Source organism: Brevibacillus fortis (assembly GCF_003013395.1).
Taxonomy (GTDB): Bacteria; Bacillota; Bacilli; order Brevibacillales; family Brevibacillaceae; genus Brevibacillus; species Brevibacillus fortis.
Genome location: NZ_PXZM01000063.1, coordinates 1 through 40,479, shown reverse-complemented (window position 1 = coordinate 40,479; position 40,479 = coordinate 1). Strand labels below are relative to the sequence as shown.

At 50.1% G+C, this 40,479-nt stretch carries 39 protein-coding genes and 1 riboswitch; of the genes, 6 read left to right on the top strand and 33 right to left on the bottom strand.

Annotation, left to right across the window (positions count from 1 at the left end; all coding sequences use genetic code 11):
- Window positions 1-575 precede the first annotated feature (575 nt).
- From C7R93_RS29095 to C7R93_RS29065, 7 genes are all read right to left on the bottom strand, one after another.
- The gene (locus C7R93_RS29095; RefSeq protein WP_146142447.1) at window positions 576-1,265 is read right to left on the bottom strand and encodes an Imm3 family immunity protein; all 690 of its coding nucleotides are present in this window, start codon (window positions 1,263-1,265) and stop codon (window positions 576-578) included.
- A 23-nt stretch (window positions 1,266-1,288) separates the two neighbouring features.
- Window positions 1,289-4,474: a deaminase domain-containing protein gene (locus tag C7R93_RS29090; RefSeq protein WP_106842059.1), complete on the bottom strand. Its 3,186-nt coding sequence runs from the start codon at window positions 4,472-4,474 to the stop codon at window positions 1,289-1,291.
- Window positions 4,475-4,512: 38 nt separating this feature from the next.
- Window positions 4,513-4,884 carry a DUF4280 domain-containing protein gene (locus C7R93_RS29085; RefSeq protein WP_106842058.1) on the bottom strand — a complete coding sequence of 124 codons (372 nt, stop codon included), beginning with the start codon at window positions 4,882-4,884 and terminating at the stop codon, window positions 4,513-4,515.
- A gap of 209 nt (window positions 4,885-5,093) precedes the next feature.
- The gene (locus tag C7R93_RS29080; protein WP_106842057.1) at window positions 5,094-6,023 is read right to left on the bottom strand and encodes a S66 peptidase family protein; all 930 of its coding nucleotides are present in this window, start codon (window positions 6,021-6,023) and stop codon (window positions 5,094-5,096) included.
- A gap of 49 nt (window positions 6,024-6,072) precedes the next feature.
- Complete coding sequence (locus C7R93_RS29075) at window positions 6,073-7,440, bottom strand: sigma-54 interaction domain-containing protein (RefSeq protein ID WP_106842056.1); 1,368 nt, start codon at window positions 7,438-7,440, stop codon at window positions 6,073-6,075.
- Window positions 7,427-8,188: a response regulator gene (locus C7R93_RS29070; protein ID WP_106842055.1), complete on the bottom strand. Its 762-nt coding sequence runs from the start codon at window positions 8,186-8,188 to the stop codon at window positions 7,427-7,429. The genes C7R93_RS29075 and C7R93_RS29070 overlap by 14 nt, the downstream gene beginning before the upstream one ends.
- On the bottom strand, window positions 8,175-9,746 hold the full coding sequence (locus tag C7R93_RS29065) for an ATP-binding protein (RefSeq protein WP_106842054.1): 1,572 nt from the start codon (window positions 9,744-9,746) through the stop codon (window positions 8,175-8,177). Before C7R93_RS29065 ends, C7R93_RS29070 begins: the two co-directional genes overlap by 14 nt.
- A gap of 98 nt (window positions 9,747-9,844) precedes the next feature.
- On the opposite strand from C7R93_RS29065, the gene C7R93_RS29060 reads away from it, so the two are divergent.
- Window positions 9,845-10,894 carry a DctP family TRAP transporter solute-binding subunit gene (locus C7R93_RS29060; RefSeq protein WP_106842053.1) on the top strand — a complete coding sequence of 350 codons (1,050 nt, stop codon included), beginning with the start codon at window positions 9,845-9,847 and terminating at the stop codon, window positions 10,892-10,894.
- Between the two features lie 5 nt (window positions 10,895-10,899).
- Here C7R93_RS29060 and C7R93_RS29055 read toward each other — a convergent pair whose 3' ends face one another.
- The 3 genes from C7R93_RS29055 to C7R93_RS29045 all read right to left on the bottom strand — a co-directional run bounded on the left by C7R93_RS29055 (window position 10,900) and on the right by C7R93_RS29045 (window position 13,979).
- Entirely contained in the window at window positions 10,900-12,354 is a 1,455-nt protein-coding gene (locus C7R93_RS29055; protein ID WP_106842052.1) for a HAMP domain-containing sensor histidine kinase, read from the bottom strand.
- Window positions 12,320-13,009, bottom strand: a complete 690-nt coding sequence (locus C7R93_RS29050; protein ID WP_106842051.1) for a response regulator transcription factor — start codon at window positions 13,007-13,009, stop codon at window positions 12,320-12,322. Before C7R93_RS29050 ends, C7R93_RS29055 begins: the two co-directional genes overlap by 35 nt.
- A 211-nt stretch (window positions 13,010-13,220) precedes the next feature.
- Window positions 13,221-13,979 carry a stalk domain-containing protein gene (locus C7R93_RS29045; RefSeq protein WP_106842050.1) on the bottom strand — a complete coding sequence of 253 codons (759 nt, stop codon included), beginning with the start codon at window positions 13,977-13,979 and terminating at the stop codon, window positions 13,221-13,223.
- A gap of 248 nt (window positions 13,980-14,227) precedes the next feature.
- Between C7R93_RS29045 and C7R93_RS29040 the strand changes: the two genes are divergently transcribed.
- Window positions 14,228-15,520, top strand: coding sequence for a dicarboxylate/amino acid:cation symporter (locus tag C7R93_RS29040; protein WP_106842049.1), 1,293 nt, complete (start codon window positions 14,228-14,230; stop codon window positions 15,518-15,520).
- A gap of 49 nt (window positions 15,521-15,569) precedes the next feature.
- Here the strand turns inward: C7R93_RS29040 and C7R93_RS29035 are convergent, their stop codons facing one another.
- Window positions 15,570-15,824: a hypothetical protein gene (locus C7R93_RS29035; RefSeq protein ID WP_106842048.1), complete on the bottom strand. Its 255-nt coding sequence runs from the start codon at window positions 15,822-15,824 to the stop codon at window positions 15,570-15,572.
- A gap of 332 nt (window positions 15,825-16,156) precedes the next feature.
- Between C7R93_RS29035 and C7R93_RS29030 the strand changes: the two genes are divergently transcribed.
- Both C7R93_RS29030 and C7R93_RS29025 read left to right on the top strand, forming a co-directional pair.
- Complete coding sequence (locus C7R93_RS29030) at window positions 16,157-16,654, top strand: cation:proton antiporter regulatory subunit (protein WP_069846275.1); 498 nt, start codon at window positions 16,157-16,159, stop codon at window positions 16,652-16,654.
- Window positions 16,655-16,656: 2 nt separating this feature from the next.
- Complete coding sequence (locus C7R93_RS29025) at window positions 16,657-17,889, top strand: cation:proton antiporter (RefSeq protein ID WP_106842047.1); 1,233 nt, start codon at window positions 16,657-16,659, stop codon at window positions 17,887-17,889.
- 48 nt (window positions 17,890-17,937) lie between these two features.
- Here C7R93_RS29025 and C7R93_RS29020 read toward each other — a convergent pair whose 3' ends face one another.
- Together C7R93_RS29020 and C7R93_RS29015 are read right to left on the bottom strand one after the other, a co-directional pair.
- Complete coding sequence (locus C7R93_RS29020) at window positions 17,938-18,498, bottom strand: peroxiredoxin family protein (RefSeq protein ID WP_106842046.1); 561 nt, start codon at window positions 18,496-18,498, stop codon at window positions 17,938-17,940.
- A complete protein-coding gene (locus tag C7R93_RS29015) occupies window positions 18,482-19,177 on the bottom strand; it encodes a prolipoprotein diacylglyceryl transferase (protein ID WP_106842045.1) in 696 nt (231 codons plus the stop codon). Before C7R93_RS29015 ends, C7R93_RS29020 begins: the two co-directional genes overlap by 17 nt.
- Before the next feature lie 90 nt (window positions 19,178-19,267).
- On the opposite strand from C7R93_RS29015, the gene C7R93_RS29010 reads away from it, so the two are divergent.
- Window positions 19,268-20,047, top strand: a complete 780-nt coding sequence (locus C7R93_RS29010; RefSeq protein ID WP_106842044.1) for a GNAT family N-acetyltransferase — start codon at window positions 19,268-19,270, stop codon at window positions 20,045-20,047.
- 54 nt (window positions 20,048-20,101) lie between these two features.
- On the opposite strand, the gene C7R93_RS29005 is transcribed toward C7R93_RS29010, so the two are convergent.
- The 20 genes from C7R93_RS29005 to cobO are packed head-to-tail and all read right to left on the bottom strand — an operon-like array spanning window position 20,102 to window position 39,168.
- A complete protein-coding gene (locus C7R93_RS29005; RefSeq protein ID WP_106842043.1) occupies window positions 20,102-20,737 on the bottom strand; it encodes a precorrin-2 dehydrogenase/sirohydrochlorin ferrochelatase family protein in 636 nt (211 codons plus the stop codon).
- 27 nt (window positions 20,738-20,764) lie between these two features.
- A complete protein-coding gene (gene cobA, locus C7R93_RS29000) occupies window positions 20,765-21,544 on the bottom strand; it encodes a uroporphyrinogen-III C-methyltransferase (protein WP_106842042.1) in 780 nt (259 codons plus the stop codon).
- Window positions 21,541-22,581 carry a nicotinate-nucleotide--dimethylbenzimidazole phosphoribosyltransferase gene (cobT, locus tag C7R93_RS28995; RefSeq protein ID WP_106842041.1) on the bottom strand — a complete coding sequence of 347 codons (1,041 nt, stop codon included), beginning with the start codon at window positions 22,579-22,581 and terminating at the stop codon, window positions 21,541-21,543. Before cobT ends, cobA begins: the two co-directional genes overlap by 4 nt.
- On the bottom strand, window positions 22,581-24,098 hold the full coding sequence (locus C7R93_RS28990) for a cobyric acid synthase (RefSeq protein WP_106842040.1): 1,518 nt from the start codon (window positions 24,096-24,098) through the stop codon (window positions 22,581-22,583). Before C7R93_RS28990 ends, cobT begins: the two co-directional genes overlap by 1 nt.
- A complete protein-coding gene (locus tag C7R93_RS28985; protein ID WP_106842039.1) occupies window positions 24,091-25,467 on the bottom strand; it encodes a cobyrinic acid a,c-diamide synthase CobB in 1,377 nt (458 codons plus the stop codon). Before C7R93_RS28985 ends, C7R93_RS28990 begins: the two co-directional genes overlap by 8 nt.
- Entirely contained in the window at window positions 25,464-26,609 is a 1,146-nt protein-coding gene (locus C7R93_RS28980; RefSeq protein ID WP_106842038.1) for a cobalt-precorrin 5A hydrolase, read from the bottom strand. Before C7R93_RS28980 ends, C7R93_RS28985 begins: the two co-directional genes overlap by 4 nt.
- Window positions 26,606-27,385, bottom strand: a complete 780-nt coding sequence (cobM, locus tag C7R93_RS28975; protein WP_106842037.1) for a precorrin-4 C(11)-methyltransferase — start codon at window positions 27,383-27,385, stop codon at window positions 26,606-26,608. Before cobM ends, C7R93_RS28980 begins: the two co-directional genes overlap by 4 nt.
- Window positions 27,385-28,095: a precorrin-2 C(20)-methyltransferase gene (cobI, locus tag C7R93_RS28970; protein ID WP_106842036.1), complete on the bottom strand. Its 711-nt coding sequence runs from the start codon at window positions 28,093-28,095 to the stop codon at window positions 27,385-27,387. The genes cobM and cobI overlap by 1 nt, the downstream gene beginning before the upstream one ends.
- A complete protein-coding gene (cbiE, locus tag C7R93_RS28965) occupies window positions 28,092-29,321 on the bottom strand; it encodes a precorrin-6y C5,15-methyltransferase (decarboxylating) subunit CbiE (RefSeq protein WP_106842035.1) in 1,230 nt (409 codons plus the stop codon). Before cbiE ends, cobI begins: the two co-directional genes overlap by 4 nt.
- Entirely contained in the window at window positions 29,284-30,420 is a 1,137-nt protein-coding gene (locus C7R93_RS28960) for a cobalt-precorrin-5B (C(1))-methyltransferase (RefSeq protein ID WP_106842034.1), read from the bottom strand. Before C7R93_RS28960 ends, cbiE begins: the two co-directional genes overlap by 38 nt.
- A gap of 4 nt (window positions 30,421-30,424) precedes the next feature.
- A complete protein-coding gene (locus tag C7R93_RS28955; protein WP_106842033.1) occupies window positions 30,425-31,075 on the bottom strand; it encodes a precorrin-8X methylmutase in 651 nt (216 codons plus the stop codon).
- Window positions 31,076-31,077: 2 nt separating this feature from the next.
- Window positions 31,078-31,851 carry a precorrin-6A reductase gene (gene cobK, locus C7R93_RS28950; RefSeq protein WP_106842032.1) on the bottom strand — a complete coding sequence of 258 codons (774 nt, stop codon included), beginning with the start codon at window positions 31,849-31,851 and terminating at the stop codon, window positions 31,078-31,080.
- A 12-nt stretch (window positions 31,852-31,863) separates the two neighbouring features.
- Window positions 31,864-32,835 (bottom strand): sirohydrochlorin chelatase, encoded by a 972-nt coding sequence (locus C7R93_RS28945; protein ID WP_106842031.1) that lies wholly within the window; start codon window positions 32,833-32,835, stop codon window positions 31,864-31,866.
- 37 nt (window positions 32,836-32,872) lie between these two features.
- Window positions 32,873-34,630, bottom strand: a complete 1,758-nt coding sequence (gene cobJ / locus C7R93_RS28940) for a precorrin-3B C(17)-methyltransferase (RefSeq protein WP_106842030.1) — start codon at window positions 34,628-34,630, stop codon at window positions 32,873-32,875.
- A 28-nt stretch (window positions 34,631-34,658) separates the two neighbouring features.
- Window positions 34,659-35,609 carry an adenosylcobinamide-phosphate synthase CbiB gene (gene cbiB, locus C7R93_RS28935; RefSeq protein ID WP_106842029.1) on the bottom strand — a complete coding sequence of 317 codons (951 nt, stop codon included), beginning with the start codon at window positions 35,607-35,609 and terminating at the stop codon, window positions 34,659-34,661.
- A complete protein-coding gene (locus tag C7R93_RS28930; RefSeq protein WP_106842028.1) occupies window positions 35,606-36,238 on the bottom strand; it encodes a histidine phosphatase family protein in 633 nt (210 codons plus the stop codon). Before C7R93_RS28930 ends, cbiB begins: the two co-directional genes overlap by 4 nt.
- Complete coding sequence (gene cobS, locus C7R93_RS28925; protein ID WP_106842027.1) at window positions 36,235-36,975, bottom strand: adenosylcobinamide-GDP ribazoletransferase; 741 nt, start codon at window positions 36,973-36,975, stop codon at window positions 36,235-36,237. The genes C7R93_RS28930 and cobS overlap by 4 nt, the downstream gene beginning before the upstream one ends.
- The gene (cobU, locus tag C7R93_RS28920) at window positions 36,972-37,511 is read right to left on the bottom strand and encodes a bifunctional adenosylcobinamide kinase/adenosylcobinamide-phosphate guanylyltransferase (RefSeq protein ID WP_106842026.1); all 540 of its coding nucleotides are present in this window, start codon (window positions 37,509-37,511) and stop codon (window positions 36,972-36,974) included. Before cobU ends, cobS begins: the two co-directional genes overlap by 4 nt.
- Window positions 37,508-38,623: a threonine-phosphate decarboxylase CobD gene (gene cobD / locus C7R93_RS28915; RefSeq protein WP_106842025.1), complete on the bottom strand. Its 1,116-nt coding sequence runs from the start codon at window positions 38,621-38,623 to the stop codon at window positions 37,508-37,510. Before cobD ends, cobU begins: the two co-directional genes overlap by 4 nt.
- Window positions 38,620-39,168 carry a cob(I)yrinic acid a,c-diamide adenosyltransferase gene (cobO, locus tag C7R93_RS28910; protein WP_106842024.1) on the bottom strand — a complete coding sequence of 183 codons (549 nt, stop codon included), beginning with the start codon at window positions 39,166-39,168 and terminating at the stop codon, window positions 38,620-38,622. The genes cobD and cobO overlap by 4 nt, the downstream gene beginning before the upstream one ends.
- Window positions 39,169-39,331: 163 nt before the next feature.
- A riboswitch (cobalamin riboswitch) is annotated at window positions 39,332-39,547 on the bottom strand.
- 183 nt (window positions 39,548-39,730) lie between these two features.
- Between cobO and C7R93_RS28905 the strand changes: the two genes are divergently transcribed.
- Window positions 39,731-40,423: a M15 family metallopeptidase gene (locus tag C7R93_RS28905; RefSeq protein WP_106842023.1), complete on the top strand. Its 693-nt coding sequence runs from the start codon at window positions 39,731-39,733 to the stop codon at window positions 40,421-40,423.
- Window positions 40,424-40,479 lie beyond the last annotated feature (56 nt).

Sequence of the window (40,479 nt, the reverse complement as noted above, 5' to 3'; positions counted from 1 at the left end):
GGGCGTAAGGCGAAGCGAACCCTTGACGTGTTGGTGTAGGAAAAGACAATCCCTTCGGGGATGAAACCTTTTCATATATCGGTTGATGGAGTTTACACAAAATTCTTGACAGACCCAAGAAAAGAAGAATTAAGAAATTCCCTCCCCATTTTAAGGCTGTCGAGAAACTCGGCAGCCTTTCTTCGTCTAGAAAAAGAATCCTCTTATAGGAGATGGATTATCGTGAGTACCTTCATCTTTGCGTAGCTCTCGTGATTTCTGTCAGTAGCCTCTCATTTCATCTATAATTGCCTCATACTCTGTCTGTGCCTGTGCAATTCATCCTACCTTTTCCTGTACCTGCTTTGCCATTTTCCTATTCCTTCTTTAATTTTGCATGCATAAAAGGCCCATTCCTCCTCGTCGTTCAAGTTGGAATAAGCCTTTGAAAGTTTATCAAGTGTTATTTAGTGTTTGGTTGATTGGTTGTATTGTACGATCTTGTTGTTGGGATTGTAAATGGTTACACAAAATTTTTGACAGACTCTTGTTGTTTGTATCATTCTAAATACACATCGTTGAAAAAACAAATTGATCTATAAATTTTGAAGTTTAGATAAGACTTCCTTAATTCGCATAGAAAGATCCAACTTTTCATTTTCCGACAATTGTTCCCCCACATCATTCATATCGAATTGCTCTAATTCATTTTTTATTTTCAAAAACTCCCCTTTAGCATTAATTCTATATCTGATAAGTAGTTCTGCAAGTGTTGTTCTAACAACTATTTTTTCACTTAATGTACTCCTACATTCACGCTCGAATCGTTCCATTATTTCCTCAACAAGCTCAATTGCATCTTTCTTCTCATTGAATAAAATCCCAAAGTAATTTTTAACTTCCTTATCTATTTCAAAGTAGTAATATCTTGTATTCGGACTATAATCTACAGGTATACTTTCAATTCCATCAAGCACCATATCTCTTCGTTCTAATATGTCCTGATAATCATCTGGAGCTATTTCAAGTTGTAACTTATTTAAATCTAGAGAATTTAATGCATCAATTATCTTTTGTTTCGATTTAACAAAAATTTTCGAATGTGTTAAATGAATTCTCCCTTCCGCAATAAACAATACTGCTTTTTCCATTTCACCTCTTTTATCCATACCGAAGTATGCCTCACATGTGCAAGCAAGAGCTTCAGGACCACTCATTCTCTCACTTTTAAAATGAAAATAGTTTTCATAAAAAGCTCCAAATAAAGCCTCATAATTTCGTTTCACTTTATGTCCTCCCAATAAATTTCTTATGGTTCAACTATCTTATCACCATTATGGATTACCTCAATATCAATATTGGGATAATCTTTGTGAAACTTTTCTATAATTCTACTACAACTTCCACATGTATCTAATTCGGTAAATAATTTAATTTTTCCACGAGCTTTTGATGGATCTGGCAATTTATCAAGTCTAGATGCCAAATCATTGAGAATTTTATACTCAGTATCATTGTCTCTTAATCTTACATTACCACTCCTATCTGGTGCTTCAGTAGCCTCGTACTTTGGTTTTGTTGGTTTTAATGAATAATCAGCATAGGTCTTTTCCTTATTATCCCCGTTCAAACTACTATGAGAATAAAATTCATCCTTGTCAATTCCTTCAATTTCTACCTTCGCATACGCAAAATTCAGATCACCTTTAATCCTATTAGAAAGCTTACTTCTTAACACTTTAACTTTATCAATAATAAAACCTTCTGTTTCTAAATCAATTACTCTTGTTGGGAATACTTTTCCATGACTTACATTTGGAACTTCACCCGTCCCCTTAGTATCTGGCTTATTATTTCCTTGAGGATCATTTTTCTTAGTAGTATCAGGCTTACTCTTAGGAGGTATAGAATGATTCGAATTCCCAAAATCGCCATTCACTACCTTTGGTAAATCCTTCTCATCAGGAATGTCGTGAGGTTTTTCAGCATGTTGAGCATGTCCTGTCCTCGCCTCATTATCTGGCTTATTATTTCCTTGAGAATTATTTTTGTTAGCACCATTAGCCTTGCTATTCAGCGATGGAGAATAATTCGAATGTCCAGAATCCCCGTTCACTACCTTTGGTAATACATTTTTATTAGGAATATCGAGAGATTTTTCAGCGTGTCTCGTTTGGCTTTCTGGGGCACGAGAACCAGTATGACCCTTCCCGCCATCCAGTCTATCATTAATCTCTTTATTCGACTGCTCTTTCATTCTCATCTGTAACTTTTCAACCAGTGCTTGAATCTCTGCCTGCTTATCACCTGGTGTCTTAGCGCTTGTCTTCATCTTCCCATCAAAAATCGAAGCTCCGCCATCCATCATATCATCGACCGAGTCAAGCAATAGTCCACCTATTCCTTTTCCTCCGCCACCATCCAAACCCTTTCGACCACCTGGCCCATCGAGCTTATCGGCTATTTTCACCGTCCTCATGACTGCTGTACCTGTACCAGCACTAAGAGCACTTACCGCTACTTCCGCAACCACCATGTCTTTCTTAAATTCATTCTGGCCTTTCGCATAGCTCTCTTCTTCCGATCGAGTCCACAGGCCGCCTTTAAACAAGTTATCTTGATCGTATTGAGCGTCTTTCACGAATGGATCGATATAGTCATCGTATAGCCCTTGTCCAACCGACTTTGCATCGGATTTGATTTGTTCCCACGATTTATTGCCCGTTACCGTATCTCCTACATAATTGACTGCATTCGTAGCGCCGTCTACAGCTCCTCTAGCCAGATCATTTCGTTCGAGGAGAGAAGGCCGCTCTTCTCCAGTCACCCCTTCGTAAATCGCGTCTACCAGATACGTTGTTGGTAACGCGGTCGAGGCAATATCACCGGCATCTACTACCACATTCCACAAGCCTAACAAGGTATCTCCAAAGGCATCTATCTTCCCTTTCGCCTCAGCAATCTGGTTGTTGAAGGCTCTGCGGGCCATGACGGCAGCCACACTGCTTCCTTGCAATTCTTTTTCAAACGCACTTGGCATGTAATCAAACGTATTGCGATTACTCGCATCCAGCTTAATTTCCTCACTGCTGGATTTGTTTTCCTCCAACAGCTCTATCGTATCCGACGCCGTTTTCACGTTCAAGCTCTCAGTCCCGGACAAATACACAGCCGCACCACTCAAGCTCAGCGCACCACTCGCACTGATATTCACATCCGAGGTACTATTCAGACTGACGCCTACATCCTTGTTCATCGAGATGTAGAGCATCCCTTCCTGCGCAGTCATCGTCAGCTCTTTATCCCCGAGCGTAAACTCTTTTCCCTGCGGATTCCCAAACGACTTCACACCAGGATCCTGCATTTGCCGATCTTGCTTCTCGGCAGCCGCTCCTTTTGGCGCATGGCGAACGGAGTTCATGACCATACCGTCGTCTTCATCAGCGCTCGGGAAATACAGCTTTACTTTCGAACCGAGCTCTGGCATAAGGTACAAAATCTGGTTGCCTTCCGCCGCATACGGGAACCACTGGGCCTTGCTTGGCTCTTGCTTTTTGTCCATGTTCAAGTGGAGTTTGACCTGATTGCGACCGATTTGAATCACTTTTCCGTCGATCGCCGCACCGATGATGGCCTTGTTGTACAGCTTCGTTTGCTTGACGGCTTCAGGCACGGCACACACGTAACTCCATCTCAAGAGTCCCTGATCCAGCTTCCCAGTCACTTTCGTAATGACGAATGTTTGCCCTTCTCGCTGTACCTCATCCCCGATTTGCAGCAGGTCTTCGTAGTCGAAGGCGTATGTCGTGTATTGATACTCGCTGACGGACGATGAGCCGTTTGCGGCTTTTTTCATGTAAGGCGCGATGGCCCGGTTGACCTCGTATGGAGATTCTTCTTCCAGCTTGATTTGCTTGCGGCCCTCGGGCATGCCGATCCACAAGCGTACCTTATGCGCACTCAAATCCGGTACGAGGACGGCTCCGACATGGGACGCGATTCGTTTCAAAAAGGTCCAGTCTGTCTCCTCGTACTGCATGATGTATTTACCCTGCTTACGATCGTCGAAGGCTTGATCGATGACATCTCCACCGTGATAGACGGACATGATCTCGTCTACGACATCCCGGTACAACCGATTCACTTCTTGAAACGAACGTATTTTCACGCTCATGTCCAACGCATATGTATGCGACACGGCTTGTATCGTGACGTAGTGAATGTCGCGTACGACCTTGATCTCCACATGATCCAGGCGCCCCATGAAAATCGGCTGTTTCTGCCCGCCTTCCACTTTGTACAGCTCGATGGGATCGTGGGTGCCGGCACGATTGATGATCTCGTCCTCTTTGTCTTCCGGGACAATTCCTGTGATCGTGAGCTTGGCATGCGTGCCTGTCTGATGGACGAACTCCAGCTGGTCTAGCCGGATCGGTCCATATGGCCAAACGAATTTTATATCCTGATAGGTCATGACGCCGCTTGTACGTTGCATGTTCTCTCCCCTCCTTCTCTAGCAAGCAACGGGAAGCGTCAATCCTGACCGTCTGTTTCAATCGTGATGATGCCTGAAAGATTGCAAACCAACTGCGACTTGCTCAGCAAGGCATGCTCGTTGTCGATGAGCACATCGTGTTTACCATCTGTCCATTTCGAGGTCGTCTGTGGTACACACTCCCCTCCTCCTGCCGCTTTACAAAACCCAAAGCATCCGATATTCACGCCGGGGACATGATCGGCGACATTCATGACAGGTTTGTCGAGGCTGTAAACGCCATGGCACAAGGGTAAATTCAATACGCCGGGGTCGGTTCCCTGACTGCACTTGAGGGTCGCTCCCCGCACAACATATGAGTACTCGGGGCTGAACATCCCCATTGCAAGTGCTTGAAGTAACGCTAGCATCTTTAGACCTATCCCCTTTCCAAAAAAATCCTCTGCAAGCAACTTCCATATTCCGTCTTATTTTTACATTCCATCTAATAATCGGGATAAATTAGAAAGTGATTTATGGGTCAAACGTCCTGTTTCCTTATTTTTCTAAATAACCCAAAAAGGCTCCCACCAACGCCGCAAGGGTTGGGGAAGCCTTCTTGAAAGAAAAAGTATTCTCGTTATATGGTTACACTCTCTTCAATCACCAGCTCAACGTTTGTCGCATCGAGACTGGCCTCTACGCCCAGAGGGAGAGCAATGTTGCACGCGCCATGCCCGATCTGAATGTTCCAGATGGTCGGTTTTCCGTACGGGACGACGATATTTTGAAACACATCCCAGACAGAGAAGCCTTCGCGCTTTTTCGGCTCACAATCGGTCCATGTCCCGATGACGACGCCCGCACAATCATCGAACAAGCCACCTTGGGCTAGCTGTGTCAGCATGCGGTCAATCCGGTACGGCTCTTCGTCGATATCCTCCAAAAACAATAGCTTGCCTCTCGTATCGAGCTGGTAGGGTGTTCCCATCAAGGCGGCGACAAGGGCGAGATTCCCGCCGACTACGGGTCCAGATGCCTGACCTTCGACGAGACAGACGATTTCTTCCCCAGGCGGATTAATGATCGCTCCCAATGGCTCGGGGCGAGTCATGGCACGCAGCAAATATTGCTTGGACCAGTCATCCAGTCCATGTGCGATGTCTGAGGTTGCCATCGGTCCGTGAAGAGTAGCCAGATTTGCACGTTGCCCGAAAGCGGCATGCAGCGCCGTAATGTCGCTGTAGCCGATAAACAGCTTCGGGTTTTGGGCGATGCGGTCATAATCGAGCAAGGAAAGAAATTGCGGGGAACCGTAACCGCCGCGCATGCACATGATCCCGTCCACTTCCTCGTCGACGAACATGGCATTCAGCTCAGCCGCCCGGTGCTCAGGAGTTCCCGCCAAATACCCACCGTACGATTCTCGGCACGTATCCGATATTTTCACCTTGTATCCCAAAGCTTGGAGCTCTGCCATTGCTTTGTTCAGCACTTCTTCTGTAGCAGGACTAGAGGTTGCCACCACTCCGATTGTATCTCCCGCTCGCAATGCTTTCCCTTTATTCATCTGTCCAGTCTCCTCCCACGGTTTCTCTCCCCATTATCGTACATCTGTGTCACATGGTGCATTGCCATTTTCGCAGCTTGCGACTTGCAGACGGCTGGCTGATTCCGAGCGCTTCCGCTACCTTTGTCGTCGTCTTATGCTGCTCATAAGCCCGGTGCACGAGCTGGCGCTCCACCTCGTCCATGGCATCCTGCATCGCCATCACACGATCGACCTTGATCCCTTTGTTCACACTAGTCTCTTGGTTATGAATATAACGCGGAATTTGCGCGGGCGTAATGAGCACATCGTGAGAAGTGACGACGAGCCGTTCCACTACATTTTCCAGCTCCCGCACATTGCCAGGCCAATCGTATTCGCTGAGGATTCGGTAGCAGGTATCGGCGAGCTGCCTTTCCAAACAGTACTTTTGCGAAAAGACATTGAGAAAGTAGTGGACGAGCACGGGTATCTCTTCCTGCCGTTCGCGCAGCGGCGGAATTTCCAACGGGACGACGTGAATGCGATAGTACAAATCCTCGCGAAATTTGCCTTCCTTGACCATTTGCCTCAGGTTTTTATTCGTGGCGGTGATCAGCTTTACATCTACTTTTCGCGAAACAGAGCTGCCTACGGGCGTAATCGTTTTTTCTTGCAACACATTCAACAGCTTCACTTGCAAGGAGAGTGACATCTCTCCGATCTCGTCCAGAAACAACGTGCCCCCATTTGCCTTTTCAATCAAACCTGCCTTGCCATCTTTGTCCGCTCCTGTAAAAGCACCCTTTTCGTAGCCAAACAGCTCTGACTCCAGCAATGTCTCGGGAATGGCTCCACAGTTGATGTGCACGAATGGCTTGTCCACCCGCGGACTGCACTCGTGGATGTATTTTGCCAGTACGCCTTTTCCGACACCTGATTCTCCTAACAGGATCATGGACGATTCTACCTGCGACAGTTTTTTGGCCATCATGGCGACCTGCTCCATGGACTGACTGCGGTAGATCAGGCAGGTCTCTCCTTTTTGTCTGTTGTTCTCCTTGGTCATTTCACTCTGCAAAACCGTGCCGACGTACTTGACTTCATTGAGCTCCTGTTGCAGTTGGTCTTGGCCCGTAATATCTATCGACGTATTGACGACTCCACTAAAATTGCCGTCCTGATCCCAAATCGGTGTGCCCTCCACAAACAACTTGCGATTTTTGCGGGTGGTCTGAATCGTGTGCACCTTTTTCTTGTTGCGAATGACCCGCATCGTAATGGTTGGCGCAAAATAACCGAGATGATAAAACTCTTCAATCGGCTTACCCATCATCTCCCTAGGATCGATTCCGAAAAATTCCTCGTATCGTCCCGAACAATACAAGGTTCTGCCTTCTGCGTCTGTGACGTGCACGATATCGAACAGCGAGCCTAACAACGCTTCATAATCGATCATGGCGCTCTCTACCTCCCGTGCCCCCTGTATCTTGTGGAGTAACACGTACATAGCGATTCGTCGGTCTGCCTACCCCACCATAGATGACATCCATTCTGACACTCCCGCTCTTCTCCAGATAGTCCAAATACCGTCTGGCCGTCACTCTCGCAATCCCTACGCGTTCTGCCACGTCATCTGCCGATAGTGGCTGACTCTCTTTCTCGATCTGGCGCATGATTTGCTCCATGGTGACAGCGTGCAGTCCCTTCGGTAGCACTGCCCTGCCTGGATTGGCATCGGCTTGTTCTTTTTCCGGGCTTTTGCGGAATAACAGCTGGTCAACCTCATCCTGGGATGCATTTCCTTCCCAATCAATCCGTCGGCGAAACTCCCGATAGTTTTCCAACGACTGCTTGATCCGTTCAAACTGAAACGGCTTGATAACATAGTCCATCGCACCATTGCGCAGCATCGATTGGATCGTGGTCTTGTCCTTTGCAGCTGTCACGACGATGACATCCACTGCATGCTTGGCGGCGCGCAACTCCATCAACGTTTTCACTCCGTCCTGGATCGGCATGAAAATATCAATGATCACCAAGTCAGGAGCGAGCTCATTCACTAGCTTGAGTCCGTCTGCCCCGTTGGCTGCAATTCCGACCACGACAAAGCCCGGGACGCGCTCAATGAACTGCTTGTTGATTTCCTGTACCATCGGATCGTCTTCCATAATCAGTACGCGAATGTTTTCGTTATCCTTCTCCATGACTCTCCTCTTCCCCCATCGGAAACGTAATGAGGAAGCTGGCCCCTTCTCCTCGTGCCGAATGGCATACCAGCTCGCCTCCCCCTTTATTGACCAACTGCTGCACCAGATGCAGACCAAGTCCACGGTGCGCACGTTCTTTCGTAGAAAATCCCCGTTCCAGCATGCGTCGGCGCGTCTCTTCGTCCATGCCGATTCCGTTGTCCTCCACCAGAATAGAGCAAATCTCTTCGTCTTGCTCGATACTGATCATGATCTCCTTATCCGCGTGTTCGATTCGCTCCAGTGAATCAAAGGCATTCTCGATCAAATTGCCCAAAATGAGTACGAAATTGTGATGATCCATGTACGGAGGAAAGCTTTCCAAATGACTCCTGCGATCAATGACAACGCGGATGCCCAGCTCTCTTCCTCGACTTACTTTGCCTATCAAGAGCCCTGATAAATTCTCATCCATGATCCGCGTTGTTAAAAAGGAGGTAAGCTCCTCTTGCTGCTCGTTGACCTCGAACAAATACGCGAGTGCCTTTTCATGCTGATGGAGCTGGAGCAAGCCTGCGATGGTATGCAAATGGTTCATGTGCTCGTGATTTTGTACCCGCAGTGCACCGACGAATTCTTTTACGCCTGTCAGTTCCTCCGCCATTCTCGCTACTTCTGTTCTGTCTTGGAAAATCGCAATCGCGCCGACGACCTTTTCTTCGACCTTAATCAGAAAACGGTTGGACCAGAGCAGCGTATTGCCGACGTGAATTTCCGTGTTGGTAAAATTCTGGCGAAGCTCCAACACTTCTGGTAATCTGGTGTCGTGCAGGACAGACCTTATGTGCTTGCCCAGCACCTCTCCTTCTATACCAAAAATTTGCTTCGCCCGGTCGTTAAAGATCGTGATTCGCTCCCGATTGTCGATGGCGATGACTCCCTCGTGCATAGCATGGAAGGTCGCGGTCCGCTCTACCAGGATTCGCGCGATTTCGTCTGGCTCCAGGTCGAGCATCTGCTTTTTCATGTGACGGGCCAACTGATAGGAGCCCCACACCCCGAACAATAAGGAGAGGAAAAAGGTCAGCGCGATATTGTTTCGCTCGGTGTACAAGATCCCCCAAACATCAGGCATGACACGTCCGACCAAGACGACACCCACCTGCTGATGCTGGTCATCCATGATCGGCACGTAGGCCCGCAGAGCCGTTCCCATCTCTCCTTTGACTTTCTGAAAATAGGAGTGCTCGGCATAGGCCTCATCAACCGCAGGGTCCATAAACACGGTGCCAATCCGCTCATCTAATGGGTCTGAGTAACGGACACGCTCCCTATTCAGTACGACGATATATGTCACATCATTGACGACGCGCAGGCTGTTTGCTGTCGGTTGGATGACCTTCCACCCGTCTGGTTCCTGAATGCTTTTTTGTACATTGGGAATCGTCGCAACCGTGCGCGCTGTGGTCATCAGCCGTTGTCCCAGTTGGGTTTCCGTAATCCGAATAATCCCTCCGGCCATGATCAAGTTTCCGATGATCAAGGAAAAAAGAACGATTCCGACGGAGAGTAGCATAATCTTCCATTTGATTGTTAAGCGTTCAAACAGGTTCGTTCTTTCCTTTCCATTGGGTTTGCAACTCAAATTCATTTAACGTAAGCAGGTGTATGAAAATGAAATCGTTGGTAACCAGTACATTCATTGTCCTACTCGGACTTGTGAGCGCTGTCATAATAGGCTTCGGACCGGATCTCCTGAAGGAAAACAGAGGATACGACGAAGAACAGGTAGGGCTGTCCAATCAAATTATTATCAAGTTCAGCCACGTAATCGCAGAAAACACGCCAAAGGGGCTAACCATCGAACGCTTTTCTCAGCTAGTGAAGGAAAAGACAAACGGACGTGTAGAGGTACAAGTCTTTCCCAACAGTATCCTTCACACCGAGAAAACCGAGATGACTGCTTTGCAAAACGGTGAAATCCAGATGATCGCACCTGCATTCTCCTATCTTTCTAACACGATTCCCGAGTGGGCTGTCCTTGATCTGCCTTATCTGTTTCGTTCGCAAGAGGATGTCGAAACTGTATTCAATGGGGAAATCGGCCAAATACTATTCGATAAGCTAGAAGATTCTGATATGAAAGGACTGGCCTTTTGGGCAAGCGGCTTTAAGCAAGTGACAGCCAATCGCCCATTGATCATGCCTTCCGATTTTACCGGCCAACGTTTGCGCATCATTCCTGGCAACGTGATCGAAGCTCAGTTTCGCACGCTCCAGGCAATCCCTGTAGGCTCTTCCTTCAATGAATTATACAGCATGCTCGCTGCCGGAAAAGTAGATGGTGAAGAAAATACGATCTCCAATGTATACACCAAACGGCTCTACCAAGTACAGAAGCACATGACGATCAGCAATCACAGCTATCTGGGCTACACCGTCGTGATTAATAAAACGTTTTGGAACAATCTCCCCCCTGATATTCAGCAGGCCATTTCGGAGGCCATGCAGGAAGCGACTGCCTACAATAATCAATTGGCTGTTTCGATGAATGACAAACAGCTACGCTTGCTACAAGAAAATGGGGCGATGCACATCCACATGCAGACACCAGAAGAACGTGCGGCCTGGATCGAAGCATTGCAGCCAGTCTACGATCAATTCGCTCCGAGTATCGGAGAACCATTGATGGTAAAAATCAGAGAGCTCCACCAACGCCGGTGAAGCTCTCAAGCAATCTCCTCGCTCTTTTCTTTGCGCTTGGGCAAAATGAGCGTAAAAACAGATCCCTCTGACGTGCTATTTGCGAGAATGAGATCTCCCCCAAGAGCCTTCGCCATCATGCGAGAATAGGACAGCCCCAAACCAAGTCCACGTACTTTGTCTTTTTTATTGCTTCCCCGAAAGAACCGCTCGAACACAAGTGGCTGTTCCTTTGCGGGTATTCCTAGCCCATCGTCTTTGACGTCAATTCGTAAATCCGTGTTCGTTTCGTAGAGAGTGAGCTCTATGTTCCCATTCTCACCGACAGCCTGTTTCGCGTTGTTCAAAAGGTTAATCAAGATTTGCTGGACACGGCCCGGATCGACATAGATCATCGTCTGTTTTTCCAGAACCCCAACGGTAAATGTGACGGGACCGAGATCATGGACAATCCGCCATTGTGAGGCGATCTCCCGGATCAGCTTGTTCACGTTTTGCTCTTCCTGACAAACGGTGATCGCTCCTACAGCAAATGAATTAAAGTCTAGCAAATCCTCTACCATTTTTTGCAGACGCTTTGTTTCCTTCAAGCAGATTTCCAAAAACTCCTTCTGCTCCTCACCGGAAACCACCTCGTCGTTTATCGCCTGGATTAATCCGCTAATAGACGTAACGGGGGTTTTCAGCTCGTGTGTCACCCCAGCCAAGAGCTCTGTTCGCATGCTTTCCAACTGCCGTAGACGGTCGGCCATCTCCGCAAATGTATGCACCAGCTCGTGAATTTCCTTTTCCTTGATCGTTTTATTGATCAAGACGTCGTAGTTGCCTTCCACGATCTGTCGTGCGGACATCACAACATTTTGAATCGGTTCCGACAGCTTCCGCGCATGAAAATAAATAACCGCCCAGCCAAGCACACCCAAACTCCCCAGCATGATGACCAAATATTGGATTTCTTCTTTACCTACCTTGATATCCGTTTCTGGGAAAAGCAAGATCACCTTGCCAATGATTTGACCATTGTACTCCAAATACTTCCTGATTACATACAGGGTCTCACCTGAGGGATGCCTCACTTTATCCCGCGTGTCCGCCTGCTCTAACAACCCAGGTGCTGCCTGCTGCAAGGAGGGTGGAAGCTTGGTTGGTCGACTGTAAACGACCTCTCCTTTTACATCTTCTATGAACAAAATCAGATTGCGATCAACACCCATAAACTTGCGCCGATTATCCAATACCTGATGAAGCTTTTCCCCCACCAAAATATTTCCCACATCATCGACGACTCGATCAGCCACTTCCTCTGCAAAAAGTCGCGTGACCTCGATCTGCTTTTCAATGGCTGCGTACTTGATCCAATAGGCAGAAACAGCTCCAATGATGAGCAGTCCGATCACGAGGGTGAGCAGATAGCGCGTGGTCCAATAGCGCAGCAGCGATACGGGCTCATTGTTTTTTATAAACACAGAATTGATACCCAACCCCTCTTTGCGTCTTGATCTCGCCTTCCTGATCTGGCCAATTCTCTAGTGTCTTTCTGACCCGCTTGATCGCCAGGTCTACAGCACGGTCACTTCCTCCGTAGTCCATTCCCCATACTTGTTCAATCAATTGCTCTCGGGTAAAGGTCTGATTCGGATTTTGTGCCAGAAAAAGCAGCAAGGACAGATCGCGCGGGTGAAACGTCAGTTCGAGACCGTGCAGCGTCACGTGATGGGACTGAAAGTTTATTTTCAAGCTTCCGAATAGTCGAGTTTCCTGATCTTTCACCAAAATAACGGAGCGGCGCAGCACCGCATTGACTCGTGCCACTACTTCATCCGCGACGAAAGGCTTCGTTATGTAGTCATCTGCCCCTTGATTGAGTCCTTTGAGCTTTTGGTCTGTCTGACCGAGCGCTGTCATGATAATGACCGGACAGGAGCTCTTTTCGCGAATGTACTGGAGGATCTCCCAGCCATTGCGTTCAGGGAGCATGACATCCAACAGAACAAGATCCGGCTTTTTCTCGTCAAAAAGCTCCATCGCCTCGATTCCGTCGTTCGCTTGCCAGACCTCATACCCTGCCTTTTGCAAGTAAGCCTTCAGCACGCGAGATATCACCAGTTCATCTTCTACCAACAAAATGCTTTTCATAACTTCCCTACCTGATTTACAGACATATGATCATTCCTATTCGAGAATTGTCGCATGGTCTCTCTAATAGTCTACGTACTTCTATTCTATCAGTTTACAACCTCGTATTAAAATTTGGCTTTGATGTTTTTGGAAAATAGGAAAAAAGCCTTGCATCCTTTGGAAAGGAGCAAGGCTTTTTTTGTGAGAAACGTCCCCACTTCGAGGGAATTTATTTGATCTCGTCACCGTCGAAAGTGATATCGCCACTTTTTGCTTCACCTTCGAAGTCATAGAGCTCTTCGTCATTATCGCTGCTGTCGACGATTTCACCTTTAATATCTGCATCTTCGAAATCATTGTCGTCCCAAATATCTTTGATGATATTTTCCACGAGATTCTCTAAATCACTTTGGGACAAATCCTCGAATTCATCTTTGTAGTCATCCAGGTCAATCGCGATTTCTACATCAATATCATCCTCGTCGCCGCTGAGAGAGATATCCCATTCAAGGTTTTCGTAGTCATCATATTCAGAGTTCAGATCTTTTTCCAGATCATCTAGGGCATCCTGAATATCATCATTGTTGTTGTTATTGTTCTTCTTCTTGTCGTTTTTCAAATCAGAGATTTCTTTGTTCAGGCTATCGATGGTGTTTTGCAAGCTTCTGATTTGAGCATCACGTGCAGCCAACTCGTTTGCGTGCTGGGAGTTCTGCTTGTCTTTTACTGTAATGGTGTACTTCGTGCCATCCCATGCTACATCCTTGCTGAACACGTCAGCCATCATGCGAAGTGGAATGTACGTCGTTCCGTTTACGATGAATGGTTCGATTGTAGTTGGAACAGCTGCACCGTTATAGATAACTTTAATGTTGTTGTACTTAGCTTGCAGATTCTTCGTTCCAGTCGCTGCTTGAGAGCTCGTCGGAATAAGTGTGGTAGTCAGAATCAACGCTGAGGCAATCGCCAGGTATTGCTTCTTGAACATAGAAAATCCTCCATTCTCCCGGTTGTCTATTTCTTTCGTGTCACTATGTACATTTCCTACTTTACCTATTGTTCGTGTCGAGAGTATGTCAACAATTGATTTTTTCCTTTCCAATTTGAGGGGATTTCTATGACCAAAAGGACCAAAACAACCAATATGACCGTATTGTTTTCAATTTTCCAACCAATTTATACAATGCGAAAAAGAGGAATAAAGCGTTTTCAAAATCTGGAGGAGGAGCGAATTTCATGCGGATCAACTTTAAAAATCTGACCGTACAGGTCGTTATTGCCATCATTCTCGGTATCCTTGTTGGTCATTTTGCACCCAAATTTGGCGCAGAGCTGAAGGTGTTGGCCGATATTTTTGTCAAACTGATCAAAATGGTCATCCCACCGATTGTCTTCTTCACTGTCGTAAATGGAATCGCCAGTATGGGGGACATGAAAAAGGTCGGAAAGATCGGCGGCAAAGCGCTGCTCTATTTTGAAATCGTTACCACAATCGCATTGGGGATCGGACTGTTGGTCGTCAACCTGATCAAGCCTGGGGTAGGCTTTGACAAAACGGGACTGACCAGCGGGGACGTCTCCAAGTACACGGAGGCTGCCGCTTCGAGTAACAACGGTTTTATTGATTTTATTACGGGGATCATCCCAGAAAATGTCGTCGGTGCGATGGCAAAAGGCGAGCTGTTACCCATTCTGTTCTTCGCTGTCCTGTTTGGCCTCTCTCTCGCTGGCATGGGGCAAGCATCCCAGCCTGTCATCAAGCTGTTTGACAAGCTGACACACGGATTTTTTGGTGTCGTCAACATGATCATGAAGGTTTCTCCAGTGGCTGCATTTGGTGCAATGGCGTACACGATTGGCAAATTCGGAATTGGTTCGCTGACCAGACTGGGCCTCTTGATGACGGCTGTTTATATCACGATGTTTTTGTTCATTATTCTCATCCTGGGTGGGATCGCACGCTACTACAAATTCAACATCTTCTCCTTTATCAAATACATTCGGGAGGAAATCCTGCTCGTGCTCGGCACATCCTCCTCCGAGTCTGCTCTTCCGCGGATGATGGATCGGCTGGAGAAGTACGGCTGCTCCAAATCCGTTGTCGGCCTGGTCGTACCGACGGGCTACTCGTTTAACCTGGATGGTACCTCGATCTATTTATCTATGGCTGCCATTTTTATCGCCCAGGCATATGGCATCGAGCTCAGCATCTGGGAACAACTCACCCTTTTAGGAATCCTAATGATTACGTCAAAAGGGGCTGCCGGTGTCACAGGTTCCGGTTTCATCACACTCGCCGCTACTTTGGCAGCCTTTCCTGTCATTCCGGTCGAAGGCATTGCACTCTTGCTCGGCGTTGATCGATTCATGTCAGAAGCTCGTGCTATCACGAACCTGATCGGAAATGGCGTCGCTGCCGTCGTCATAGCCAAGCATGAAAACGAGTTCCATCCGGGACGCGTCCAGCAAGCAGATGAAACAGCCATCGAGTCGGACAACGATTCAGAAGCAAAACCGATCACGGCCTAGTCCATATAAAAAAGAGGTTCTCCTACTTCAGAGAGAACCTCTTTTTGCTTTAGTCATTTGGCCATGTCTTGCGAAGCTCAACCTCGAATTGACGCAGGTGATTAATTCGCTTCTGTGCTGCCTGATACTCCTCCTGCCAACCCTCTTTCTCTCGCTCTTTGATTAGCTCCGCCTTTTTCTCCAGCTCCCTTACCTCATTGCGCAATGCGATCACGATGTCCAATAGCTCATCCATATCCATGGACCGCATGTCTTGAATAAACACCCATTCGGCTTCTGTTAATCGATACTGTTTGTTCGCCATGTTTCATCATCCTTAAAATAACCTCTAGCGAAGCCCACTCCTAGAGGAGCGACCGCGTTTTAGAGGAAAGTTAATATGCCTATCCATTTATAAGTGTGTCATTTTCAAATGAAAATGTTTCATTTTGAAGAAAAATGACGTCATTTCGTGTATAATAGTGGATGTAGGTATTATATGTCGACAATAATCCGCACAACAGGGGGGATTATTACTAAAATATCACCGGATTGGATATAATTCCAAATAATTATTGACGACTCGCTGCTCATTTCTGGGAATCAAGAGCAGTTATCTATGCCAATACCGTGTTTTTTCGCGAAGGAGGATCTTACATGTTCTCTATTAGAGAATCCGATTTACCAGGAATCGGCAGGAAGTACCAGGTCGAAACCAGGAGTGGTGACAAGCTGGTTATCGTCATTCACGATGACGGCCGCCGGGAAATGTATCACTTTGACCGTGATGATATGGACGAAACAATCTCCATGGTTACCCTTGACGATGATGAGGCGAGACAAATCGCTGCCATCGTAGGTGGCTTGACGTACAAACCATCTGCGCTGGAAACAGTCGAGGTTGCGTTAGACAAACTCATGATTGAGTGGTACAAGATTGAATCCAACGCTCCCGCCATTGGCAAGACGATTGGGGAACTCAACATTCGTCAAGAAACAGGCGCTACCATCATCGCTGTGATCGAAAAAGACCATAAACAAACGATTAATCCCGGCCCCGAGTATGTCCTTTGTACAGGATCTACGTTGGTCGTTGCAGGTGAACGGAAGCAGGTGAAGGCTCTCAAGACTATTCTCAGCAACGGAGGTGAGTGATATTGGAGCACGTCGTTTTTGAAGTCGGTCTTGCCCTCGCACTCATAGCAATCGCGGGGTTCCTCTCTATGAAGTTAAAATTCTCCATCGTACCCTTCTACATTCTCGTCGGGATGATCGTGGGTCCACACGCTCCCGACCTCGGATTGTTTGATCTTCGCTTTATTGAAAGCGCCCCGCTCATCGAATTTATGGGCAGACTTGGCGTACTCTTCCTGTTGTTTTACCTCGGACTAGAATTTTCAGTAGGTCGCCTGATCAAGGCTGGTCGTTCCATTGCCATTGGCGGCACGATCTACATCGTGATTAACTTTACCCTCGGCCTCGTATTTGGTTGGGCCGCTGGCTTCCCTCTCAAAGAGGTATTGATTATCGCCGGTATTACCACTATTTCCTCCAGCGCCATCGTGGCAAAAGTACTGGTGGATCTCAAACGTACAGCAAATCGCGAAACAGAGATGATCTTGGGGATCATCATGTTCGAAGACATATTCTTAGCCGTCTATATATCGATTGTGTCCGGATTAGTATTAAGCGGTGCAACCTCTCTTACCGGCGTACTCTCATCCGCATTGATTGCACTCGGCTACATGCTTCTCCTCATTATCGTAGGCCGCAAGCTCGTACCTTTCCTGAATCGGGCATTGAACATCAAATCAAACGAAGTGTTTATGATTACGGTGTTTGCCGCTCTGTTTCTGATTGCGGGTTTTTCCGAAACGATCCATGTGGCCGAAGCCATCGGAGCCTTGCTCGTAGGTCTCGTCCTGGCAGAAACACAACACATGAAGCGCATCGAGCACCTTATCCTGCCGTTTCGTGACTTCTTCGGAGCCATGTTCTTCTTCAGCTTCGGTTTGACAATTGATCCATTGTCATTAGGTGGAGCCGTATGGTTGTCCATTGGTGCAGTTGCCATCACGCTTTTCGGAAACGTCGTCGCCGGACTTTTGGCTGGACGAAGTGCCGGATTGTCTCCAAAGGCTTCTACCAATATTGGACTGACCATCGTATCTCGCGGTGAGTTCTCCATCATCATGGCTAATCTCGGAAAAGCGGGCGCACTCATGGAAATTTTGCAACCATTTGCGGCTCTTTACGTTTTGATTCTCGCCATTTTAGGTCCCTTGTTGACCAAGGAATCCAAGCATATTTACAAGCTGCTCAATGCTGTGTTTCGTCTGGATCGAAAGGCACCAATTAAAGAACCAGAAAACAAAGCAGACACTGGATAATAAGAGGGACGTGACTACCGACAGCAGATATGCCTGCTGTCGGTTTTTCTATTGGATCGCAGACAACATGTTCTCCATGGTTTCTTCATTCATTGGGCCGATGTATTTATTCTGGATGACACCGCTCGAATCAATGATGTAGCTGGTTGGAATGGAAATGGCTTTGTACACATTCGCCACTTCTTTTTCAGGATCGAGCAAGATCGGGAAGGTAATGCCATACAACTTCACAAAATCCGCCACCGCTTCTGGACTCGCTTCCGTATCGGTCAAATTGACCCCGAGTATAACTACGCCTTCTTCCTTGTTCTCTTCGTAGTAACGCTGCATGTCCGGCATTTCTGCACGGCAAGGAGGACACCACGTCGCCCACAGATTGAGAATGACTTTTTTCCCCCGCAAATCGGACAGCTTGACCGTACCGCCACCTATCTGCTGCAGTTCAAAATCCGGAGCGGTATTTCCTTTCTCAATTCCAATCTGTCCGTTGCCTTCCTCGCTGGAGGAAGCGATTGGTTCCTGCCTGTTCAAGAATTCCGCGTCAAAGATGCCCCATCCCAACAGCCCCAAGAGTACAACGATCGCCCAACCATTATGACGTTTCTTCATCGGTCGTTCCCCCTATCGGCTTCACTCGTCTGGATAAAAAGAGCAGCAAAAGAGCGAATGCATAGTACATGAGTTGATCGCGGGTAAGTCCTGCAAACACAGCCTCTCGATTCGTAACAAAAAAGTGCACATAGACTTGGCTAATGGCAAACCACATCACGGGTGCAAGCCAAGCTGCCAGATGAATGAGTCCTTCCTTTTCCCGATGTAACCACCAAAGAAAGAAGGCACATATAGCGACCTGCTGTACGTGATACCACATGCTGTTCTGTTCTAAAATGACCGTGAGCAGATGGTAAACGCCTGTTGCAGCGAGAAAGCCTGTTGCCATTCCCAAGGCGACGAAATGAACAGGAATCGCTTTTTTGCGTACCGTCTTGGTGAGATACACGCCAACTGCCACGACTGCCAACATAGCTCCGTTTTCTCCCCCGGAAAAATAGAGAATGGATGAGGGATTTTCCACCACTTTCGAAAAATGAAACAGAACGTAGCTGAACTTCCAAACAAGAAATGCCAGCACCAGTGCATTACTCAACAGCTCAATAACGGCTGATTTTATTTCCCTGTTATGTTTTAGCTGAGCGGAAATAGCGACAAAGCCAAGCGAAAGAGAAACAATGACCGCCAGCATACTCATTTTCAACAATAAGGGGCCGATTTGAAAAGCATCCGACATTTTCGTTTCCTCCTTTAGGAAAATGTCTTACTCTATTGAAGACAAGTATTCAAACAACTATCACGATATCAGGAAATGGGGAATAAAGGAATGCTCACGAATATTTTTACGTTGCAGGAGCGCTATGCCCTCGCTTTTTCTACACGAACGGAGCATCCACAAGTGCGCGTCTACCGCGATGAATCGGTCCCGGACATGTATAGCCATAATTATACAGAAATTATGTCAGTTCCCACTCAAGACTGGCTGCTAGCTTACATCGAGCAAGAGCTTCGGCATGCCAAAGAGCAGCAGCTCGGCCACTTGAAGCTGGAACTGCATCCGTCGCTTACCTGTTCAGAAGAGTTGGTGTCTTTTGCGACCCAGCTTGGGTTTGAAGTAAATACGATGTTGTACATGCTAGCTCCTCTGGATGTTGCCGATAAACTGACGCCGAATCCACAATGCTCTGTATTGCGAGGGGATTCAACTGACGTCATGGAAGCAGGCATACGCTGCCTTACTGCTTATGATTCCGTTATGATCAATCCTGATTTTGCTATCCGTAAAGCGAACCGGAAAAGAGAGATTTATGAAACCGGTGAGATCATACCGTATGTGTGCTTTGTCGATCAGGAGCCAGTCGGTGCATGTGAATGGCATCTCTATAAGGAGCTCGTTCGTATGGAGGAATTTTGCATTCTCGATGCCTGGCAGCGCAGGGGATTCGGCACGGAAATCATTCGCGTCATGATGCAGGACGCCAAAAAACGCGGCGCCACCAATATGTATTTGACGACCTATGCAGATGATACACCGCAGCAAATGTACAGCAAGCTTGGGTTTGTGGAAGTCGGGAGGCATTTGGAAATGCTCTGGCTAAAGAGCTAGAAAAAAGCCCCCACCAAGTAGCTTAGTGAGAGCCATCCCATTTTTTGCGTTGATCTACTCTTTTGTAAAATGAAGCAGCGCTTCTGCCTCCCGATCCCTTCGGTCGGTCTCACCGTTTTTGGTCCATAGTAAAAATCGATCGTCCAAAAGCTCTGCCAAGATCGCCCGTTTGTCCGCTTCGCTCACCGCAAGCGCGAGTACTTGTCTTCTCACGCTGCCGAGAAAAAGCGTGTAGTCCTCGTATTCCGGTCCCACCCACTCTTCGAGCTGGCGGCGCATTTTCTTCGCCAGACCCGGGTTGTGCCCGCCCGTAGAGATCGCAATCTGCAAGTCTCCGCGCGCAACGACGGATGGAACGGTAAAGGAACAGAGGTCTGGACGATCGACGATATTGATCCACTGATGGGGAAGACACGCTTCGTATACAGCCAGATTGACGGCGGGATCACTCGTCGCCGCGATAATGAGCACAGCCTCTTTTACGTCCTGCGGGGTAAAGGGGCGCAGTGCTACTGCAAGCTTCTTCGCGTGTGACCATTCAAGGATAGTTGCCGTACAGGAGGGACTCACAACGGCGACATCCGCACCAGCAGCAAGCAGACTTCCGATTTTCCGCTCAGCTACCTGCCCTCCACCGACCACCAAGCAACGCTTGTTTTGTAGATGAACCATCATGGCATAGTGCGTCACCAGCGATCCCTCCTCGTCTTTCCATTGTTACGCTTGCTCCATTGCAAGCGTAGCTTCAAACCAGTTGATTTTCTCGCGCATCTTCACGACATCACCGACCAGAATGATAGCAGGATTGGTGATGTGACTGTTCTGCGCCAAACGTTCCTCAATATCAGCCAATGTACCCGTTACCACCGCTTGTTGCGGGAGTGTTCCCCAAGAGATAACGGCTACTGGCGTATGCGGATCGCGTCCGTGCTTGATTAATTGAGTGCGGATCAACGGCAGATTGGCTACGCCCATGTAAAAGGCTACGGTGTCGATGCCATTCGCGAGAGCACCCCATTTTTCTACAGCCAGCTCCGGCTTATCTTCGCGCAAATGTCCAGTCACGACAGCGAATGACGAGCCGTGATCGCGGTGTGTCACCGGAATACCCGCGTACGCCGAAGCTGCAATTCCAGCTGTTACTCCTGGCACGATTTCAAAGGCAATTCCTCGCTCAGCCAAATGCTGGGCTTCTTCTCCCGCACGGCCAAACACACAAGGATCGCCGCCTTTTAGTCGAACGACGACTTTTCCTTCCAACGCCTTTTCCGCTAACAGCTCGTTGATCGATTCCTGTCTCATTGTGTGATGATCCGGCAGCTTGCCGCAGTAGATGCGCTCTGCCGTCTGTGGCGAGTATTCCAGCAGGGCTGGATTTGCCAGCCGATCATACACAACCACCTCTGCCTTTTGCAGGCATTCCATTCCTTTTACGGTAATCAGCTTTGGATCGCCAGGGCCAGCTCCTACGAGATAGACTTTGCCCGCGCCGCTCATCGGTCACTTACTCCTGCGGATGCAAATGTCGCCATCTCACGAACCATCCGTGTCGCTGCTTCCACGATTGGAAACGCCAGTGTTGCTCCGCTTCCTTCACCCAGCCGCAATTTCAGGCTGAGCAACGGCTCTTTGCCCAATGCTTGCAGGACAAACTCATGCCCCGGCTCCTCAGAACGGTGACCCGCGATCAAGTAATCAGCAACGAGTGGCTCTATTCGAACGGCAAGCAAAGCCGCTACCGTAGCGATAAAGCCGTCCAGCAGCACAGGGACGCGACGAGAAGCTGCTCCGATGATCGCTCCAGCCATTGCTCCGATTTCCAGTCCGCCGACCTTTGCCAAAACATCCAATGGATTGGTTGCATCTGGGCGATGCAGCGCAAGTACTTCACGAACAACTGCTTTTTTACGCTGCCACCCCGCGTCATCCAGACCTGTTCCGCGTCCAACGATTTGCTCAGGATCAGCTCCGGTTAAAGCAGACAGTATCGCACTGCTGGCTGTTGTGTTGCCAATGCCCACTTCACCGACGATCAGGACTTTGGCCCCTTCGCCGATAATCGCTTCCGCCATTTCGAGACCTACTGAGATGGAGCGCGTCGCTTCGTCTGCGGACATCGCTGCTTCTTTGAGCATATTGCCCGTGCCCGCTCTGATTCGCTTGTTGTAAACACCCGGCGCTTCGACCTCGACCGCTACGCCGACATCTACGATTTTTTGGATGGCTCCGATTTGTCTGGCGAAGACGTTGACCCCAGCTCCGCCATGAACCATGTTCAGCACCATTTGCGCTGTCACTTCCTGCGGATAGGCAGAGACACCTTCCCGCGCTACACCGTGATCGGCCGCAAAAACAAGCACGCCCGGCGGTGTCACCACAGGCATCGTCTCACCTGTCATTCCAGCCAGCTCAATAGCCAATTGCTCCAAGCGACCAAGGCTGCCAAGCGGCTTGGTCAACTGATCCACATGCTGTCTCGTTTGCTCACTTGCTTCCTGATTTCGTGGCTCAATCGCCGGATAAATGACTGACATTACACTTGCACCTCTTTTTCTTGAAAAGCCTTCATGTACGCTTCGATCGTATCCAACTTCACATGGCGACGAACGGTATCCGCCAACAGATCGTACCCCTGCTCTCTCAGAGCGACAAAGGATGGGCGATCCGTGATGGGTGGGAGACCTTTTTTCTCACGGATGGTATTCAGCAACAGAGTGCGGAAGTGGTCATTGTGGAACAGGCCATGAAAATACGTGCCGATCAACTGCCGCTCCTCCTGACAATAGCCCTCCGTACGCCCCTCCATCTGGATAAAAGGAAAGTCATTGCTCGAATAAGCAGATTGCCCCATGTGAATCTCGTAGCCTTCCACTATCAGCTTTTCTTTTCCGAAGACAGCTTCTCCACGAGACAATACGGTTGTTTTCTTTTGCTCCATCGTCGTGATCATCGGGATGAGCCCCAGTCCATCAAGCTCTTTCAACGGAGACTCGACCCCAGCAGGATCGTGAATGGATTCTCCCAGCATTTGATAGCCGCCGCACAAGCCGACTATATACGTCTTCCCTTTATGATGAAGCTCTTTGACCGCCGCCGCAAGACCTGTCTCTCGCAGAAATTGCAAATCCTCGAGTGTATTCTTACTGCCCGGCAAGACAATCAGATCAGGTTCACCTAGCTCTTCCAAACGTGTCACAAAGCGCATCCTGCAATCCGGCTCTACAAAAAACGGGTCCACGTCTGTAAAGTTGGAAATTCGCGGGTAGCGCAAAACAGCAATGTCAATCTCCCGCGGCGTCTCACGCTGACCTTGGTAACGGTGCAAAATCAACGAATCCTCTGCGTCGATCCACAAGTCTGGGATAAATGGCACGACACCAAGAATTGGCTTGCCCGTATATTCCTCGAACCAGTCAAGACCCGGCTGCAATAACGTCAGGTCTCCACGAAAACGATTGATGATGACACCAATCACGCGGTCCCGATCTTCGGGTTCGAGCAGTTGGAGGGTGCCGACCAAGCTGGCAAACACACCACCACGCTCGATGTCTGCCACCAAAATGACAGGCGCGTTCGTGAGACGAGCGACCCGCATATTGACGAGCTCGCGGTCATTCAGATTGATCTCTGCCGGACTGCCAGCCCCTTCAATGACGACCCGCTCATAGGTGCTGGCGAGTCGTTGATACGCTTCCTCAATGACCCGCAAGCCCTCGTGATAAAATTCCGTACGATAGGCAAAAGCTTTCATGTTCCCGTATGGCTCGCCGTTGACGACTATTTGCGATTCGGAATCTCGTGTCGGTTTGATCAAAATGGGGTTCATGTCAGTCGTCGCCAGAATTCCCGCTGCTTCCGCCTGAACGCCCTGTGCCCGGCCGATTTCTTTTCCATCCAGCGTCACGTAGGAATTCAACGCCATATTTTGCGATTTGAACGGAGCTGTCTTGTAGCCATCTTGGGCAAAAATCCGGCACAGCGCTGTTGCAATCGCACTTTTTCCTGCATCCGAGCTGGTCCCTTGCACCATCAACGGGAGGGTTTTAGGCACGAGCGGCCACCTCCGCGCATCGGTTCAGCCAACGCTCAACCAGGTCTGGATTGGAGCCAAAATGCAAGTGGGTATAGCCCGCAACCAGATTATCCTGGGCATAGCCCTCCGGTTTCGTACCACGCAAGCCTTTTGTTTCGTAAGCTGCTGGCAAGTCCTGATCCGACGCATACGTAGAGTAGTGGAATTCATGCCCTTTTGCCTGTTCCTCCGTGCCGATCAAGAAATTGCCTTCCTTGCCGCGCACTTCGCGATAGCCGAGCGCTGCGAGTTTTTTCTGCATGGTCACCTTGCCCGGGATGAGTCCTACCATCGGATAGCTGTCGCCCTCAGTCGTCACGATCGCTTCCGTCAAAAACATGTAGCCACCGCACTCAGCCAAGGTAGGCAGGCCTTTTGTGATCGCAGCTCGGATCGATTGTTTCACCGCTTCATTTTGCGACAGCTCTGCCGCAAATTCCTCCGGGAAGCCTCCCCCGATGTACAAGCCATCTGCGTCCTCAGGCACTCCCTCGCCGGCCAACGGAGAAAAGAATGACAGCTTCGCGCCATATGCTTCGAGCAGCTCCAAATTTTCCGGATAGTAAAAATGAAAAGCAGGGTCCTTCGCTACAGCAATAGTAACATCGGCAGATGCTTTTCGCGGAGCAAATAGCTTCGGTTCTGCCTTGAGCGGCTCTGCCTTTGCCAGCTCCCAGATTTGCTCCAAATCAACTGTCTCTGCGATCAAGTCAGCCAGCTTTTCAAACAAGGGGGTCAACTCACCACGCTCGACAGATGGTACCAATCCGAGATGACGTTCTGGTATTTCCAGCTCGTTCTCCCGTTTCAGGTAGCCTACGACCGGAATCCCGCACTCCTGCTCGATCGCTGCCTTCACGATTTTGTGATGGCCTTCACTCCCGACCTTGTTCGCGATGACACCGACGATTCTCGCCTGAGGATTGAGCAGTTGAAAGCCTTTGACAATCGCTGCCGCACTGCGCGCCATGCTTTGACAATTGACCACCAGCAGAACCGGAGAACCAGTCAGGATGCTGATTTCGGCCGTACTGCCTTTATCGCTGGTCGCTTCCTTGCCATCGTACATCCCCATGACGCCCTCGATAATCGAGATGTCTGCACCCTCGCTGCCACGGACAAAAATCTCCTTCACGATCTCGTGCTCCAGCATAAAGCTGTCCAGATTACGTGAAGCTCTTCCCGTCACAGCCGTATGATACGTAGGATCGATGTAGTCAGGTCCGCACTTGAAGCCTTGTACGGTATGCCCTTTTCTTTTCAGAGCAGCCATCAGTCCGATGGTAACGGTGGTCTTACCCGCTCCGCTGCCTGTTCCGGCAATCACAATACGGCGGCTATCCGTCATGCGCGCTCCTCCTCGTGATAGGGCATCAATCCGACCGAAATGGTGGCATTGCCCGACTTCTTCTTGGTCAAAACGAGTTCGCCCGTGCCAGCATACAGCTTCGCAGCAGGCTCGCTCACTCCGTAAGCTCCGGTGAACTTGAAGACGGTATCAGACGGATCGCTGATCTCTACCTGGTTCAACTCTTCAGGTGAATACCAGACGAACGGCCAGCCGTATTTTTCGCAAACGGCGATCAGACCCGCTTCATCTTTTTTCAACTCGATGGTCGCCAGTGCTTTTACACTTTTGATCGAAAATTGCAGTTCATCCAGCGTTTCCTTGATGACGGCCTCGATCTCCTCTGCGGAGGTTCCCCGGTTGCAGCCCATGCCCAGTACGATGACCTTCGGACGATAAAGGACGCCGTTGTCCAAAATCGATTGTTCCTCTGGTGCGAGCAAGCGATGCGAGACAACCAGCGCAGCTTGCGGCTGATCAGCCCTAGCCTCAGCGATTGTCGCGTATTCCTTGATAGACGGCGGCATCGGCGTGTCGTGCATCCACCAGTCGCGTTCACCGGATTCGTTGATGACGGCTACTCGCTCCTCATTTACGACAGAAGCACTGACAGGGGTCAGCTTTTCAGCGGAATCCCACTCCCAGCCAAAACGTCTGCCGAATAGATCGACTGGAATCGTCTTTTGTACGTCTGATGCTGTCGTAATGATCGGACGAGCTTCCATTACTGCAGCTACCTCTCGAGCCAGCTCGTTGGCACCGCCCAAATGACCGGACAGGACGCTGATGACATTCTCCCCACGGTCATCGACGACGACGACACCCGGGTCTTTCTTTTTATCTTCGAGCAAAGGTGCGATCATCCGAATCACCGCACCTAGTGAAATAATGATGATTAACCCTTTATAAGCAGGCCAGAGAGACGGAAACAGCATCCGTACACTGTTTGAAAACAGCTGAATACCGCGTGCTTCCTCATCTCCGCGCTCGAACTTGCTCATGTAGTACAGGTCTGTCCCAGGAAATTTTTGCGCCAAATCACGCGCCATCTCTACGCCGTGCTTCGTGATCGCGACAATGGCATAGTCCCCACGTTGCTCGATGACAGGGATTTCTCCCTCGATCAATTCGATGATCTTCATTCCTTAACACCTTTTCTGAACCCGTGTGTAAAGGTTTTATCGTACAGCTTGGAACGGTATTGCTTGCTCTTGTCGTGGATGTTCGGGTCCAATGCCCAGCCAGCCAAAATCATCGCGTGCTTGCGGATGCCATTTTTGCCCATGTCTTCGTCCAAATTTTTCAGCGTCGTGCGAACGATCAATTGATCCGGCCAGCTTGCGCGTTGCACGACTGCTACTGGCGTATCCTCGCTCCAGCCAGCTTCGATCAGCTCACGGACTACTTTTTTCGTCAAAGTCGCACTCAAATAAAGTGCCAGTGTGCAATGATGCTCAGCGAGTGCACGCAGCTTTTCTCTTTCCGGTACTGGTGTGCGACCTTCCGCGCGAGTGAGGATAATCGTCTGTGTCAGATCAGGAATCGTCAGCTCGGCTCCTACTGCTGCCGCTGCCGCAAATACTGAGCTCACACCAGGAACGATTTCAACCTCAATGCCTTTTTCCTTTAACAGTGCGATCTGCTCCATAATCGCGCCATAAATCGATGGATCGCCCGTATGCAGGCGTACCACTGTTTTTCCACTGCTAATCCGTTCTACCAATTGTTCTACCATTTCTTCCAATGCCATACCAGAGCTTTGCAGTACTTCCGCATTCGGATTGCCGAGTGCAACCAACTCCTCGTTCACGAGAGAGTCTGTATACATAATGACATCTGCCTTTTGCAGCAGCTTCAAGCCTTTTACCGTAATCAAATCAGGGTCGCCAGGACCCGCTCCTACTATGTACAGTTTCATTACTTTTTCACCACCATCAGTGTAAGATAGCTAAGCTCTGCCCGCTCCAGTTCACGCATATCGGTCCAAACCATTTCCTCAGAGGAAGTGACCTTGGTCGCTACCGCTGCCTTTTCGGCAAGACCCATTTCTTTTAGCAAGCCAATGATCATTGGCAGTACTTTTGCTACCTTCAGGAACACGACTGTATCGTGGTTTTCAATAGCTTTTCGCATAGCTTCCTTGTCTTCTGTTGCAGGGATGATTCCGATCTGCTCGTCGCCATCCGCCAGCGGCAGATTGAACCTTGACGCTGCTCCCAGAAACGAAGAGACACCTGGTACGGTCACGATTGGCACTTCCGGGTGCTCCTCATGCATGACGCGCATCATGTGGATAAACGTGCTGTAAAACATCGGATCGCCTTCCGTTACAAAAGCGACGTCCTTGCCTTCAGACAGACGCTCCCACACGATCTCGACCGTGTTGTTCCACTCGCGCTCCAAAATTTCTTTGTCCCGCGTCATCGGGAATACGAGTCCGAGCATTTCCTTGTCAGGGGACTGCACATACAGCTCGGCGATTTGATGCGCGTAGCTTTTGCTGCCCATCCGTTTTTTCGGGTACGCAATCACTGGCGATTGCTGCAACAGGCGAAATGACTTCACCGTAATCAATTCAGGGTCGCCGGGACCTACTCCCAGTCCGTACAGAGTTCCGATCTTGGTCACTTGCTGTCTCCTCCTTGTTCTTCTGCCTGCTTGGCCCAGGCCGTTATGATGTAGATCGGATTCAATGCTTCAAAGCGCGTCAGGGACAAAATCGGCTTGCTGCGCGATAGCTGCGCCAGTGTCACCGATGTCTCGAAACCTTCCTGCGCGAATGCTTGTGTCGCTTCGTACAATGTCTCAATGGTCGCTGCATTCACCACAATCCGGCCATTCGGGCGCAGTCGTGTGCAGCAGATGTTCAACAACTCGCGCAATTCTCCACCACTACCGCCAATAAATACGGCATCCGGGTCCGGGAACTCATCCAAGCCATGTGGGGCACGCGCGTTAATCACTGTCAAATCCGTGCGAAACTTCGCCATGTTCTGGCGGCAGTTTTCCAGATCGTCCACGTTCTTCTCTACACCATACACTTCACCCTCGCGTGCGATCCGTGCCGCTTCAATCGCGACAGAGCCTGTGCAGGTGCCGATGTCCCAGATGGTGCTTTTAGCATGCAATTGCAGTTGTGCAATGCTTAAAATGCGCACTTCTTTTTTCGTAATGAGTCCCTTGTCCGGCTTACGCTGGGAGAACTCCTCGTCTGCGATTCCAAACGGCCAAACCGGGCTTGGACGGCGCTTTTTCAAAATCACGACATTCAGATCAGAGAAGACACCATCTGCCATTTCCTCAAGGGAATACCAACCTGTCCGCTCTTCGGCACTGCCCAGATTTTCCGCCACGAACGCATCGTACTCGGTCATTTGGAACGAAAGGAGATAGCGGGCAATCGCTGCTGGCGAGTTTTCCCGATCCGTCAACAGTGCGACCTTTTCCTTCCCGTCGATCCGCTGTGCCAGACCTTTGATGCTGCGTCCGTGCACACTCGCAAGTGTCGCATCCTGCCATGCTTCTCCCATTTTGGCAAAAGCGAGCTGGATGGAGCTTAAGTGCGGGTAAATCTCTACGTTCAGCTTTTTGGAAAGCAAGCTACCAATTCCGTAAAAGAGCGGGTCGCCTGACGCCAGAATGACGGTCTTGCGTGTCTCTTGAAGCAGCTCCTCTACCATCGCGGTCAGTCCGCCTTTCAGCACACGCTTTTCCCCTGTATACTCCGGGAAAAAACTGAGGTGCCGCTCCCCTCCAACCAAAAGTTCACTTTCTTCTATCCAAGTCCGGTACAACGGCAGCAGGCTCTGCTGTCCATCATCCCCGATTCCTATTACTTTCATCGCCTGTGTCATTGATCGTCACCCTTCCCAACAGGGACCCTTTCATTGTGATGATGATGGTTTCGACCTCGATCCCGCCGCCCACTTCCTTTAATGCAGCGCGACAGCAGTTTTCACACATGATCTCGAAAAAGGCGGGCGTATCCACCATCATATCGCCTACCTGCGAAGCGGTGTTGGCTCCCAGTATTTCATCGATTCTTTCTTGGGTGGACCCCGCATCTGCCGCCATCTGTGCAAGGAATCCGAAGTCAACCGGGGCACTTTTGGAGTGAACCATCATGACGCCCTGTGCTACCTTGGAAAACTTGCCCATCATCCCGACCAAGGTCACTTTGTGCATGCCCTTGTTCTTGCACTGCTTGAGGGAAAAGCCGACGAAATCGCCCATTTCAACGAATGCTTCTTCCGATAGCTCCGGGTAAGTAGCGATTCCATAGGATTCACTCTTTCCGCCCGTTGACAGCACAATGTGATCGCAGCCGGCTTCCTTGGCGACGTTGACCGCTTGCGCCACGCTCGCTTTGTAGGCAGAAGTGGAAAACGGCACCACGATTCCGCGCGTCCCCAAAATAGAGATGCCGCCGAGTATGCCGAGTCGTCCATTCAATGTTTTTTTTGCGATTTCCTCGCCCGCAGGCACGGAGATGACGATTTTGATCCCGCGCTGGGTCCCGTACTCATCCAGAACAGCCTGCGCGGTTTCCCTGATCATTTTGCGTGGGACGGGATTGATAGCTGCCTCGCCAATCGATACGGGCAATCCTGGCTTGGTCACCCGTCCCACACCGAGTCCGCCGTCCAAAATAATGCCGGGCTCATCCGACCATTCCACGGTAGAGAGGATAAGGGCACCGTGTGTCGCATCCGGATCGTCTCCCCCATCCTTGATCGTGCCTGCTGTCGCCCTCTCCAATGAAAATTCACAGCTCTCCATCTGAAAGGTGACCTCCTCGCCGATTGGCAGGCGAATTGTCGCTTGGCTTTGCTCTTCCTGAGTAATCAGCGCGATCAAAGCAGCCTTGGTCGTCGCCGTTGCGCATGATCCAGTCGTATATCCGTGGCGGAGGGGTTTGGCCTCTTTTTCGTCCGTTGCTGCTTTGGCTGCCATTTGCTTAGCCCAACCGTTCCGCCATGATCGAAATGGCATTCAATGCTGCTACCGTTACTGGGCTTCCGCCTTTGCGTCCCATGTTCGTGATGAATGGGATATCGAGCTTCGCCAGCTCTTCCTTGGATTCTGCCGCAGATACGAAGCCAACTGGCATCCCGATCACGAGACCTGGCTTCGCTTCGCCTTCCTTCACCATGCGGATCAGCTCCAGGAGTGCTGTCGGTGCGTTTCCGATGCAAAAGATACCGCCATCCGCTTCTTTGATCGCTTTGCGCATGGAAATGATTGCGCGGGTTGTATTCAAGCGCTTTGCCTCTTCCATGACATCGCGGTCAGAGATGTACACCTTTACTTGTCCGCCGAATTTTTCAATGCGATTTTTGCTGATGCCGACTTGCACCATTTGCACGTCTGCTACGACAATTTTGCCGCTGCGGATTGCCTCGATCCCCGATTTTACTGCGTCCGGGTGGAAAACAAGGCTGCGTCCGAGGTCAAAGTCTGCGGATGCGTGGATGACACGTTGTACAACTGGATACTGCTCTTCTGTAAAAGAATGCTCGCCCAGCTCATCTGTAATAATTTGAAAGCTCAATTCCTCGATCTCTTGCGGTTGTACGGTCATCGGTTTAAATTCCGTTTTGAAATCCATGGTTAGTTTCCTCCAGTCACTTGTTTGAGTTGGTCCAATACACTTGGGAAATCCGAAAACTTCGTTCCGTAATCGATCTTTGGACGACCGATGACGATTGTTTCGATGCCCATTTCCAGTGCCGCTTCCACCTTTTCGTCAAAAGCGCCTACCTTGCCGCTCTCCTTGGTGATCATCAGCGTGACACCATAATGATCGTAGAGTGCTTTGTTCAGCTCTTTGGAAAATGGACCTTGCATCGCTACGATGTTTTTTTGCTCAACGCCTAGCTCTTCGCATTTTTGCATATTGTCAAGGCGCGGCAACATCCGTGCTACCACCGTCGTATCCGGCAGGCCCAACAAACGATCCGTAAATGTTTTCAGCGTCTTGCTGCCTGTCGTCAGCATGATGACGCCACGCTTGTCTGCCGCCAGCTCAGCCGCTTGTACATAATCCTCCACTACAATCAGCTTCTCGCTGCCTGGTGAAGAGAGGCTTTCCCGCTCGTAACGAATGTAGGGAACTCCCGCACCCTGTGCTCCTGCCATGGCATTTTTGGAGGCTTCCTCTGCGAAGGGATGACTCGCGTCGACCACGCATTGCACGGCTCTCTCTTGGATCAGCTGCTGAATATCTTCGGCTGTCAGGCGTCCGACCTGAACGGGTATGCCCACTTCTTCCATGCTTTTCGCTGCATTGTCAGTGACGACCGTCGTCAACAGTTCGTAGCCCTTGTCCTTGATTAGCAAAGCCAACTCGCGCGCATCGCTCGTTCCAGCCAGTACCAGAATCATGCTGCGTCCCTCCTACTTGGTAACGTGGTCGTGCTTGTGGTCATGCTTATGGTCATGCTTATGGTCGTGCTCGTGATCGTGGTCATGGTCGTGATCATGGTCGTGATGATGATGGTGATGGTGGTGACCATGGTGGTGGTGATGTCCATGATCATCATCGTGGTGGTGATGGTGATGATCGATGTGCTCCATCGCTGCCAGCCTGTACTGACAGGTATCACAGTTCAGCTTCACTTCACCGTGCAACGCTTCCACCACACGATCCTTGAGCACTTCTTTCAACAACGGATGGAAACCAAAATACTCGGCCATTTCGAACTGGGCTTCTGGATATTGCTCGCGGAACTTCTCCAGTTGGTCGCTCATCCGTTTGATCAACACACCCGTGAACAGGAAGTATGGCAAGAGAACGATGCGCTTGGCCCCCAGCTTCAGGCAACGCTCAACGCCCTCGTCGTACAGTGGATACGTCACGCCCATGAAGGCAGTCTCTACCCACTTGGCTTTGTAGCGCTCCCAGAACAGTCGGGACATTTTGTAAATATCGCTATTGGCATCTGCATCGCTGCTGCCGCGTCCGATTACAAGTACAGCCAGGTCATCATGGTCTTCCCCAGAGGCAAAGCCTGCCCCTTCCATGCGAGCGCTCAAAATATTGATAACTTCGTCGTGAATGCCGATCGGGCGTCCGTAGATGAACTGAACGTGTGGGTGCAGCTCCTTCGCCTCGTCGATGGCAGCTGGAATATGAATTTTCGCATGACCGGCAGAGAACAGGATGATTGGAATGACTGCCACGCGGGTCGCCCCACGTGCTACACAAGTATTCAAGCCTTGCAGCATGTCAGGACGAGCAAACTCCAGAAAGCATGTCTCGATGATCGGTACATCCAAGTCCGGTGTTAACGTCGCTACAAACTGGCGAATCTCTTCATTGCCTTCTGGGTCCTTGCTTCCATGACCTACAAATAATACTGCGTCCATTTTATGTCCCCCTCGTTATTTATTCGGTGTTCTTCTATCAATCTCCGCATGCAGCGTTCTCGATTTCAGCTTTTGCTGGCTCATACCATGCGTAGCCCTCCAGCTCACCTACTCGTTGGAAAAACTTGTGGAAACGCTCGTTCGGAAATGCTTCTTTTTTGAATCGGTTCACGATTCGCTCCACTAGTGGAACAATCTCTTCTTTTTCGATGCCTTCTGCTACCGGAATACCAGAGTGTGCATTGCGCCCCACCGTTTTTGCTCCCAGGAATAAATCGAACGCTCCTTTTCGGAATACGATCCCGATGTCCTCTTGAACCGCGCCATAGCACGCCATCCCGCAGCCGTTGAAGCCGATCTTCAGTTCCTTCGGCATTTCTTTTCCACCCAGCTTTTGGTGCAGCTCGTCTGCATAAGGAATGCTGTCCTTTTTCTCGCCATCGCAGAAATCACACGCTTTTACCTGCAAAACGTCTCCGATCGGGCTGAGAATCAATCCTAGCTCACGCAAGCGGCTCGTGATGCTGTCAGGGTTGGAAGTCGACACGCGCAAAATCATTTGGTGGTGTGGGGTGTATTCGATCTCGCCTTTTTCGCCAGCCACTTCGGCAATCGCCATCATTTGCAACGGCGTGATTTTTTTGTTGGCAACACCCGGACTTACTGCACATTCGAAAATCATCTCTGGCGTAAAAGAAGATACAGGACGATGGACCTGCCCTGTAGCTGGCTTGGTCTCAATTCCTTTTGCCGCATTGATAGCATTCAAAGCATCCATCGCCCATGCGAAAGGAGCTTTTGGCGCTTCTGCTTCTGTAACAGGCGGGGCTTCCAGTACAGCCGTACTTGTCGCTGCGCTATTTACTGGTTCGGTAGCAGTCGCCCTATCCTCGGTTACTGCGATAGGTCTTTCTGTTTTAGGAGTAGCTGGTGCTGCCGGAGCCGACGACACGCTCTCCTCAGATGCCTCAAGCGACCAAGGCTCGTTTTCTACACGTAGACGCTGATGCGGCTTCAATGGCTGCTCATCAGCAGAGAGCGTGTATTTGCGCTGGTAGCCGCGCGGCGTAATCATTTTGCCGTCGTATACAAACGTCGATGTATTTCCGATAATCACGGTGGTCAACATGCCGATATCATGCTCCAGCATTTGCGCCAAGGTCGTCACGACAACCGTTTCGCGCTCGCGATAAGCACTTTTCACGATACCGACTGGCGTATCAGGTGAGCGGTATTGCAAAAGAATGCGTTGCGCTTCCACAATCTGACGTGTGCGTCGTCCGCTACGCGGGTTGTACAGCGCGATAACAAAGTCTGCCATCCCTGCTGCGTCAATCCGTTTGGCGATCAATTCCCACGGCGTCAAGTGATCGCTCAAACTGATCGTACATGCATCGTGCATGATAGGAGCACCGAGGATCGCCCCACAAGAATTGATCGCCGAGATGCCCGGTACGATTTCGATGGGTACGCCGGTTGCTTCTGTCCAGCCTTTTTCCACTAACACCTCGTATACGAGACCTGCCATCCCGTAAACACCTGAGTCTCCACTGGAAATGACCGCTACCTTTTTGCCTTCCTCTTCCGCCTGACGCACGGCTTCCCGTGCACGCGTCACTTCTTCCGTCATCCCTGTGCTGACGATTTCCTGATGCGTCAAAAGTCCGCGGATCAAATCTACGTAGGTGGAATAGCCGATAATGACATCGGACTCCTGCAAGGCTTCCCGCGCCCGCTTGGTGATATGCTCAAAACTTCCTGGACCAAACCCGATCACAAACAACTTGCCGCTCATAAGGCCCCTCCCCTTTTCACTTACCTGTTTATAATAAAATCGATATCATCACGCTAACGAGCAGACATAAGAGCGAAACGAGATACATCAAACGAATCGTCGCGACAATATCACTTGCCTGCAAGGGTCGCTTCGCATCTCCCATTTTTGCCCGATTCGACGCAACACCTTGGTAATAATTCAGTCCCCCGAGCTGCACGCCTAATGCGCCAGCGACTCCGGCTTCCGGCAAACCGCTGTTTGGACTCGGATGCAAATGCGCATCTCTTCTGATCATTGCCCAGCACTGCTTCCCATCCAATCGCGCAAGCCAACTTGCGGCAACGAGCAACAAAGCTGTCAAACGGGCGGGTATGTAGTTCAGTACATCGTCAAAGCGGGCGGATGCCCAACCAAGATTCATATACTTCTCGTTTTTATAGCCCACCATAGAGTCGAGAGTGTTTGCGGCACGATACGCCATTGCCAACGGTGCTCCCCCAATCGCTGCATAAATCAGCGGAGAGACGATCGCATCGACGATGTTTTCCGCCACGGTTTCCACCGCTCCCCGACACACTTCCGGTTCATCCAGCCGCTCTGTATCGCGTCCGACTACCATGGACAAGGAGCGTCTCGCCGCTTCCATATCCCCGGCCACGAGATGACGGGCAATCTCCATCCCGGCATCCGCCAAGCCTTTTATCGCGATCGTCGTGGAAATCAACCAGGCTCCCAATATCCAGGCAAGCACCGGATGAATAAACGTGGCTCCCCACAGGAGTAGCCAAACGACAGCGTAGCTGCCACCAACGATCACGAGCGGGAACAGGATTCCTGCCAGCTTCAAATGCGACTCCTTTTTGACGAGAGAACGTATGACTCGCTCCAATCTCGTAATCCACCAGCCCATGATAATCACTGGATGTGGCAGACTCCGGGGATCTCCCACCACTCGATCAATCAAGTAGGCCGCACACAATATCCATACTTCTGTCATGTTGTCCCTCTCTTACTCTTCAGGGGTTGTCGCACCCAACTCCGCCCTTCTACATCCAAACATTCCGCCACCAGAGCCTCTCCATGCGTTGCGCCATCGACCTGCCAATATCGGTCAGGCTTGTTTTCGAGCCATGCGGCCAGGAACCAGCGGATCACGCCGCCATGTGTGACGATGACCACTGTATCAGATGCATCCTCCTTGCTCGCTCTCTCCACCAATGAACGAAGCCAACTATCCACACGCATCCCCAGCTCTTCCAAACTCTCCCCTTGTGGAGGGCGATTTCGGATGGGATCGTCGTACCACCTCGTGGCTCGCACAGGGTCCGTCTGCATCAGCTCGTCGTAGGTCATCAGCTCCCACTCGCCAAAAGACAACTCTCGCAACGCAGGAAACGGAATAACCGATAGTCCCCAAGCAGCTGCGAGCGGTTCAGCAGTCTGAATGCATCTGAGCAGATCACTTGCGTAGATCGCAGCAGGTCGCCCGATGAGCACAGGTAATTCCTTTGCCAAATCACTCGCGTGCATATACCCTCGTTCATTCAAAGGAACGTCGCTATGCCCCAAATATCGATGCTCACGATTGCTGTCTGTCTCCCCGTGACGTATCCAAACCAGTTTCATAACCACCAGCTCCCGACTAACACCAGCAGAACGACCGCTTCACTGCTTTCGATAACAGCCCCGTAGCAGTCTCCATTTAAACCGCCTAGTTTTTTAGCAACCGAGCGTGAAAATAATAGAGCGAACAACAGCGACAGGAAAATGGCTGTAATGACCTGCAAGCCCCCGAGATACCATCCTGCGGCAAACAAGATGATGTAGCTCACGATGATAGAGGAAACGGAAAGCCCAGCACTGATGCCTTTTCCGATCCCTTTGTCCGCCGAAAGATACGGCCAGAGCTTGATCGACAAAAGCACATGTGTCCGCGCTGCTACTGGTGCTACGATCAAAAAGCTGCCCCATCCCGGATGCGCCAGCTCAGCGACTGCACCCGCCTTGATCAGCAACAGCATAATCGCAGCAAGAACGCCCATCGCACCTACGCGGCTATCCTTCATGATCTCGAGTATCCGCTCTCTCGGTCTGGCGCTGCCAAGACCATCCGCTAAATCCATCCAGCCATCTAGATGAAGACCACCTGTCACATAAACCCATGCGACCAACGTCAAAACAGCGGCTAGCCAAGGACTAAATAGCAACAATCCCGCCTGATAAACACCCCATAGCAATAAACCTATGACCAAGCCGACTGCAGGATACCAGTTGACGCTTTTTCTCCATGCTTCCTCTGAAGGACGAAGCCACGGGACCGGAATACGGGTAAAAAACGAGATCGCGTGTAAAAATGCATTCATCCTTTGATCCTCCACGGTATCCCCGACAACACAGCGTAGACGGCGTCCGCTTGTCGCGCACTTCTCTGATTGACATCGCCCAGCACATCCGCGAACCATCTGCCCAAACGACTCAAGGCTACACCACCCAAGCCGACCTCGCTTGTGACGGCAATTACTTTTTGCGGGGAATTCTGTACGAGGGACAGCCATGCCTCTGCTTCCTGCAACAGGGCTTGCGTGTGTGATGCACTTCTCCATTCCGACTCTTCCACGCTCATCAACCGATTACTCACCCAGGTAGACAGACAATCGATCAACACCACATCATACTGCTCACTGAATGCGTGGTAATCGGTCAATCGCTTTCCTACCTCCACACAGCCCCATTCCAGCGGACGACGTGCCTGATGCTGCTCGATTCTCTGCTTCATTTCATCATCCCAAGCCTTGCCTGTCGCCACGTACAGGACTCGACTGCTCAACGTCATCGCAAGCTCTTCCGCGTAGCGGCTTTTTCCTGAACGGACACCACCGGTTACCAGCACCAAGCTCACCGCTGTTCACTTCCTTCCGCATGGACCTCGCGGAGCGCTACCAGAAGTCGTTCATTTTCCTCTCGTCCACGCACTGCAATTCTCACATCATGTGCCGTCAAACCGGGATACATCGCACAATTGCGGATCAGAACGCCTTTTTTGCCGAGCCGTGCCTGCAACTGTTCTGCTGGCAAACCTTCTGGCGAACGCAGCAGCAAAAAGTTCGCCTCACCCGGCCATACCTGCCAGCCCAACTCACTTCGGATGCAATCGTTCAAATAAGCACGTTCTGCTTTTATGAGCCTGCGCGTCTGTTCCTCGTATGCCTGCTCCTGCAAACACAGTTCTCCAGCCAAAAGGGCCAGTGCATTCACGCTCCAGCTCACTTGCTTCTGGCGCATCCTCGCAATGACATCCGGATGCGCAATCGCATAGCCCAGGCGCAATCCCGGGATCGCGTACATTTTCGTCATCGAACGCATCAAAATCACGCGGGGAAAGCGCTCCAGCTGCGTTGCCAAGGTATACTGGCGCTCCTCTTCCACAAAATCGAGGAAAGCCTCATCCACGATGAGCCACGTATTGGTCTCTTTCGTCCATTCCGCCATTTGGCGCAGCTCATCCGGTTGATACAGGATTCCCGTCGGATTGTTTGGCGACCCGACAAAAACGAGGTCAGATTTCGTAAAAAGAGCGTACAGCTCTGCAGGATCGGGCTTGTACCCGTTCGCTTCCTTTCCAAAGCAGCCAATGACACGAGCACCGTACTGCTCGGAAAGTTGCGCGTATTCCGAAAAGCAAGGATATACCACACCAACTGTTTGCGGCGAAAGACCGAGAATAGCTAGTGCCATTGCCTCCGCTGCTCCATTGGCAGGCAACAACCATTCCTCCGGCACTTGCAGCCGTTTCGCCAATGCACAGCGAAACACTCGATGACCAGGGTCTGGGTAATGCGCTACAGCAGCCAGCGATGCCAGCAGCATCTCCCGGACGCTTGCTGGCATCCCCAGCGGATTAATATTGGCACTGTAATCCAGAAACTGGCCAGGATCTCTCCCGAAGCGCTGCGCTGCTGTCCATACATCTCCGCCATGGCCGTACGTTTCTATTACACCTGCGCTTGTCAAAACTCTACCCCCAGCACAGCCGGAATCCCTTCATCATAGTAATGCTTGATCGGCTTCATTTCTGTCACCAGATCGGCTATGTCCAAAATCTCCTGCTTCGCACTTCGCCCCGTAATGACGAGGTGGATATGACTTGGCCTGTTTTGAATCGCTTCCAACACATCGGACAATGGCAACACATCATCAATCGGGAAGCGGTCAATCGCCAATGCATTGTTCAGCTCATCCAGAATAACGACATCGTACTCTCCAGAAGAAAGCTTTTCGCTCGCAAACGCCCACGCTTCTTTCAGTGCCTGGCGATGCTCCTCCGGTGTCTTCGTCCATGTGAAGCCGATGCCCTTTTGCACAATCTCGATGCCCAATTTATCGAAAATAATCTTTTCTCCGTATGTACGCTCCGGCGACTTGATGAATTGAACCATCAGCACCTTTTTCCCGCGCCCTGTCGCCCGCACAGCCAACCCGACTGCTGCCGTTGTTTTTCCTTTGCCGTCTCCTGTGTAAACGAGAAGTAAGCCCCGCTTCTTATCGTTTTTCTCCATCGTTACCACCTCAAAAAGTGACGTATTTTACTCCGCTGTTTGATCCATACTTTCCGAAGCCAACAAAAAAAGCGCTCTGTTTCCCCTAGTACGTAAGGAAAAACAAAGCGCGGATAGCTGAAAAGCAACAATCCTCACCTCTTCCTTTGACCCGAAGGAAATCAGTGTAAACATAAAACAGGCAGGTCTCCTGGCTTGAGGATCATCGCTCTTCTTCTCCTTCCCGCTCCCGGATGGGCAGTGGATGGCATGATGCCTTGAAGAATAGCTACTCTCTTACAGTGGCGGGACCGCGTTGGTTTTTCACCAAACTTCCCTTTTAACCTCGCTCCTGCGAATCGGTTTCGCAAAAACAAGGACCTGTTTCTCTTCCATATGTAAATGTCATTCGTTTCGTTGACAAGCACTTGCTTTAATAATAGCAAAAGCTACCGAGGATTCAAGCAAAAGCTGCCGATTCGTCGCAGGTATCTATTTGCAGAAAATTTCATATCATCACCGTTTACTTAGCTGACGATTTTCGTTACCCTATTGGCAAAACAATCGAAAGTGGTGAGCAGTCATGCTATTTCCTCCTATTCCAAAAAAGCCAGACATGGTCCTGCCAAGCCCACTGCCGATCAGAGAATGTGGCGAACCGATGATCCCGCTCTCTTCCCTTTCTGCCCAAATCACGGTTTATCCAGCCTACTACCACGAGGGCTATGCCGGAACGCAGCCAGAAGCTTTTTTGCGAGAAGGGGCAGCACATAAGCTCGCCATGGCAGCCGCGCAACTGCCTGTTGGCTACAAGCTTGTCGTGTTGGACGGCTGGCGCTCGTTCGAGGTACAAGCATCGTTGTATGAACGTTTCCGTGAAGCCTTGCTTTTACAAGGCTGGCAGGAAGGCCCCGCCCTCACGGAAGAATTGAGCAAATTCGTCGCTTATCCAACAACAGACCTCTCCAAACCGTCCCCTCACCTATCTGGTGGCGCAGTCGATCTGACTATCGCAGGACCAGATGGCTGGCTTGCGATGGGGACAGACTTCGATGATTTCAGTGAAAAAGCAGCGACTTGCTACTATGAAGAACTCGTACATCCTGCGCAAAAAGACATCGAGATTCGAGACAATCGCCGACTGCTCTATCACTTGATGACCGCTGCTGGTTTCGTCAACTATCCGAAAGAATGGTGGCATTTCGAATACGGAACACGTACCTGGGGACAAAAAACGCAACAGGAGCCGATCTATGGCGGGGTTTTGTCGATGTAAGAAGTAACATCTATGAAAAAGACCGTCAGCTAGAACTGTGAACTGTTACCCGTTAG

Bases quoted from the DNA above. Each gene is read 5' to 3' on its own strand.
- C7R93_RS29090 (WP_106842059.1), bottom strand. From the start codon at position 4,474: ATGCAACGTACAAGCGGCGTCATGACCTATCAGGATATAAAATTCGTT.
- C7R93_RS29085 (WP_106842058.1), bottom strand. From the start codon at position 4,884: ATGCTAGCGTTACTTCAAGCACTTGCAATGGGGATGTTCAGCCCCGAG.
- C7R93_RS29080 (WP_106842057.1), bottom strand. From the start codon at position 6,023: ATGAATAAAGGGAAAGCATTGCGAGCGGGAGATACAATCGGAGTGGTG.
- C7R93_RS29075 (WP_106842056.1), bottom strand. From the start codon at position 7,440: ATGATCGATTATGAAGCGTTGTTAGGCTCGCTGTTCGATATCGTGCAC.
- C7R93_RS29070 (WP_106842055.1), bottom strand. From the start codon at position 8,188: ATGGAGAAGGATAACGAAAACATTCGCGTACTGATTATGGAAGACGAT.
- C7R93_RS29065 (WP_106842054.1), bottom strand. From the start codon at position 9,746: ATGCTACTCTCCGTCGGAATCGTTCTTTTTTCCTTGATCATCGGAAAC.
- C7R93_RS29060 (WP_106842053.1), top strand. From the start codon at position 9,845: ATGAAATCGTTGGTAACCAGTACATTCATTGTCCTACTCGGACTTGTG.
- C7R93_RS29050 (WP_106842051.1), bottom strand. From the start codon at position 13,009: ATGAAAAGCATTTTGTTGGTAGAAGATGAACTGGTGATATCTCGCGTG.
- C7R93_RS29045 (WP_106842050.1), bottom strand. From the start codon at position 13,979: ATGTTCAAGAAGCAATACCTGGCGATTGCCTCAGCGTTGATTCTGACT.
- C7R93_RS29040 (WP_106842049.1), top strand. From the start codon at position 14,228: ATGCGGATCAACTTTAAAAATCTGACCGTACAGGTCGTTATTGCCATC.
- C7R93_RS29035 (WP_106842048.1), bottom strand. From the start codon at position 15,824: ATGGCGAACAAACAGTATCGATTAACAGAAGCCGAATGGGTGTTTATT.
- C7R93_RS29030 (WP_069846275.1), top strand. From the start codon at position 16,157: ATGTTCTCTATTAGAGAATCCGATTTACCAGGAATCGGCAGGAAGTAC.
- C7R93_RS29020 (WP_106842046.1), bottom strand. From the start codon at position 18,498: ATGAAGAAACGTCATAATGGTTGGGCGATCGTTGTACTCTTGGGGCTG.
- C7R93_RS29015 (WP_106842045.1), bottom strand. From the start codon at position 19,177: ATGTCGGATGCTTTTCAAATCGGCCCCTTATTGTTGAAAATGAGTATG.
- C7R93_RS29010 (WP_106842044.1), top strand. From the start codon at position 19,268: ATGCTCACGAATATTTTTACGTTGCAGGAGCGCTATGCCCTCGCTTTT.
- cobA (WP_106842042.1), bottom strand. From the start codon at position 21,544: ATGAGCGGCGCGGGCAAAGTCTATCTCGTAGGAGCTGGCCCTGGCGAT.
- cobT (WP_106842041.1), bottom strand. From the start codon at position 22,581: ATGTCAGTCATTTATCCGGCGATTGAGCCACGAAATCAGGAAGCAAGT.
- C7R93_RS28985 (WP_106842039.1), bottom strand. From the start codon at position 25,467: ATGACGGATAGCCGCCGTATTGTGATTGCCGGAACAGGCAGCGGAGCG.
- C7R93_RS28980 (WP_106842038.1), bottom strand. From the start codon at position 26,609: ATGAAGATCATCGAATTGATCGAGGGAGAAATCCCTGTCATCGAGCAA.
- cobM (WP_106842037.1), bottom strand. From the start codon at position 27,385: ATGAAACTGTACATAGTAGGAGCGGGTCCTGGCGACCCTGATTTGATT.
- cbiE (WP_106842035.1), bottom strand. From the start codon at position 29,321: ATGACACAGGCGATGAAAGTAATAGGAATCGGGGATGATGGACAGCAG.
- C7R93_RS28960 (WP_106842034.1), bottom strand. From the start codon at position 30,420: ATGGCAGCCAAAGCAGCAACGGACGAAAAAGAGGCCAAACCCCTCCGC.
- C7R93_RS28955 (WP_106842033.1), bottom strand. From the start codon at position 31,075: ATGGATTTCAAAACGGAATTTAAACCGATGACCGTACAACCGCAAGAG.
- cobK (WP_106842032.1), bottom strand. From the start codon at position 31,851: ATGATTCTGGTACTGGCTGGAACGAGCGATGCGCGCGAGTTGGCTTTG.
- C7R93_RS28945 (WP_106842031.1), bottom strand. From the start codon at position 32,835: ATGGACGCAGTATTATTTGTAGGTCATGGAAGCAAGGACCCAGAAGGC.
- cobJ (WP_106842030.1), bottom strand. From the start codon at position 34,630: ATGAGCGGCAAGTTGTTTGTGATCGGGTTTGGTCCAGGAAGTTTTGAG.
- cbiB (WP_106842029.1), bottom strand. From the start codon at position 35,609: ATGACAGAAGTATGGATATTGTGTGCGGCCTACTTGATTGATCGAGTG.
- C7R93_RS28930 (WP_106842028.1), bottom strand. From the start codon at position 36,238: ATGAAACTGGTTTGGATACGTCACGGGGAGACAGACAGCAATCGTGAG.
- cobS (WP_106842027.1), bottom strand. From the start codon at position 36,975: ATGAATGCATTTTTACACGCGATCTCGTTTTTTACCCGTATTCCGGTC.
- cobO (WP_106842024.1), bottom strand. From the start codon at position 39,168: ATGGAGAAAAACGATAAGAAGCGGGGCTTACTTCTCGTTTACACAGGA.
- C7R93_RS28905 (WP_106842023.1), top strand. From the start codon at position 39,731: ATGCTATTTCCTCCTATTCCAAAAAAGCCAGACATGGTCCTGCCAAGC.